The organism is Streptomyces sp. NPDC008086, assembly GCF_042957325.1.
Lineage (GTDB): Bacteria > Actinomycetota > Actinomycetes > Streptomycetales > Streptomycetaceae > Streptomyces.
Window position 1 is genome coordinate 681400 of sequence record NZ_JBIBIA010000005.1, and the last position, 57671, is coordinate 739070.

Annotated in this window: 37 protein-coding genes and 7 pseudogenes (1 of these 44 running past the window's edge); 26 read left to right on the plus strand and 18 right to left on the minus strand. The window is 68.9% G+C overall.

Annotated elements, in window-relative coordinates; genetic code table 11:
- Positions 1–464: 464 nt before the first annotated feature.
- The 12 genes from ACFZBP_RS20855 to ACFZBP_RS20910 all read left to right on the plus strand — a co-directional run bounded on the left by ACFZBP_RS20855 (position 465) and on the right by ACFZBP_RS20910 (position 12145).
- Positions 465–1529 (plus strand): substrate-binding domain-containing protein, encoded by a 1065-nt coding sequence (locus tag ACFZBP_RS20855; protein WP_391414980.1) that lies wholly within the window; start codon positions 465–467, stop codon positions 1527–1529.
- A 47-nt stretch (positions 1530–1576) separates the two neighbouring features.
- Positions 1577–3142 carry an ATP-binding cassette domain-containing protein gene (locus tag ACFZBP_RS20860; RefSeq protein WP_391414982.1) on the plus strand — a complete coding sequence of 522 codons (1566 nt, stop codon included), beginning with the start codon at positions 1577–1579 and terminating at the stop codon, positions 3140–3142.
- Positions 3135–4178 carry an ABC transporter permease gene (locus ACFZBP_RS20865; protein ID WP_383449145.1) on the plus strand — a complete coding sequence of 348 codons (1044 nt, stop codon included), beginning with the start codon at positions 3135–3137 and terminating at the stop codon, positions 4176–4178. The genes ACFZBP_RS20860 and ACFZBP_RS20865 overlap by 8 nt, the downstream gene beginning before the upstream one ends.
- A 95-nt stretch (positions 4179–4273) precedes the next feature.
- Positions 4274–5599 carry an enolase C-terminal domain-like protein gene (locus ACFZBP_RS20870; protein ID WP_391414985.1) on the plus strand — a complete coding sequence of 442 codons (1326 nt, stop codon included), beginning with the start codon at positions 4274–4276 and terminating at the stop codon, positions 5597–5599.
- Positions 5592–6494 (plus strand): amidohydrolase family protein, encoded by a 903-nt coding sequence (locus ACFZBP_RS20875; protein WP_391414987.1) that lies wholly within the window; start codon positions 5592–5594, stop codon positions 6492–6494. The genes ACFZBP_RS20870 and ACFZBP_RS20875 overlap by 8 nt, the downstream gene beginning before the upstream one ends.
- Positions 6485–6922, plus strand: coding sequence for an RbsD/FucU domain-containing protein (locus ACFZBP_RS20880; RefSeq protein ID WP_383449148.1), 438 nt, complete (start codon positions 6485–6487; stop codon positions 6920–6922). Before ACFZBP_RS20875 ends, ACFZBP_RS20880 begins: the two co-directional genes overlap by 10 nt.
- Positions 6919–7962 (plus strand): alcohol dehydrogenase catalytic domain-containing protein, encoded by a 1044-nt coding sequence (locus tag ACFZBP_RS20885; RefSeq protein ID WP_391414990.1) that lies wholly within the window; start codon positions 6919–6921, stop codon positions 7960–7962. The genes ACFZBP_RS20880 and ACFZBP_RS20885 overlap by 4 nt, the downstream gene beginning before the upstream one ends.
- Positions 7959–8720 (plus strand): SDR family oxidoreductase, encoded by a 762-nt coding sequence (locus tag ACFZBP_RS20890; RefSeq protein ID WP_391414992.1) that lies wholly within the window; start codon positions 7959–7961, stop codon positions 8718–8720. Before ACFZBP_RS20885 ends, ACFZBP_RS20890 begins: the two co-directional genes overlap by 4 nt.
- A complete protein-coding gene (locus ACFZBP_RS20895) occupies positions 8717–9349 on the plus strand; it encodes a bifunctional 4-hydroxy-2-oxoglutarate aldolase/2-dehydro-3-deoxy-phosphogluconate aldolase (protein WP_391414994.1) in 633 nt (210 codons plus the stop codon). Before ACFZBP_RS20890 ends, ACFZBP_RS20895 begins: the two co-directional genes overlap by 4 nt.
- Positions 9346–10383 (plus strand): PfkB family carbohydrate kinase, encoded by a 1038-nt coding sequence (locus tag ACFZBP_RS20900; RefSeq protein ID WP_391414996.1) that lies wholly within the window; start codon positions 9346–9348, stop codon positions 10381–10383. Before ACFZBP_RS20895 ends, ACFZBP_RS20900 begins: the two co-directional genes overlap by 4 nt.
- A gap of 35 nt (positions 10384–10418) precedes the next feature.
- Positions 10419–11432 (plus strand): aldo/keto reductase, encoded by a 1014-nt coding sequence (locus ACFZBP_RS20905; protein ID WP_391414998.1) that lies wholly within the window; start codon positions 10419–10421, stop codon positions 11430–11432.
- Positions 11423–12145, plus strand: coding sequence for an FCD domain-containing protein (locus ACFZBP_RS20910; protein ID WP_391415000.1), 723 nt, complete (start codon positions 11423–11425; stop codon positions 12143–12145). The genes ACFZBP_RS20905 and ACFZBP_RS20910 overlap by 10 nt, the downstream gene beginning before the upstream one ends.
- Before the next feature lie 136 nt (positions 12146–12281).
- On the opposite strand, the gene ACFZBP_RS20915 is transcribed toward ACFZBP_RS20910, so the two are convergent.
- On the minus strand, positions 12282–14270 hold the full coding sequence (locus ACFZBP_RS20915) for a TIM-barrel domain-containing protein (protein WP_391415002.1): 1989 nt from the start codon (positions 14268–14270) through the stop codon (positions 12282–12284).
- A 105-nt stretch (positions 14271–14375) separates the two neighbouring features.
- Complete coding sequence (locus ACFZBP_RS20920) at positions 14376–15482, minus strand: ricin-type beta-trefoil lectin domain protein (protein WP_391415005.1); 1107 nt, start codon at positions 15480–15482, stop codon at positions 14376–14378.
- A gap of 640 nt (positions 15483–16122) precedes the next feature.
- Here ACFZBP_RS20920 and ACFZBP_RS20925 point away from each other — a divergent pair.
- Positions 16123–16932 (plus strand): annotated as a pseudogene (locus ACFZBP_RS20925) (glycogen debranching protein); the annotation flags it as partial.
- 74 nt (positions 16933–17006) lie between these two features.
- Positions 17007–18857 (plus strand): RICIN domain-containing protein, encoded by a 1851-nt coding sequence (locus tag ACFZBP_RS20930; protein WP_391415007.1) that lies wholly within the window; start codon positions 17007–17009, stop codon positions 18855–18857.
- A 240-nt stretch (positions 18858–19097) separates the two neighbouring features.
- On the opposite strand, the gene ACFZBP_RS20935 is transcribed toward ACFZBP_RS20930, so the two are convergent.
- Positions 19098–22859 (minus strand): hypothetical protein, encoded by a 3762-nt coding sequence (locus ACFZBP_RS20935; RefSeq protein ID WP_391415009.1) that lies wholly within the window; start codon positions 22857–22859, stop codon positions 19098–19100.
- Positions 22860–23386: 527 nt separating this feature from the next.
- Here ACFZBP_RS20935 and ACFZBP_RS20940 point away from each other — a divergent pair.
- The 3 genes from ACFZBP_RS20940 (at position 23387) to ACFZBP_RS20950 (ending at position 25425) form a co-directional block, all read left to right on the plus strand.
- Entirely contained in the window at positions 23387–24028 is a 642-nt protein-coding gene (locus ACFZBP_RS20940; RefSeq protein WP_383449159.1) for a hypothetical protein, read from the plus strand.
- A 104-nt stretch (positions 24029–24132) separates the two neighbouring features.
- Complete coding sequence (locus ACFZBP_RS20945; protein ID WP_391415011.1) at positions 24133–25002, plus strand: glycine betaine ABC transporter substrate-binding protein; 870 nt, start codon at positions 24133–24135, stop codon at positions 25000–25002.
- Positions 25003–25062: 60 nt separating this feature from the next.
- Positions 25063–25425, plus strand: a complete 363-nt coding sequence (locus ACFZBP_RS20950; RefSeq protein ID WP_383449161.1) for a hypothetical protein — start codon at positions 25063–25065, stop codon at positions 25423–25425.
- A 187-nt stretch (positions 25426–25612) separates the two neighbouring features.
- On the opposite strand, the pseudogene ACFZBP_RS20955 reads toward ACFZBP_RS20950, so the two are convergent.
- From ACFZBP_RS20955 to ACFZBP_RS20965, 3 genes and pseudogenes are all read right to left on the minus strand, one after another.
- Positions 25613–25747: pseudogene (locus ACFZBP_RS20955) on the minus strand (AraC family transcriptional regulator); the annotation flags it as partial.
- 159 nt (positions 25748–25906) lie between these two features.
- Positions 25907–27331, minus strand: coding sequence for a non-reducing end alpha-L-arabinofuranosidase family hydrolase (locus ACFZBP_RS20960; protein WP_391415014.1), 1425 nt, complete (start codon positions 27329–27331; stop codon positions 25907–25909).
- Positions 27332–27498: 167 nt separating this feature from the next.
- Entirely contained in the window at positions 27499–27723 is a 225-nt protein-coding gene (locus tag ACFZBP_RS20965) for a hypothetical protein (RefSeq protein WP_391415016.1), read from the minus strand.
- Positions 27724–28459: 736 nt separating this feature from the next.
- Between ACFZBP_RS20965 and ACFZBP_RS20970 the strand changes: the two genes are divergently transcribed.
- A complete protein-coding gene (locus ACFZBP_RS20970) occupies positions 28460–28651 on the plus strand; it encodes a hypothetical protein (RefSeq protein ID WP_391415018.1) in 192 nt (63 codons plus the stop codon).
- Positions 28652–28800: 149 nt separating this feature from the next.
- Here the strand turns inward: ACFZBP_RS20970 and ACFZBP_RS20975 are convergent, their stop codons facing one another.
- From ACFZBP_RS20975 to ACFZBP_RS20990, 4 genes and pseudogenes are all read right to left on the minus strand, one after another.
- Positions 28801–31068 (minus strand): glycoside hydrolase family 97 catalytic domain-containing protein, encoded by a 2268-nt coding sequence (locus tag ACFZBP_RS20975; RefSeq protein WP_391415020.1) that lies wholly within the window; start codon positions 31066–31068, stop codon positions 28801–28803.
- A 255-nt stretch (positions 31069–31323) separates the two neighbouring features.
- Positions 31324–31452, minus strand: coding sequence for an AbfB domain-containing protein (locus tag ACFZBP_RS20980; RefSeq protein WP_391415129.1), 129 nt, complete (start codon positions 31450–31452; stop codon positions 31324–31326).
- A gap of 88 nt (positions 31453–31540) precedes the next feature.
- Positions 31541–31609 (minus strand): annotated as a pseudogene (locus ACFZBP_RS20985) (hypothetical protein); the annotation flags it as partial.
- 258 nt (positions 31610–31867) lie between these two features.
- Entirely contained in the window at positions 31868–33298 is a 1431-nt protein-coding gene (locus tag ACFZBP_RS20990) for an AbfB domain-containing protein (protein WP_391415022.1), read from the minus strand.
- 1568 nt (positions 33299–34866) lie between these two features.
- On the opposite strand from ACFZBP_RS20990, the gene ACFZBP_RS20995 reads away from it, so the two are divergent.
- Both ACFZBP_RS20995 and ACFZBP_RS21000 read left to right on the plus strand, forming a co-directional pair.
- Positions 34867–36294, plus strand: a complete 1428-nt coding sequence (locus tag ACFZBP_RS20995; protein WP_391415024.1) for an AbfB domain-containing protein — start codon at positions 34867–34869, stop codon at positions 36292–36294.
- Between the two features lie 270 nt (positions 36295–36564).
- Positions 36565–36736, plus strand: a pseudogene (locus ACFZBP_RS21000) (AbfB domain-containing protein); the annotation flags it as partial.
- A 212-nt stretch (positions 36737–36948) separates the two neighbouring features.
- On the opposite strand, the gene ACFZBP_RS21005 reads toward ACFZBP_RS21000, so the two are convergent.
- The 3 genes and pseudogenes from ACFZBP_RS21005 to ACFZBP_RS21015 all read right to left on the minus strand — a co-directional run.
- Complete coding sequence (locus tag ACFZBP_RS21005; RefSeq protein WP_391415026.1) at positions 36949–39006, minus strand: alpha-L-fucosidase; 2058 nt, start codon at positions 39004–39006, stop codon at positions 36949–36951.
- Between the two features lie 696 nt (positions 39007–39702).
- The gene (locus ACFZBP_RS21010; protein WP_391415028.1) at positions 39703–41133 is read right to left on the minus strand and encodes an AbfB domain-containing protein; all 1431 of its coding nucleotides are present in this window, start codon (positions 41131–41133) and stop codon (positions 39703–39705) included.
- Between the two features lie 476 nt (positions 41134–41609).
- Positions 41610–41918: pseudogene (locus tag ACFZBP_RS21015) on the minus strand (fuconate dehydratase); the annotation flags it as partial.
- Positions 41919–42323: 405 nt separating this feature from the next.
- Between ACFZBP_RS21015 and ACFZBP_RS21020 the strand changes: the two are divergent.
- Positions 42324–44276, plus strand: coding sequence for an alpha-L-fucosidase (locus tag ACFZBP_RS21020; protein ID WP_391415030.1), 1953 nt, complete (start codon positions 42324–42326; stop codon positions 44274–44276).
- A gap of 258 nt (positions 44277–44534) precedes the next feature.
- Here ACFZBP_RS21020 and ACFZBP_RS21025 read toward each other — a convergent pair whose 3' ends face one another.
- Both ACFZBP_RS21025 and ACFZBP_RS21030 read right to left on the minus strand, forming a co-directional pair.
- Positions 44535–45251 (minus strand): cellulase B precursor, encoded by a 717-nt coding sequence (locus ACFZBP_RS21025; protein WP_391415032.1) that lies wholly within the window; start codon positions 45249–45251, stop codon positions 44535–44537.
- A gap of 136 nt (positions 45252–45387) precedes the next feature.
- Positions 45388–47739, minus strand: coding sequence for a xyloglucanase (locus ACFZBP_RS21030; RefSeq protein ID WP_391415034.1), 2352 nt, complete (start codon positions 47737–47739; stop codon positions 45388–45390).
- Positions 47740–49965: 2226 nt separating this feature from the next.
- On the opposite strand from ACFZBP_RS21030, the gene ACFZBP_RS21035 reads away from it, so the two are divergent.
- Together ACFZBP_RS21035 and ACFZBP_RS21040 are read left to right on the plus strand one after the other, a co-directional pair.
- Positions 49966–50595 (plus strand): hypothetical protein, encoded by a 630-nt coding sequence (locus ACFZBP_RS21035; protein ID WP_391415036.1) that lies wholly within the window; start codon positions 49966–49968, stop codon positions 50593–50595.
- A gap of 98 nt (positions 50596–50693) precedes the next feature.
- Positions 50694–50915 (plus strand): annotated as a pseudogene (locus ACFZBP_RS21040) (HAD-IA family hydrolase); the annotation flags it as partial.
- A 68-nt stretch (positions 50916–50983) separates the two neighbouring features.
- On the opposite strand, the gene ACFZBP_RS21045 reads toward ACFZBP_RS21040, so the two are convergent.
- Complete coding sequence (locus ACFZBP_RS21045) at positions 50984–51748, minus strand: transposase family protein (protein WP_391415038.1); 765 nt, start codon at positions 51746–51748, stop codon at positions 50984–50986.
- Between the two features lie 136 nt (positions 51749–51884).
- Here ACFZBP_RS21045 and ACFZBP_RS21050 point away from each other — a divergent pair, with 136 nt between their 5' ends.
- The 3 genes and pseudogenes from ACFZBP_RS21050 to ACFZBP_RS21060 form a co-directional block, all read left to right on the plus strand.
- Positions 51885–52373: an HIT family protein gene (locus ACFZBP_RS21050; RefSeq protein ID WP_383449174.1), complete on the plus strand. Its 489-nt coding sequence runs from the start codon at positions 51885–51887 to the stop codon at positions 52371–52373.
- A 455-nt stretch (positions 52374–52828) separates the two neighbouring features.
- Positions 52829–54211, plus strand: coding sequence for a condensation protein (locus tag ACFZBP_RS21055; protein WP_391415040.1), 1383 nt, complete (start codon positions 52829–52831; stop codon positions 54209–54211).
- 237 nt (positions 54212–54448) lie between these two features.
- Positions 54449–54589: pseudogene (locus ACFZBP_RS21060) on the plus strand (sugar ABC transporter permease); the annotation flags it as partial.
- 304 nt (positions 54590–54893) lie between these two features.
- Here the strand turns inward: ACFZBP_RS21060 and ACFZBP_RS21065 are convergent.
- Positions 54894–55661, minus strand: coding sequence for a hypothetical protein (locus ACFZBP_RS21065; RefSeq protein WP_383449176.1), 768 nt, complete (start codon positions 55659–55661; stop codon positions 54894–54896).
- Positions 55662–56935: 1274 nt separating this feature from the next.
- Positions 56936–57671, minus strand: partial view of an MMPL family transporter gene (locus ACFZBP_RS21070; RefSeq protein ID WP_391415042.1) — the end only. It continues 1463 nt past the right edge of the window; only the last 736 of its 2199 coding nucleotides appear in the window; the start codon falls outside the window, past its right edge; the stop codon is at positions 56936–56938.

Consider the following 57671-nt stretch of genomic DNA (forward strand, 5'->3'; position numbering starts at 1 on the left):
GGGACATCCCTTGTGCAGAAGGGGACAGGAGAGCGGGGGAGGACACGAGTCGGCGTGGCTGCTGTGCATGGGGCGCCGCTTGTTACGCATGAAGGTCCGCCATGTCTCCCTGGGATGTCAACCGGCGTGCAGGGATGAAAAGCACCGGGCGGTCAGGCTAGTTGCCCCATTTAGTCCATGTTTGTAGTGGGTTTCGATTGGTCAGACATGGCATGTCTGTCAGGCGCTCATGGCTGATTGCGCCTATCCGACGGCGAGGATTGATGGGATGGATCTCATCTGCAGTGGCATCGCCGCTCTGTCGCTGGGTGCGCGATGAACTGGCATTTTGTTATAAGTCGAGCAGGAGTCTAGACAGCGCATCGGGAGCGGGCCTATAAACATCCCATCTCTGTTGCACGACGATATGCAGATGTCGTCGAGGCGAAACATCTCCCGCTACGGGACCGGCGCGAGGAAGCCCGATGAGACTCAGAACCGCCCTCTGTTCCGCCGTATCCGCCCTGTCCGCACTGGCGCTGCTCAGCGCGTGCGGCAGCGGCTCCGCCACGTCGGCGTCGTCGAGTGGCATGCCCCTGGTCGGCGTCGACTACCCGCGCTCCGACACCGACTTCTGGAACTCGTACATCAAGTACACGCCCCAGTACGCCAAGGAGCTGGGGCTGGACCTGAAGACCACCAACTCGCAGAACGACGTCGCCAAGCTCACCGCCAACGCGCAGACGTTCATCAGTCAGGGCGTCAAGGGTCTGGCGATGGCGCCGCAGGACACCGCCGCCATCGCCCCGACCCTGGCGCAGCTGGAGGCGAAGAAGATCCCGGTCGTCACCGTCGACACCCGCCCTGACACGGGCAAGGTGTTCATGGTCGTGCGCGCCGACAACCGTGCCTACGGCGAAAAGGCCTGCCAGTACCTCGGGACCAAGCTCGGCGGCAAGGGCAAGGTGGTGATGCTGCAGGGCGGCCTGGACTCCATCAACGGCCGTGACCGCACCGAGGCGTTCAACGACTGCATGAAGAAGCACTACCCGGACATCAAGGTGTTCGGCGAGGCCACCAACTGGGACGGCGCCGTCGCGGCCCAGAAGCTGCAGACCGACCTGACCGCCAACCCGGACATCAAGGGCATCTACATGCAGTCCAGCTTCGCCCTGTCCGGAACGCTCCAAGTCCTGAAGCAGAAGGGTCTGTTGGTGGACCCGAAGGACAAGAAGCACGTCTTCGTCGTGTCCAACGACGGCATCCCCGAGGAGCTGAAGTCCATCGCGGAGGGCAAGATCGACGCCACGGTCTCCCAGCCTGCCGACCTCTACGCCAAGTACGCCCTGTACTACCTGAAGGCCGCGATCGACGGGAAGACGTTCAAGCCCGGCAAGACCGACCACGACAGCACGATCATCCAGGTTCGTGACGGCCTGCTCGAGGATCAGCTCTCCGCCCCGCTGGTCACCGCCGACGGCGGCACCTACGGCGGTGTGCCCAGCGTCAAGAGCGACGACACCTCCCTGTGGGGCAACAACCTCGGCTGACCTGCCCTGTCAGGCACCCAACGGCTAACGAACACAAGGCGGTTGTGATGAGCGACGGGGAGCGAGCAGTCACCCCCGTGCCCGCCCCGGCGGACGACGGACGGGCACCTTCGGACCTGCCCGTCGTCGAGGCGGCGGGCATAGTCAAACGATTCGGTCCGACGGTTGCCCTCGATGGCGCCCGGATCACCATCAGGCCCGGTGAGACCCACGCGCTCGTGGGCCGCAACGGAGCGGGCAAGTCGACGCTCGTGTCGGTCCTCACCGGCCTTCAGGCCCCCGACGAGGGAACGGTCACCTTCGGCGGCAGCCCTGCACCACGACTCGCGGACCGCGACGCCTGGCGACAGCGCGTGGCTTGCGTCTACCAGAAGTCGACGATCATTCCCACGCTGACCGTGGCCGAGAACCTCTTCCTGAACCGGCACGACCATGGCCGATCCCGCCTGATCAGCTGGCAGGGGGTGCGCCGACGGGCGCAGGAGTTGCTGTCGACGTGGTCCGTGGACGTCGATCCGCAGACCCCGGCCGGTGATCTGAGCGTGGAGCAGCGGCAGTTCGTGGAGATCGCCCGGGCGCTGTCCTTCGGTGCCCGGTTCATCATCCTCGACGAGCCGACCGCCCAGCTCGACGGGGCGGCCATCAACCGCCTCTTCGACCGGATCCGCGACCTGCAGCGCCAGGGCGTGACCTTCCTGTTCATCAGCCACCATCTGCAGGAGGTCTACGAGATCTGCGACGTGGTGACGGTGTTCCGGGATGCTCGGCACATCGTGACCGCCCCGGTCGCGGAACTGCCCCGCGCCGAGCTGGTTGCGGCGATGGCCGGCGAGGCGGCGATCGACCGGCTGCAGGAGCGGGCGAGTTCCCACGACACCACCGTCACGCCCGCGCTGTCCGTGCGCGCGCTGAACAGTGGCGCCACCTACGGCGATGTCAGCTTCCAGGTGGGCGCCGGGGAGATCGTCGGCCTCGCGGGGGCCGCCGGCAGCGGGCGGACCGAGGTCGCCGAGACCGTCGTGGGGCTGCGGGCGGCAACGGCGGGCGAGGTGGAGATCGCCGGCAGGCGGCCCCGGCCCGGCAGTGTGCCCGCGGCGCTCGCCGCCGGCGCCGGGTTCGTCCCCCAGGACCGGCACCACCAGGGCTTCGTTCCCGACATGTCGATCGCGGACAACGCCACCCTGTCGGTGCCCAAGCGGCTGGGCCAGGGCGGGTTCCTGAGCCGTGGCCGCCGCGACCGGCTTGCCGAGGGCATGATCGAGCGCCTGGCGATCAAGACTCCCGGTCCCGAACTGCCCGTCTCCGCCTTGTCCGGAGGCAACCAGCAGAAGGTCGTCATGGCCCGGGCCCTGGCCGACGACCCCCGGCTGCTGGTCCTGATCAACCCGACCGCGGGCGTGGACGTGCGCTCCAAGGAGTTCCTCCTCGGCAAGGTCGAGGAGACCGCGCAGACCGGCACCGGCGTGCTCATCGCCTCCGACGAACTCGACGACCTGCGCATGTGCGACCGGGTCCTGGTGATGTTCCAGGGCCGTGTGACCTCAGAGATCGCCCGCGGCTGGCACGACCACGACCTCGTGGCCGCGATGGAAGGAGTGGACCTCGATGCCTGAAACCGCCCTCGCGGACACGCCCGCCCTCGAGACGGAAGCGGCCGGCCCCAAGCGGACCGCTCTGCTCGGTGGCCGGATACCCCTGGCCCGCCTACGCGACCTCGCGCTTGTCCCGGCCATCGTGGTCATCGCGATCGTCGGACAGATCGTCAACCCGGTCTTCCTGCAGGCCGACAACCTCATCAACGTCCTGCAGACCATGTCCGAGATGGCCCTGCTGGTCCTCGCCCAGACGATGGTCCTGATCGTCAAGAAGATGGACCTGTCGCTGGAGTCCACCATGGGTCTCGCGCCCGGCGTCGCGGCCTGGCTGGTGGTCCCGGTCGGCGCGGGCCACGGACTCGGACTGCTCTCCGGCGCGTGGGCCATCCCCGTCACCCTCGCCGTGGGCGCGCTCGTCGGCGTGATCAACTCCCTGCTGATCATCCGCTTCGGCCTCAACGGCTTCATCGTCACCCTCGGCATGCTGATCGTGCTGCGCGGTGTCCTCACCGGTATCTCCGGCGGCCAGACCTTCTTCCAGCTGCCCGAGTCGATGCTCTACCTCGGCACCGCGGAGTGGTTCGGGATGCCCGCCTCGATCTGGATCTGCCTGGTGCTGTTCGCCGTCGCGATCGTGGTGCTCGGCTGGACCAGCTTCGGCCGTTCGCTGTACGCCATCGGGGGCAACGTCGACGCCGCGAAGGCGGGCGGCATCCGCACCGACCGGGTGCTGTGGATCGTCATCGTCACCGGCAGCGTGTTCGCCGCCCTCGCCGGACTGATGCTGTCCGGACGCCTGGCCTCGGTGGCCTCGGCCCAGGGCAACGGGTACATCTTCACCGTCTTCGCCGCCGCCGTCATCGGCGGGATCAGCCTCAACGGCGGCAAGGGCACCATGTTCGGCGCCTTCTGCGGCATCCTCCTGCTCTTCATGATCCAGAACGTCCTCACGCTCGGCGGCGTCCCCGCCCAGTGGATCGGCGCCCTCAACGGCCTGATCATCCTGGTCGCCCTCGCCATCTCCCGCATCACCGGCGGCAAGGTCCAGGAGTGACCCGGGCGGCCGTCGCCGGCCGCCCGACCTCCGCCGCGTTCATGTCTCGTCGCAAGGGGACCGATTCTCCCTTGCCCCTCACAGGAGTTGCCGCCATGTCCTCCACCGTGCCCTCATCCGCCCGCATCACCGCTCTGGACGTCCTGGACGTGCGGTTCCCCACCTCCGAACACCTCGACGGCTCGGACGCCATGAACCCCGAACCCGACTACTCCGCCGCGTACGTCGTCCTGCGCACCGACGCCGGCGACGGACTGGAGGGCCACGCTCTCGCCTTCACCACCGGCCGCGGCAACGACGTGCAGGCGGCCGCCATCGCGGCCCTGGCCCCGCACGTGGTCGGCCTGTCCGTCGAGGAGGTCTGCGCCGACCTGGGCGTGTTCTCCCGCTCCCTCGTGCACGATCCCCAACTGCGCTGGCTGGGCCCGGAGAAGGGCGCCATCCACATGGCCACCGGCGCCGTCGTGAACGCCGCCTGGGACCTGGCCGCCAAGCGGGCCGGCAGGCCCGTGTGGCGCTTCCTCGGAGAGATGTCGCCCGAGGACCTTGTCGCGCAGGTGGACTTCCGCTGGCTCAGCGACGCCCTCACTCCCGAGGAGGCCCTTCAGATCCTGCGCCGCGCCGAGGCCGGCCGCGAACAGCGCATCGGCCGCCTGCTCGACCAGGGCTACCCCGCCTACACCACCACCCCCGGCTGGCTCGGCTATTCCGACGAGAAGCTGGCCCGTCTGGCGCGCGAGGCCGTCGCCGACGGCTTCACCCAGATCAAGCTGAAGGTGGGCGCGGACCTGGAGGACGACGTACGGCGCATGCGCACGGCCCGCGAGACCGTCGGCGACTCCATCCGCATCGCGGTGGACGCCAACCAGAGATGGGATGTCCAGCCCGCGATCGACTGGATGAGCGCCCTGGCTCCCTACCGGCCGTACTGGATCGAGGAGCCCACCTCACCCGACGACATCCTCGGCCACGCCGCGGTCCGCAAGGCTGTCAGCCCCATCAAGGTCGCCACCGGCGAGCACATCGCCAACCGGGTCGTCTTCAAGCAGCTCCTCCAGGCCGGCGCGGTCGACATCGTGCAGATCGACTCCGCCCGGGTCGGCGGTGTCAACGAGAACATCGCGATCCTGCTGCTCGCCGCGAAGTTCGGCGTGCCGGTCTGCCCGCACGCCGGCGGGGTCGGCCTGTGCGAGATGGTCCAGCACCTGTCGATGTTCGACTACGTCGCCGTCTCCGGCACGACCGAGGACCGCGTCATCGAGTACGTCGACCACCTGCACGAGCACTTCGTCGACCCGGTGCGCATCGTCGACGGCCACTATCTCCCACCGACGCTGCCGGGACTGAGCGCACAGATGCACCCCGAATCCCTCAAGGAGTACACCTACCCGGACGGCCCTGTCTGGACCGCTCGTGCCTGACGTCCAGGCCCTCGTCGACGCCCACCACCACATATGGGACCTGGACATCCGGCCGCAGCCCTGGCTGGACGAACCGGGCCACGAGCCGATCCGCCGCAACTTCAACTCCCACGCCCTGCGATCGGCCGCGACCCGGCCGATCGCCGGACGGCGACTGACGAGCACGGTGGTCGTCCAGTGCGTCGCGTCCGTGCCCGAGACACGCGATCTCCTCGCCCTGGCCGACAGCGACCCGCTGATCGGCGCCGTCGTCGGCTGGGCGGACCTGACGTCCCCCGCGATCGGCGACGTACTCGACGACCTGCGGGGCGGGCGCGCGGGCCGGTACCTGCGGGCCGTACGACACGTCGTGCAGGGCGAGTCGGAGCCGCACTGGCTCCAACGACCGGACGTCGAGCGAGGGTTGCGAGTGGTCGGGGAGCGCGGGCTCGGATATGACGTGCTGATCCGCAGCCATCAGCTCCCGCAGGCGATCCGCCTCGCGGAACGGCTCCCCGAGCTGCCGCTCGTCCTGGACCATGCCGGCAAGCCGCCCATCGCACGGCGGGAACTGACCGACTGGGCACAGCAGTTGCGGGCACTGGCCCGCTATCCCCAGGTCCGCTGCAAGGTGTCGGGTCTCGTCACAGAGGCCGACCACGAGAAGTGGACGGTCGAGGACGTCCGCCCGGTATGGGACGTCCTGCTCTCCGCCTTCGGTCCCGACCGGCTGATGTTCGGCTCCGACTGGCCGGTCTGCATCCTCGCCGGCGGCTGGAACCGCTGGGCCGCCACCGTCGAGGAACTCCTGGGCGGCTGCTCCGCCACCGAGATCCACGCGGTGCTCGCCGGCACCGCGACCGCCTTCTACCGCCTGACCCCCGCCCCCACGAAGGAGGGGACACCGTGCTCCTGACGGAACTGCTGCACCCCGGCATCCTCGAATCCCTGGCCGGAGCCGGCCACGGCGCCCGTGTGCTGCTCGCCGACGGCCACTACCCCGCGAGCACCGCCACCGGCGAGCGCGCCAGAACCGTCCACCTCAACCTGGCCCCCGGCCTGCTCGACGTCACCACCGTCCTCGACGTCCTGCTGCGCGCCCTGCCCGTCGAGTCGGCCCACGTGATGGTCCCACCCGAGGGCGAACCCGAGCCGCCCGCCATCGCCGAGTACCGCTCGATGCTGGCGCCAGTCCCGGTCGACACGCTCGGCCGCTTCGAGTTCTACGACGCCGCGCGCTCGCCCGACCTGGCCCTCGCCATCGTCACCGCCGACACCCGTACCTACGCCAACCTGCTGCTGACCATCGGCGTCCGCGCGGAAGGGACCCTGACCACACGATGACACTCGCCGTCCGTTACACATGCGCCCGCACCCTGGACACGGCTCCCGCCACGCCCTCCACCCCTGGTCCCGGTGAGGTGGAGCTCGCCCCCGCCTATGTCGGCATCTGCGGCACCGATCTGCACATCTTCCACGGCGACATGGACGCCCGGGTCGCCGCACCCGCCGTCCTGGGACACGAGATGTCCGGCCGGGTCGTCCGCGTCGGCCCCGAGGTGGAGGGCTGGCAGCCCGGGGACGCGGTGACCGTGATGCCGCTGCGCTGGGACGACACCTGCCCGGTCTGCCGCGCGGGCCACCAGCACGTCTGCCAGCACCTGGACTTCATCGGAATCGACTCCCCGGGTGCGATGCAGCAGCGCTGGACCGTGCCCGCCAAGACGCTCGTCCGGCTGCCCGATGGCCTTCCCCTGGACCGGGCCGCGCTCGTCGAGCCGACGGCGGTCGCGGTGCACGACGTGCGCCGGGCCGAGGTCGCCGAGGGGGAGAAGGTGGTCGTGGTCGGCGGCGGCCCGGTCGGCATCCTCATCGCGCTGGTCGCACGAGCCGCGGGCGCCGAGGTCCGGGTGGTGGAGCTGAGCGCCCACCGTCGGCTGCTCGCCGAGGAGTTGGGACTGACGGCGTGGAACCCGGCCGCTGCCGACGTGCCGGCGCTGGTCACGCAATGGACCGGGGACGCGGGCGCGGACGTCGCCTTCGAGGTGTCCGGCGCGGCGGGCGGCGTGAACACGGCGGTCGACGTGCTGGGTGTGCGCGGCCGGCTGTGCCTGGTCGCCATTCACCCGCGGCCCCGCGAGGTGAACCTGCACCGCTTCTTCTGGCGCGAACTCACCCTGGTCGGCGCCCGGTTGTACGACCTTTCCGACTTTGAGAAGGCGGTGGCCCTCGTCGCGGCCGGCACGATCCCGGCCGACCGGCTGATCAGCAAGGTCGTACCTCTCACGCAGGCGCCGGCCGCCTTCGAGGCCCTGGAGGGCGGCGGTGACGTGATGAAGATCCTCGTGGACTGCACCGACGACGCCCAGGGAGCCGCCGTATGAACGCCTTCGACCTCACCGGGAAGCTTGCCGTCGTCACCGGTGCCCGCCGCGGGATCGGCCGGGCCATGGCCCGCGCGCTCGCCGAGGCCGGCGCGGACGTCATCGGAGTGAGCGCCTCGCTGGAGGAGTCCGGCAGCGCGGTGGAGAAGGACGTCCGCGCCGCGGGCCGTACGTTCGAGGCGATCCGCACCGACTTCGCTGACCCCGAGGCCGTACGGGCCCTGGGCGCGAACCTCGCCGGGCGGGAGCGGCCGGTGGACATCCTGGTCAACAACGCGGGCACGATTCGCCGGGCCCCGGCCGCCGAACACACCGAGGCCGATTGGGCATTGGTCCTCCAGGTCAATCTCAACGCACAGTTCGCCCTGTCCCGCGCGGTGGGCGCGTCGATGGTGGCCCGCGGCCGAGGGAAGATCATCTTCACGGCCTCCCTGCTCAGCTTCCAGGGCGGCATCACCGTCCCCGGTTACACCGCCGCCAAGCACGGCATCGCCGGACTGACCAAGGCACTCGCCAACGAATGGGCCCCGCACGGCGTCAACGTCAACGCCATCGCTCCCGGCTACATCGCCACCGACAACACGCAGGCGCTGCAGGACGACCCCGTCCGCAGCAAGGCGATCCTGGACCGCATCCCGGCCGCACGCTGGGGCAGTGCGGACGACCTGGCGGGTGCCACCGTGTTCCTCGCCTCGGACGCCGCCGCCTACGTCCACGGCGTCGTCCTGCCCGTCGACGGCGGATGGCTCGGCCGATGAGTGACAGCGACCCGGCCTCCGTGCTCGACGGCGCCCGCGTCATTCCGGTACTCACGGTGCGGCGCGTCTCGACCGCCGGCCCGCTGGCCGACGCGCTCGCGGCGGGGGGTGCCCGGTGCGCCGAGGTCACCTTCCGCACACGCGACGCCGAGCAGGTGCTCAAGGAGATGGCCGCTCACGGTGGCCTGGCCGTAGGCGTCGGCACAATCCTCACGCCCGAGCAGGCGGAGCGGGCCGTGGCGGCCGGAGCCCGCTTCGTCGTCTCCCCCGGCTTCGGCGAGGAGGTCGTCGCGAAGTGCCGCGAGCTGGGGGTGCCGGTGGTGCCCGGCGTCGCCACCGCGACCGAGTTGATGCGGGCCCTGAAGGCGGGCCTCGACACCGTGAAGCTCTTCCCCGCCGAGCCGCTCGGCGGCCTGCGGACGCTGCGAGCGCTCGCGGCTCCCTTCCCCGGGGTGCGCTTCATACCGACCGGCGGGATCGCCGCCTCCCGCCTGGCCGCCTACCTCGCCCACCCGGCGGTCCTCGCTGTCGGCGGCAGCTGGATGGCCACCACCGACCACCTCGGTCGGGGCGACTACGAGGAGATCCGTCGGCTGACCGCCGACGCGGTGGAGAGGAGCAGGACGTGATCGACGTGGTGGCCCTCGGCGAGGTGATGCTGCGCTTCGACCCGGGCGAGGGACGCATCCGCACCACCCGTACCTTCCAGGTCTGGGAGGGCGGCGGCGAGTACAACGTCGTCCGCGGCCTGCGCCGCTGCTTCGGCCTGCGCACAGCCGTCGTGACCGCCCTCGCCGACAACGCGGTGGGCCGGCTCGTCGAGGACCTGATCCTCCAGGGTGGCGTCGACACGGCACTGATCCGCTGGGTGCCCGACGACGGCATCGGCCGCACTGCCCGCAACGGCCTCAACTTCGTCGAACGCGGCCATGGAATCCGCGGCGCGCTCGGCGTCAGCGACCGCGCCCACACCGCCGTCTCCCAGCTGCGCAAAGGCGACGTCGACTGGGACGCCGTGTTCGCGGCCGGGGTGCGTTGGTTCCACACCGGCGGCATCTTCGCCGGCCTGTCCGACACCACGGTGGACGTCGCCGACGAGGCCATGGCGGCGGCCCGTCGGCACGGGGTCACCGTCTCCTACGACCCCAACTATCGCCCCAGCCTGTGGGCCGGCCGGGGCGGCGCCGACGCCGCCCGCGAGGTGGATCTGCGGCTCGCCCGGCACGCCGACGTCGTGGTGGGTGCCCTCGGCCTGGCCGGGACGTGTCCGGGCGACGTGCGGGTCAGCGCCGACGAGGTGCCCGACGCACTCGCCGGCGTCACCGTCCTCCTGCCTGACGCGAAGGTCCTGGCGACGACCCTGCGCGAGGTCCCGTCGGCCGGCGTCAACGACTGGTCCTCGGCCGCCTGGTCCGCCGACACCGGCTTCGTCACCGGCCCCCGCATGCCCGGTCTGCAGGTGCTGGACCGCATCGGCTCCGGCGACGGATTCGCCGCCGGCCTGATCCACGGTCTGCTCGACGGCGTCGGTCTGGAGCGCGCCCTGGCCTATGGCACCGCCCACGGCGCCCTCACCATGACCACGCCCGGAGACGTCTCCATGGCCTCGCTCGCCGAGGTCGAGGCACTCATCGCGGGCGGCTCGGCCGACGTCAGACGCTGACCGGCCCACCTCACCCGCATCCCCAGGAGCACGACTTGCACCAGCGGAAGATCCAGAACACGTCCGTGTCACTCACTGAACTCGGCTTCGGGGCGTCTGTGATCGGCAACCTCTACCGCGTCACCCCGGTCGACGACGCGACCGCCGCCGTCGACGCAGCGTGGGAGGCCGGCCTACGGTATTTCGACACCGCACCGCACTACGGCCTCGGCCTCTCCGAGCGCCGTCTGGGCGCTGCCCTGCGAGGCCGCCCACGTGACGCGTACGTCATCTCCTCCAAGGTCGGCCGGCTCCTCGTCCCCAACGAACGTCCCCAGGGCGTCGACAGTGAAGGCTTCGTCGTACGGGACGACCTGCGTCGGCAGTGGGACTTCAGCCGCGACGGCGTTCTCCGCTCCATCGAGGACACGCTCGAGCGCACCGGCCTGGACCGCCTCGACATCGTCTACCTGCACGATCCCGACGACCACTGGCGGCAGGCCGCCGAAGAGGCCGTGCCCGCCCTCGCCGAACTGCGCGACCAGGGCGTGATCGGCGCGATCGGCGCCGGCATGAACCAGTCCGCCATGCTCACCCGTTTCCTGCGCGAGACCGCCGCCGACGTGGTCATGCTCGCCGGGCGTTACACACTCCTCGACCAGTCGGCGCTGGACGACGTCCTGCCCGCCGCGCGGGACCTGGGCAAGAGCGTGGTGGCGGTCGGCGTGTTCAACTCGGGGCTGCTCTCCCAAGACCGGCCCGTCGAAGGCATGAAGTACGACTACCAGGACGCCCCGCCGTCCCTGGTGGCCCGTGCCCGGGCGATCGCCGAGGTCTGCGAGGCGCACGGGACCACCCTGCCCGCCGCCGCGATCGCCTTCCCGTGGACGCACCCCAGTATCATCAACATCACCCTCGGCATGCGGACCCCGGAACAGGTCGTACGGAACGTGAAACTCCAAGATCAGCGTGTGCCTGTCGGTCTCTGGCACGATCTCCGCGCTCAGGGGCTGATCAGGTCGGACGTGCTCTCGGGGCACGACGGGGGGAGGGAGGCGCGGTGTCTCTGACGGACAAGGCCATCGAGCAGATCCGTGAGCTGATCCGGACCGGTGCCCTGCCGCCGGGCTCGAGGCTGCCGCCGGAGCCGGACCTGGCGGCCCAGCTGGGACTGTCGCGCAATCTCGCCCGGGAAGCGGTCAAGGCCCTGGCCGTCGCGCGGGTCCTGGAAGTCCGGCGAGGCGACGGCACCTATGTGACCAGCCTCCAGCCGAGCCTGCTGTTGGAGGGGCTCGGCGGCGCGGTGGAGCTGTTGCAGGGCGACTCGGCCGCGCTTCAGGACCTCATGGAGGTGCGGCGGCTCCTGGAGCCGGTCGCCACGGCGCTTGCCGCCACCCGGATCTCCGATGAACAGCTGGCCGAGGTCAAGCGGCACCTGGACGCCATGCGTGAGGCCCGTGACGACGTCGAACGGCTCAACGCCCACGACGCCGCCTTCCACCGGGCCGTCGTCTCGGCCACGGGCAACGAAAGCCTCCTCACGCTCCTCGAAGGGATCTCCGGCCGTACCCTGCGTGCCCGCATCTGGCGTGGTCTGGTCGACGACAAGGCCGCGGGCCGCACCCTCGCCGAGCACGAGGCGATCTTCAACGCCCTGTCCACCCGCGACGCAGGCCTCAGCCAGGCCGCCGCACTGCTGCACGTGAGCAACACCGAGCAGTGGCTGCGGGAACACCTGCGCTCGGGCGAACTCCTTCCCTTCGGGACGACAGCGCGGAAGTGACGGGCGGGCGCGCCGCCCGCGGCGGAAGAAGCCGGCGTCGGCCATCCGACCCGCGCACGGCGAACTCAGATGCCCGGTCACCTGGCCGACGGCCCATGAACCGGTGGTCGCTTTCGGGCTGTTGCTCGCCAGGAGGTCAGCCGAGCAAAGCGGCGACGTAGGCCCCCTGGCGGACGAAGACGGGAACCCGCTCCAGCGGGGCGTCCACCTCGCGTGTCGTACTGCCCTCCAGCACGTGTCCGGTGGCCGGGTCGAACCACTGCGCGCCGACCGGCAGATACACGTGGCGGGTCCGTGCGCCCGCCTCGTACACGGGTGCCACCAGCACGTCGGGGCCGAGCAGGAACTGGTCGTCCACGTCCCATGCCTGTTCGTCCTCGGGGAAGTCGAAGAACAGCGGGCGCATCGGCGGGGCGCCGGTGTGGTGGGCGTCCTCGGACAGCTGTGTCAGGTAGGGGCGCAGTCGCTCGCGGAGCATCAGGTGGTCGCGGAGGATGCCGTACGCCTGCTCGCCGTAGGACCAGACTTCGTTCGGTCCGCCGGTGATGTCCGTGGAGAACGTGGGGTGGTTGGGCTGTCGGTCCCCGTGCAGCCGCATGACGGGGCTGAAGGTGCCGTACTGGAACCACCGGATGAGCAGTTCGCGGTAGGCGGGGTCGTCCGGGTCGCCGCCGTGGAAGCCGCCGATGTCGGTGTTCCACCAGGGGATGCCGCTCATCGCGACGTTGAGGCCGGCCCTGATCTGCCGTGCGAGGGAGTCGAAGGTGGTGGGGATGTCGCCGGACCACAGCAGGGCGCCGTGGTGCTGGCTGCCCGCCCACGCGGAGCGGACCAGGGACAGCGGCCGGTCCTCGCCCGCCGCGCGCAGCCCGTCGGCCACCGCGCGGGTGTGCAGCAGAGGGTAGAGGTTTGCGGCCTCGGCGGCCGGTCCGGCCGCGTAGACGGCGCGGTCGGCGGTTTCCCGGGGCAGATCGGGTTCGCAGGCGTCCAGCCAGAAGCAACTCACACCCAGCGAACGGTAGTTGTCGTTCAGCCGCTGCCAGAGCGCGGTGCGTGCGCCGGGGTGAGTGGCGTCGTAGTACGCCATCGGGAGCGTCAGGGCCTCTCCGGCCTCCCGGGACGGCCACGCAAAGGTGAGCAGACCGCCGTCCGCGTCGCCGACGAGGTGTCCGGAGGTGCGCAGTTCGTCGTAGGTGTCGCTGTCGGGTTCGACGGTCGGCCACACCGAGACGGCGAGCTTCACCCCGAGGTCTGTCAGCTCCTTGACCATGGCGGCGGGGTCGGGCCACTCGCTGTGCTCGAAACGCCAGTCGCCCATCTTCGGCCAGTGGAAGAAGTCACAGACGATGACGGACAGCGGCAGTCCGCGCTCCTTGTACTGCCGTGCCACCGCGAGGAGTTCCTCCTGGGTGCGGTAGCGCAGCTTCGACTGCCAGAAACCGGACGCCCACTCGGGGAGGAGGGGCGGACGTCCGGTGACCAGGGTGTAGGCATCGAGGATCTGCGCCGGGGTGTCGCCGGCGGTGATCCAGTAGTCGACGCGCCCGCCGCCGTCGGCGGTCCACCGGGTGGTGTCGGCGCCGAGTTCGACGCGGCCGGTGGCGGGGTTGTTCCACAGCAGTCCGTAGCCGCGCGAGGAGTGCAGGAAGGGGATGGCGGCCACGGTGTTGCCCTGGACGAGGTCGATCACACACCCTTTCTGGTCCAGGCGCCCGTGCAGATGCTGCCCCAGGCCGTGCAGCCGTTCCCCGTCGTACGCCTCGAAGTGCTGCTCCGTCCGGCCGCCCGCCGTATGGACGCGAGGGCCGGCATGGTGGCTGTAGGGGATCTTGTCGGCGAGCAGTTCACGGCCGGAGACCGCGTGGCAGAACCTCAGCCGTCCGTCGGCCGACGCCTCGACGACGAGACGGCCGTTGACCAGGTGAGCGGACCCGTCGTCCCGTACGGACGATTCGGCGTCGGGGGAGGGGGAGAGGGAGGGGTTCTCCAGAGCTCCGGGAGCGGCGGGATCGACGGCCCCGGCCGAGGACCGGACCCGAACCGCGTGCGGCCCCCAGGGCTCGATGCGGAGGACTTCTTCGGCGGTGTGGCGCTCCAGGCCGCCTGAACGGACGCTGTAGGTCAAGACGCTCCTCTGTTCATCTCAAGGACCGGACGCCTGCATCCGTGCGAGCGTCCTGCCACGGTTGCTCCCGGGGCCTGAGCCGGGCTCGGGCCCCGGGCGTGGGGTTCATCCGGTGGTCAGAGTGGTCCACTTCTGGTTGGAGGCGCCGTTGCAGTCCCACAGCACGAGTTGCGTGCCGTCGGTCGTGGAGGAGCCCGGAACGTCGAGGCAGCGGCCGGAGGCGGGGTTGCGGTAGCCGCCGTTGTAGGGCTGCCAGACCTGGTTGGCGCCGCCGTGGCAGGTCCAGAGCTGCACCTTGGTGCCGTTGGCGGTGTTGCCGCCGGCGGCGTCGAGGCACTTGCCCAGGGAGCGCAGGGTGCCGTCGGTGTAGGCGGACCAGTACTGGTTGGCGCTGTCGCCGCAGCTCCACGTCTGGACGGCGGTCCCGTCGGCGGTGCCGGCGCCGTTGACGTCCAGGCACTTGCCGGCGATGCCGGACTGCACGCGGGAGGGGGCGGGGGCGGGGTTCTGCAGCCACCCGGCGCTGTCCGCGGCCTGGACGCCGCGGCGGAAGGCGTCGGCCATCTTCTGGTAGCCCGAGTCGTTCGGGTGCAGCGTGTCGGCCAGGTCGGCCGTGGTCAGGCCGCTCATGTCCACGAATGCGACGCGCTTGCCCGCGGCCTGTGCCTCGCTCACGATTTGTCGGGTGGCCTGGTTGTACGCGGCACGGTACTGCTCCTCCGAGCCGCTGGTGGACACGACCAGGGAGGCCACGAGGACGGTTGCGTCGGGGACGTCGGCGGTGACCTGGTTGACCAGCGACTTCAGCCGGTCGGCGGCGGTGGAGGGCTGGTAGTTCCCGTTGAGGTCGTTGGTGCCGATGTGCAGCGTCACGACGTTGGGTCGGTAGCGGGTCAGTGAGGCGTCGGCGAGGGCGGCGATCTGGTCGATGCGGTACCCGGAGTGGCCTTCGTTGTCGGGGTCGGACATCGAACCGCCCCGCACCGTGCCGACGAAGTCCAGAGGGTGGCCGTCCGCCGCGAGCTGGTTCCACAGCGGACCCCGGTAGCCGTTGCCCGTGCTGCTGCCCACTCCCCAGGTTATGGAGTCGCCCAACGGCATGACCCGCAAAGGGGTGTTGGGGGCGGCGGAGGCAGAGGTCACACCTGCCGTCGTCGCCCCGAGCGTGGCGGCGACAAGCGTGAACAGGGGTACGATCCAGGACTTTCTCATGCAGGCGTCCTCTTCCACGAGTGATGAGTGATAGCCGAATCAGCGGGGGTGATCGCCGTTTGTGCCTGGAGCTCGGCCGCAGCGCCTTCACTTCGGCGTCGGCGGCCGCCTGACGTACGAACAGAACGGAGTGGGTGGGGGCACGCACCGAGCGGGTCGGCTCGATCCCGTCTCGCAAGCGCATCCGTATAGATACCACGATCACGGCTGGAACATCCCATGAAAGACAGAAATCAGGGATCGCTGGCGCGAGGGTGAGTTCTGCGTTGTTTCGTGTCGAGGTCGCTGATGGGGGACTTGCTAGCCATCCTGGGCATCGCTGATATCAGCGCACGAACATCCTATGTCTGACACTGAAGGTGTTCAGTTCGCCGATCGCGCCCACTCGGGATCGGCAGCTCGTCGTGCGGTGGTTCACCGCATCGCACGGATCGAGCAGGTGGTGCCCGTGGTAGGGCAGGCTCTCCACCGCGAACGTGTTTCAGAAGGTGTGCGCGAGGCATTGACACCCGCACGGTCAGCTCCTAATTTCCTTCACGCGAACCGGTTCGACGCTGACCGGCGTGCCATCTCGCCATCTGTACCTGAACCTGCCCCTTCCTCTCGGGGAGTTGACGAACCGGTTCGATGAAGGAGGCCCGAGGAACTGGACAGCGCACGCCTGCCCTGCACGTCCGCCGAGACCTTCGACGCCGTCGTGGCGAGGGCCGAGCAGGCCTCAGCCGCCTTGGTCGACGCGGTGGCACCCTGGCGCTCGTCCGCCACCCCGGCCGTCGAACTCGCCGCGTATGTCCCGTGGTCGGCGACGGTCCGCCCGGCGGGGCTGGTCACCCGGCCCGCGGTGCTGATGTCCGAGCACTGGGATGGACATGGACTGGAGCTGGGACCACTGCTTCAACGCCCCCGCCCTCGCACCCGGTTGCCCCGAACTGGCCCAGGACCAGTTCCACCTGCCCTTCGACCACCAGGACGAGAGCGGCGCCCTGCCGGACTCGGTCACCCACTCCGAGGTCCTCTACAACTTCGTCAAACCGCCCATCCACGGCTGGACCTTCGGCCACCTGCGCCGAAGACTTCCCGAACCCCTCGGGTGGGCCGAACTCACCGAACTCTACGGCCGGTTGGCGCGGTGGACGGACTTCTGGCTCACGGCCCGCCGCGCACCGGGCGCCGCCCTGCCCCACTACCAGCACGGCAATGACAGCGGCTGGGACAACGCCACCACCTTCGACCCCGAACGCGTGGTCGTCACCGCCGACCTGGCCGCCTTCCTCACCCTCCAGCTCCACGAACTCGCATCAGTGCCCGCTTCCGCGCCCTGTGCGAAACCCGCGGCTTCGCCGAGAACCTCGACGCCCTCACCGGAACCGGCCTGCGCGACCGCGCCTACACCTGGACCGCCGCCTGCCTCCTCCTCGCCGTAGCCCACGTACACCGAGGCAGCCGCTGACGGCCGCCTCCCCTGGACCCCGGGACCGATCGGGCCCCGGTTCTTCCCTCTTCCTCCACTCCAGGAGCCGCAGAATGAAGCCGCTCACCACACCCTCAGGACCCGCACCCCGCACCAGACGCCGAGCAGTCGCGTCCGTGGCCGTCCTCTTCGCCACCCTGGCCGCGACCCTGGTGCCCGTCACCTCGTCACAGGCCGCGGACACCACCGTCTCCGTCGACTTCGGCTCCGTCGGGGGCGCCCCCACCTACCGTGCCTCGGGCACCATCTACGGGATGTCCGAGGACGGTTCGCTGCCGCAGGAGCACTTCTACAAGGACATCAAGTGGAAGTTCATGCGGGCCGGCGGAGCCCAGCTGGACAGCCCTGGCGGCTGGGTCGCCGGCAAGTACGACCGCCGGTGGAACTCCACCCTGGCCCAGTACAAGCGCACCAAGGCGCTGGGCGGCACCTTCGTCATCCTGCCGCACGACCTGTGGGGCGCCGACGGCACCACCAGCCCCACCTTCCCTGGTGACAACGGCAACTGGTCCAGCTTCGACGCCTTCTACGACCGTCTGCTCTCCGACGTGCGCGCGGCCGGCATGACCGACATCCAGTGGGACATCTGGAACGAGCCCGACTGCCCCGGGTTCTGGAACTCCGGCATGCCCCAGTACCTGGAGATGTGGAAGCGCGCCTACCGGAAGATCCGGGCCGCCATCCCCGGCGCCGTCACCGTCGGCGCGAGCACCTGCGGCCACCCCAATGTGGACAACGGCTGGTGGACCACATACCTCGACTACGTGAAGGCGAACAACGTCGAGCCGAACATCTACAGCTGGCACGACCTCCCGGGAGACCCGGTCGCCCACAGCAACTCCCTCAAGTCCCTGCTGGCGGCGCGGTCGATGACGACGAGCCGCCCCTTCCAGGTCAACGAGTACGGCGCCAGCAGCGAGCAGAACCCGGGCCGCGGCGGCTGGTACATCTCCCGTCTGGAGCGCGCCGGAGCGGACGGGCTGCGCGCCAACTGGGCGTGGGGAGCCAACCTGCACGACTTCGAGGCGAACCTGCTCACCAGGACCGGCAGTCAGTATCTGCCACTGGGCGAGTGGTTCCTGTACAGGTACTACGGCTCGCAGACCGGGAACGTCGTGGCGGTCACGCCCGGTACGAACACCGACGGGCTGGCGACCAAGGACAACACCGCGCGCAACGCGAAGATCCTGCTGGGCAGCAACGGCAACACCGGCAACGTCACCGTCAGCCTCAACCGTCTCGACACCACGTCGGTGGTGGAGAACAGCCGAGTCCGCGCGATCGTCCAGCGCATACCGAACAACGGCGGCGGCGCGGTGACGGGGCCGGTGACGGTCTCCGACCAGACGCTGACCGTGAGCGGTAACTCGGCTTCGGTGAGCGTGCCGTGGGCGGATGCCGCCGACGGCTACACGGTCACGCTGCTGCCCCCGTCGAACACGACCGTCTCCACGATCGCGGTGGCCCAGAACAGCGGTCAGTGCCTGGACGACACCAACCTCAGCACGGCCGACGGCACGCAGTACCAGCAGTACCACTGCGAGGGCGGCTACCAGCAGATGCTCGACCTCAAGCCGGTCGCCGGCCGGGCGAACACCTACACCATCGTGAACGAGCACAGCGGCAAGTGCCTGGACGTCTCGGGCGCTTCCACGGCCGACGGCGCCGCCGTCATCCAGTGGACCTGCAGCGGCACCACGAACCAGATGTTCACCCTCAAGCCCGTCACCGCACTCGGCAACAGCAAGGACTACCAGCTGGCCGCCGTGCACAGCGGCAAGTGCGTCGACGTCAGCGGGATCTCGACCGCGGCCGGTGCCAGTATCCACCAGTGGACCTGCGACCCCGCGAGCGCGCTGAACGACAAGAGGAACCAGATCTGGCGCCTCCAGGGCATGAGCTGACCTGCGTCCGAACAGCGGTCGGGGGCGGTCACCCATATCCCGGGTGCCGCCCCCTCCGTCGTTCGGGAGAGCCCGCTCGGACCCCAGCGCGGCCGGACATCGCTCACCCTCGGGGAAACCCCTGGGAAGGCTCGCGGTTAAGGCACCATACCTCCGGTCGTTGCGGCGCCCTCAAGGCGAAGCTGAACCGCAAGTCGGAGGACACCGTCGAGGCCACCGCGCAATAAGCCAGCAGGATCATCACTGGCCGCAAACCTTCTGGTAAGGCATGTCGCCGACGTACGTCTGCCACTGGGCCCGCGTCAGTTCAGCGTGCCCCGCGCGGGCACAGACCTCGGCGACCGCCCGCCCCGGATCGATGACGTAGCGCTGCAGCGGGACATGTACGCCGGCCGCGTACACGGTCGTGCCGTCCGGGCTGAAGGTCAGGGAGGCGACCGCGTCGCCGGGTGTGGTCAACGCCTCGCCGAGAGGCTGCTGGGTCCCCGTGTCCCACAGTTGGAGCGTGCCCGCGGTGCCGCCGACGGCCAGGGTGCGGCCGTCGGGGCTGAACGCCACCGCGCTCACCGATTCCGGGACGGTGCCGAGCGAGGCGGGGAAGACGTTGCGCAGGATGCCGGCGCGCTGTCGCAGCCGCCCGTCCCACAGGGCGACTTTGCCCGTGCCGCCGCCTGCGGCCAGCCGCGCGCCGTCGGCGCTGAAGGCGAGGGCGACGGCCTCGTCGCCGGAAACGAGGTCCCGGTCGGTCACCGGACCCGAGGGCAGGGTGGCCTCGCGGTTGCCCATGAGCAGAAGGCGTTCGCCGGGGCGGAGGGCGAGTGCCAGGCCGGTCGAGTCGGCCGGTCCGGTGACCACCCGGACGCGGCGGGCGCGTGCGGTGTCCCATACCTCGGTGTCCAGGTCGCCGAGGGGCCCGACCCGGCCCGCGTAGACGGTACGGCCGGACGGACCGAGGGCCAAGGTCACCACGGGGCCGGTCGCGGCGGGCGCCAGGTCCAGCTCGGCGCGTGCGCGGCTCTGCCGTACGTCCCAGATGGCCAGACGTTGGGGTGACGCTTGACTGCCCGGGGCCGAGACGCCGTAGGCGAACGTCGTGCCGTCGGCGTCGAACGCCATCAACGGCCGGGTGTCCGCCGGGTCGACCGGTTCATGAGGGGCCCGGGAGACCGGTAGGGACGGCGTCGGCAGAGTGCGCAGGACGTGGCCGTCGCGGGTGGAACGGAGCTGAACGGTGTAACGGGTCCCGGAAAGTCGGGCAGTGGCCAGGGTACGACCGTCCGGGCTCAGCAGGACTTCGTCGAACGGGCGGTCCAGCCAGGCGGAAGTGACCGCCGGGCCCAGGTCGAGGGAGTGGACCGTGCCGCCTTCCAGGTAGCGCAGGACCGGGCGGGAGGGGTCCCAGCCCAGGCCGCCGTACGGCTGCTGGTTGTTCAGGTGGCGCCGGAACACCGGGGCGTCGGGGGCCGACAGCCGCCAGACCCGTACCTCGCTGTCGTCCGCTGTGGCCAGGAAGGCGCCGTCGGCACTCATGGCCGCGTGCCGCACGCCGGAATCAGGCAGCTCGGCCACTTGACGGCCGGTGCGGGTGTCCCATACGCGGACGTCCGCCGATGAAACGGTCAGCAGACGGTCGCCGGACGCGCTCAGGCTCATCGTTGTGTCGGCGTACATCACGCCGGTGGGCTCGTCGGTCCAGTCGCACAGGCCGGAGGTGTCCTCCCAGGCGCCGGGCAGCCTGCGGCGGCTGGTGACGTCCCGGACCTGCGGTGTGCCGTCGGCGGGACAGACCGCGACGAACCGGCCGTCGGCGCTCAGCACAGGTGCCACGCCACCGGGTGACCGGGTCTCGAAGAGGACGCTGCCGTCGCTGACGGAACGCAGTCGCACCCGGTCGTCGTCCGTGTCCCGGACCACCGCGCCACTGTTGCCGATCTCCACCGTCGTCCACGGCGGCATGGGCTTCGAACCCCCCGTCCACCGGCCGGCCTTCGTGTCCCACAGCCGTACACCGCCGCGCTGGGAAACGGCGACGACGCGGCCGTCCGGGGCTGCGGCGATCACGTCGCCCTGCGGCAACCTGCCCGTCCCGGTCTTCGCGTGTGTGGCCACGTCCCAGGTCGCCCAGCGGTCGGAGGAGGTGCTGAGCAGGGTACGGCCGGAGTCGGTGAGGAATCGGCGTGGCACGGTACCGGAGGTCGGGTCGGTGAAGGCGTCCTGTTCGGGCTGGGCGAGCGAGCCCAGCAGGGCGCGGCGCGACTCGGGCAACGCGGAGACACGCCAGGCGGCGACGCCGAGCAGCATCGCGGTGCGCGGGTCGGTGGTGCGCAGACCGTCGGCGACGGAGGCGATGCGGCGAGCGGCGCTGTCCGTGGCCTGCCGCTCGTTGTCACGGTGCTGGCTCCAGGCGGCCAGGCTCACCACCAGCGCGGTGGCCAGGACGGCGGACAGAGCCGTGAGCAGTGCGCGAGACCGGCGAGCGGTGCGGGTGGCGGCCTGCTGTTCCGCTTCGCGGGCGTCGAGCGCCGCGGTGAGGAAGGCCTGCTCCGTCGCGGTCAGCAGGTCGCCGTCCGGGACCAGTTTCTCGGCACGGGTGAGCGCGTTGCCCCGGTAGAGGGCGCCGGGGTCGCGGCCGTGCTCCTGCCAGGCGTGAGCCACCTCGGTCAGCCGACGGTGGAGGCGCAGCCGTTCACGTTCCTCCTCGATCCACTCGGACAACCGTGGCCAGCAGGTGATCAGCGCCTCGTGGGCGAGCTGCACGCCGTCTTCGTCGGTGGTGACCAGGCGGGCGCGGGCGAGCCGGTCCACCACCAGCCGCACATCCGGATTCGGGTAGTCCTGGAGCTCGGTCAGGGTCAGCGGGCGCCGGGTGTCGGGGGTGGTGCCGTGGCCCGGTTCGACCATGCGGAGCAGCAAGTGCCGTGTGGTGCGCGCCTGATCCGCGGTGAGCTGCCCGTACACCTCCTCGGCGGTCGCCGCGATCGCGCCGCGTACCCCGCCGGCCGCCTCGTACGCGGCCAGGGTCAGCAGCCGGCTCCTACGTCGCCGCCACGTCTCCAGCAGGGCGTGCGAGAGCATCGGCAGCCCGCCGGGCCGGCCGTCCACCTCCTCGACGATCCTCGTGGTCAGCTCCCGCTCCACCAGGAGCCCGACTTTCTGCGCCGGTTTCACGACCGCCTCGCGCAGTTCGTCGGCCGTCATCGGACCAAGCAGCAGCCCGGCGTGGCACAGCGCGTCCGCGAGGTCCCGGTGTTCGGCACAGCGGGCGTAGAAGTCCGCTCGTACGGAGATGAGCACCTTCAGCCGGCTGTCCGGGTCGCGGGCGGCCAGCAGCATCTCGATGAAGCGGGCCCGCTCCCCGGTGTCCCGGCACAGCGTGAAGACCTCCTCGAACTGGTCGACCACGACCCAGCTCTCCGGCTCGTCCTCGGCGGGGGCGAGGAGACGGCCGTATGTCTCGGCCGGCCGCGCCCCGGGAGTGAACACCCGCAGTACCGCCGGATGCCCGTGCCCGGCGATCACCTCCCGCAGCCGCGGAATCAGCCCGGCCCGCAGCAGCGAGGACTTGCCGCTGCCGGACGGCCCGAACAGCACGGCGAGCCGCTGGTCGCACACGATCCGCCTCAGGTCCTCGATCATGCGGTCACGGCCGAAGAAGAGGTGCCGGTCCGCAGGTTCGAAGCGGGCGAGACCCAGGTACGGCGGTGCCGCGTCCGCTTCTTCCTCGCGGACCGCGCCCGTGGTCGCCGCCTCGGCTTCCTTCCAGCGTGGCTCCCAGTCCGCGGGGTCGCCCCCGCAGGCCCGGACATACCCCTCGATCACGGCCCAGGACGGCAGCCGCTCGCCGGCGGCCGCCTGGGACAAAGTGGTCGGTGCGAAGCCGGCCTTCTTGCCCATGGCCCGGTACGAGGGACCGCCGACCGCCCGTCGTAGCTCCCGCAGCTCGTGCGCGAGCCGCTCGACAGGACCGGCCTCGGGGTCCACGGGTCTTTCAGGACGGCCCATGGGGTCCACCTCCTACGGAGCGTGACTGGAGCGAACGGCATCGCGGGGTTCCCCCTGCCGTAGCAGCAGATGCGTTCTGCCCCTGGTGGGGTTCCGATGTCCGATGACTTCGACGCAACATTCCGGCAAAGACCGGACGGGCTCCAGGGCCGGCGAACGCCGAGGTAACGCGCGGTTCATGGGCATCGACGCGGAGGTGATCCATTCGTGGCTGGTCAGCCTCCCTTCCCCGGTGGTTGATTTTCGTGATCGAACCGGGGTGCTGATCAACTCCGAGCCGGGCAATGTAGGCCTCGCCAGCCCGGACCTCCGGCGTCGACCACGCCCGGTGGCCCGGTGAGCGGGCACCCAGAGCCCGACGGCGGCACGCTCCCCCCTGTGCCGGCCCGACGGGCGTCCAGAGCCTCCGGCGGCACGCTTCCCCCCTGTGCCGCCGGAGGCCCTCACTCACCGCACGGTTTCCGCCGCCGATTCGTTCGGCGGTTGCTTCCTCCTTTTGCTGATCGTCCCCCCTCAGGGAGTTGTTCATGGAATCCGCACGTCGCAGAATCAAGTCCGTCAAGCGTCTTTCCCGGACGGCCGGGGTCGTCGCAGCTCTCACGGTCGGCGCCTCGTTGCTCGCGGCCCCTCAGGCCTCCGCCGAGGACACCCCCAGCACAAGGCAGCTGCTGGATGCCTGCAGCTGGGCCGACCTCTGCGAGTTCCACCCGCAGAGCTACTCGACGTACACCGGTCCGAGGCACCAGGTCGGAAGCACCGCGTACAACTGCGCGAGCCAGACCAACCCGCACAGGATCGACTGGGCGGACACGACCGGCACCACCAACTCGGTCGGCGTCTCGATCGAGGCGGGCGTCAAGTTCTGGGGTGTCTACGAGGCCTCCGTCGAGGCCACCTACCGGCACGACTGGACCGTGTCGCACACCGACACGGAGAGCGACACGGTCAACGTCCCGCCCGGGTACAAGGGTTGGCTGGAGCGAGGCACCGCCACGCAGACAGCCACGGGCTGGTACGAGATCCACTTCCCGAGCAGGTACTACGGTCACTACATCTGGTACGTCAACGGCTACCAGTCGTCCGGATACACCGGTGACCGCCCCGACCTGAGCTACGTCAACCATAAGGACGCGCCGATGACGGAGGGCGAGCGCGCCGCCCACTGCTGAGCCACCCCGCAGTCCGGTGTGCGGCTCCGTGAGGCCCGCCGTTCTCGCGGAGCCGTATGCCTTGCCCCACTGACGACGGAAGTGGTGTTCCCGTGATACCAGGAATGCGGCCCGCGCTCCGCCGGCTCGCTCTCGCCGCCTGCTCGTTCGTCCTGCTGTCCGGCTGCGCGGGGGCGGGGACGAGCAAGACGAGCGTGAGCGCCGCGGACACGCAGGAGGTGACGGTGATCGGCACCGACTGCTCTGCGGAGAGCAGGGTGGTGGCGGCACTCTACGGCGAACTCCTCACCGCCGCCGGGCAGAAGGTACGGACGGCGCCCACCGCGTACGCATCCGCCGCGGACACCGTCAAGGCGGTGCTGGCGGGCGACATCGGGCTCACGCCCGCCTACGAGACCGCCATGCTGCGTGCGTTGCCCGGAGGGGACAGACTGCCCGGAAACATGGCGGCGACGCTGAGCATGGCGCTGCCGCCGGGGATCGTGGCGTTGAAGCCGGCGGCCGCGGAGCGCGGTGTGGTCCTCGTCGTCACCCGGGCCACCGCCCGGCGCCACGCGCTGCGCAGCCTCACCGACCTCAGCAGAGCCGGCGGTCGCCTTACCCTCGGCGGTCCCGCGTCCGCGGACCCGGACGCCCCGTCGGCCTCGTCGCTGAAGAAGACCTACGGCGTCACGCTCGCTCCCGCCGGTACCTCGCGCACCGCCGATGTCCTGGTGCTGCGTGGCACCGCCCCCTCGATCCGCAAGGACGCCCTGGTCGTACTGACCGACCCCAAGGGCGTCATACCGCCTGAGCACGTCTTCCCTCTGATCGGCGCCCCCAACGCGGACTCGACCGCTCGGAAGGCCCTCGCCGGTGTCAACGCCCGGCTGACCACGGAGCAACTGGCCGTGCTCGTCGCGTCCGTCGAGGCCGGTCGGGCGCCCGGCGAAGTGGCCAGGACCTGGCTGCGTGCCGAGGGTCTGCTGAGCTGAAATCCGGATCCGCTTCCGGTCACCGCCGACCACACCGCACGAGAAAGAGATGGCATCGTCATGCGTACTGTCATGAACAGACTCACCGCGTCCGCTCTCGCCGTGGGCGCCCTGTGCCTCGGCCTGGCGTTCCCCGGAACGGCCAGTGCCGACCAGGTGGACGCCGTGCAGCTCCAGGTCTGCAACAACAACCCCCGGCTGATGACGTTCTTCGTCGTCGGCTTCAACCAGTACCACGAGCAGACCGGTTCACCATTCTGGGAAGTCCCGCCCAACTCCTGCACCACGGCGTGGAACTACTGGTGGCAGTCGAACCGTTCGGTCGAATTCAACTACCAGCGCTCCGACATCGGCTGGCGCAACACGATCGTGTACATCCCTGCCCAGGACGACGGCGCCACCTGGACCTATTCGACCTCATGACGGCGCCTCGCCGTGCCGTTCCCGGTCCCGCCGACCGCATGCCGGTCGGCGGGACCGGCCGGCTTTTGCCACGGCGTCGGATCTCAATCTTCTTGATGTGAGGGGGAGCCGAACGCCGCGGCAGCCCCCATGTCCGGAGAACGGAGCGCATGATCCAAGCAGATGCCACGCCGCCGGCCGATGGGGACCCCGCTTGCCGGGCGATGTCACGCAGGGTCAGCTCGGGGCGGCGCAGCAGCTGCTCGACCCGTTCGCGGCGCGCCCCGTCGACGATCGCCTCGTAGGTGGTGCCGCACTCGGCCAGCCGACGACGCAGCGGCCTGGTGGTGACGTCGAGCAGGTGATCCAGGGTCCATGGCGGAAGAAGCGGGACCGGATCGCGGCGAAGCCGTAGCCCCGAGGACGAACGTGAGAGGCGGAAGCCGCTTGTGACCGTGCTTCACAGGCACGGTCACAAGCGTTCTGGTCGTGTGCCCTCGGGTCAGCGCTGCAGGGTGAGCAGGCCCGGCCGGTACGGCAGCCGGATGTAGGGGGTGCCCGACGGTGTGTCGGGGGACAGGCCCTGGTACAGGAACTGCAGGTTGCAGGGGTCGATGGTCATGGTCTGGTCGGGGTTGTCGCGGACCAGGTCACCGTGGCTGATGTCGTTGGTCCAGGTGGCACCGCTGTTGGCCTTGCCGGCGAAGGGGTTGCTCTCGGTGGCGGCCTGCGGGGTCCACGGGCCGTTCAGGCTGGAGGCCGTGAACGAGCGGAAGAAGCGGTGCTCGGTCGCACCCCGAGCCTCAACGATCATGAGGTACTGGTTCTGGCCCTGGACCTTGTAGACCTGCGGCGCCTCGAACAGGTTCTTCACCGTGTCGCTCATGATCGTCTTGTATGACGAGCCGAAGCTGGCCGGGAAGTTCCCGATCGGCATGGTCGACTGGTAGATCTCGCCGTTGTCACCGGCGAAGAACATGTGGATGTTCTGGCCGTCGGCGATCAGCGTCGGGTCGATCGCACTGCCGTTGGGGACGCTGCCGGTGAACAGCGGCTGCGCCGCGGACCAGCCGTTGGGGTTGGTGGGGTCGCTGGACGTGCGGTAGACGAAGGGCCATTGGGTGCCCCACCCGTTCGAGGCCAGCACCCAGATGTTCTTGGGCGCGAAGTAGAACAGCGTGGGAGCCACCGCGCCCTGGGTCATCTGGGTCTGGCCGGCCGATGCCATGTCCGACCAGTTCGTGAAGGGACTGAACCCCATGGACTTCCACGACGAGCCGTCAGAGGCGGTCGCGTAGACGAGGTGCTTGCCGTTGTACGTCGTGGTGGTGAAGTCCTTCAGCGAGGCCCACCCGTTCGCCGGCTGCGCCAGCGGGCCGGTGGAGGCCCACTTGTATGTCGAGGGAAGGGGGCACGAGTTGGGCGTCCCGGTCAGGCCGGTCCACTTCTGGTTGTTGGCGCCGGTGCAGTTCCACAGTTGCACCGCCGTGCCGTTGGCCGTGGCGCCGCCGCTGACGTCGAGGCACAGCCCGGACTCCACGGCGACGATCGTGCCGTCGGCGTTCACTCGCCACTGCTGGTTGGTGCCGCCGTTACAGGACCAGATCACCGGCCGGGTACCGGCCGTGGTGGCGTGGCCCGGTACATCCAGGCACTTGTTGCCGTACACGGTCAGCTGGTTGTTGTCCGTCAGAGTCCACTGCTGGTTGGTCCCGCCGTGGCAGTCCCAGATCTGCAGGTTCGTGCCGTCGGTCTGGTTGGCGCCCGGCACGTCGAGACACCGGCCGGAGGCAGCGCCGCGCAGGGCGCCGCTGGTGGCCGCCTGGGCCGGGCTGGCGACGAGCGTCGCCGCCAACGCGGCCATGGCCGCAACCGCGGCTGCGAGCACCGTGGACGGGCGTCTGCGGCTGAGAACATGTCTGAGCATGGGGACCTCGTTCCGTGAGTGAGCGGTTCCGGTCGGCCCCGTCAGAGGCGGTCCGGACTGTCGGGGCTTCGCCCACCGACCTTGATGTTCGTCATTCCGAACGATGGTCGAAGCGTCGAGCAGACTGAAGGGTGGGGAGCGGCCAAGGCTTGCTTGCCGGGCGGACCTCAGTTCCTCACGATGCGCCACCGGTTGTCGGCGGTGCCGTTGCCCGACCACTGCGGGGCGCGTCCGCCGTCGGCGTTCCAGTAGACGGTGCAGTTGTGGCCGTGCGCGTCGTGGAACGGGCCCAGGTTGACGGTGGACCGTTGGCGTTGGCGGTGGTGGCCCCGGCGTGCGATTGCCTGGTCGTTGGTGCGTTGGCTCGTATGTCCGGCGGCCGGGTGCGGCACGTCAGGGACAAGTCTGGTGCCGATGGGGTGTCGTACATCCAGCAGGGCGACGACCTCGCAACCGAGGCGTCGGTGGCGGCCACCGTCTGGCCGCCATGCCGGCGAGAAGTGAGGGGCATGCGACTCGTTCGGCAGCCCGGCTGGGCAAGGAGGCCTGGGGCCACAGGAGTCTCGGTCCCATCGATCCTCTCCTCTGATACATGGGATGAATTAACGGATAGAACGTTGCCTCTGTCTAGTCCTGCGACACGAAATACTTGGCTGCCTCCGGATGTGTGTCCGACCGCCCCCTGGCTTTGAGCCAACCATTGGATGTGCCAAGAAGGAGTGTGAGGAGCGCGAGTGCTGGACAAGGTCAGCTCCAAGTGCCTGACGGGGTTCCCGCCACGCCTGCCCGCTCCAGCTGAACGCGCATCAGGAATCATCCGGTGCAGTGCCTGCAGAGGTTGCCGGTGGCTGTGAGGGAGAGCGTCGGTGCCGCCGGCGTGTGGGCGGGGCGAGTGAAGGCCGCTCCGCCGCGGGTCGTGCCCGCGACGGCACTAGGGGGTGTCCAGTCGCGGCTGCGGCGGCGGCCGTGTGGTACGTGGAGCCGACCTTGACGATGAAGGTGTCGATGTAGTTCGGGCCCTGGTCTCGTTCCACCCGCCGCAACTCATCGGCTCGGATCAGGAACCTCACGGGAGCAGCACCGCGGGCGAGCAAGTGGGGGAGCGGAGTGGCGGCGTTCTCCCCTCGCATGAGGCTGTTCACCGAGCGCTCCGCCGAGTACCGCGCCACGGTAGTCCGTGTTCGAGCGGCCGGCCCCTCGGCCGCCATCGGGTGCGCGCCGACTCGCACCGGTGCGCGGTCCGTGGCCGCGCCGCCCGGCCTGCCCGAGAACCTCGTCCCCGACGAGCCCTGGTTCCGGCTGGAAGACTCCCACCGCTGACGGTCGGCGGGCTCGACGGGCGGATGCCATGTCACCGCCGCCGCACCGCCGCCATCACCGGGGCCGTGGCCCTCGACCACGGCCCCGGCCAGGGGCGCGGGGTTCTGACCCAGTGAGGTACTGCTGAATGGCTGTCTCGTTCAGCGGCGTCAGGAGACGGTGAACATCTGGTGGTCGGCGCCGTCGAACGGGCGCTGCTCCAACTGGTCGCCCTCGGCGCCGCCCGCAGTGAGGTACAGACCGCTGTGGCGGTTGAGAAGGCGGATACGGCCGTTGCCCGCGTCTTCCGCCAGCCATTCGTCGTTGGTGTTCGCGTTGGCTTCGTACGTGTACTGGACGGCCTTCGCGCCCGCGTCGCGGGAGGCCCACCGGATGACGATGTCCTTGCCGCTCTCCTGGTTGACGATCCGCGTGTATCCGTCGCCGAGGGGTACGAACGCGAAGCGCTGGTTGGCGCCGCCGGTACTGGTCCAGCGGATGATCGCGGCGTCGTTCGCGAGGCTTCTGCTCTTCACGTCGAGTACGTGGCTGCTGCTGGCGATGGTCACCGTGCGGTTCCCGGTCGGGATGGCCGGGACCTTGGTCAGCTTGACCGCATGGCCGCCGCCCGCGACCGCCGGAACGCTCAGCGTGTCACCGGCCTGGATGACCTTGCTGGTGCGGGTCAGACCGTCGGTGCCGTCGGTGGTGATCTCCGCGTGCCAGGTACCGGAGCCGAGGAACGTGGTCGGGTAGCTGATGGTGGTGGCACCGCCGCGCCTGAGAGCCCCGACGAACCACCGGTCGCCGTCGCGGCGCGCGATGACCACGCCGGTGAGCGGGTCGCCCGAGACGTACTTCGTCTCGTCCCACACGGTCGGCAGCATGCGCAGCCACCGCTGCGCCTCGGGCCGTGCCTGGTAGTCCGAGACGCGGCCGCCGGGCAGCATGATGCCGCTGTCCAGGAGTACGCCGAGGGCGAGTTCGGCGGCGTCGCTGTTCGGGTTGCCCTGCTGGAAGCTCATCGGCGAGTAGTCGGCCGGGCCCAGTGCGGCGCGGGTGAAGGGGAGCGCGGCCACGTGCCCGATGTCCCGGCCGCCGGGGTACTCCTCGCCGCGGACGGCCTCATTGGTCAGCACGTGCGGCCAGGTGCGGTGGACACCGACGGACAGGCGCGAGCCGTGCAGGTCGACCATGAGCTTGTACCGGGCGGTGTCGGCCAGGGTCGCGTCGTACCACTGGTGACGGGCCTGGGCCTCGGAGCCCATGAAGTCCATCTTGACGCCGACGACACCCCACCCGGTGATCTTGGTGAACTGGGCTTCCCGCTCGGCGGCGGTGTCCAGGTCCTGCCAGTGGTACCAGAGCATGATCCGCACACCGCGCTCCCGGGCATAGGCCACGAGCTCGGGAATGATCGCCTGGTTGTCCTTCCACCCGTCGTCCACCAGAAGGTAGGGCCAGCCCTGCGAGGAGGCGTAGTCGGCCCACTGCTTGAGCTTGGTCAGGTCGCGCTGGGTGTTCCACATGCCGTCCAGCCACGGCCACGCGGCGACACCCGGCTTGATCCACGAGGTGTCGGAGATCTTCGACGCGGGCGCGACGTCGTCGACCAGCGTGGACTCCACGACCGTCGCCGTGCTGCCGATGGTGGCGGTGCGCCACGCTGTGGTGAACGCGCCGGACCGCACGATCTGCGCGTCGGCCAGCGCGACGGTGAACCGGCCGGTGCCCTGGGTGTGGGTGAACGAGCCACCCGAATAGCCGCCGTCCACGCCGGATTCGGCGAGCAGCACCCGCGCGCCGTTGGTCTGCTGGGCGAACATGCCCATGTCGTAGGAGCCCGTCGGGACGTCTGCGACCGCAGAGGTCGCATAACCCCGCTCGTGATCGGGACTGAACACCTGCCGGGACAGCTGGGCGTCGGCCGGCAGTTCGAACGACGTCGCCTCTCTCAGCACCGTCGCACCCGACGGCAGTTCGTAGCGCAGCGCCATACCGTCCGCGGACGTGCGCACGTGCACGGTCAGCTGCGCGGAGCCCTTCGCGAACACCAGTCTCGTCTCGGTCGCGGACCGCGTCCGGACCCGGGACTTCCCCGCTTCGACCTCGTAGTTGTACGAGATGGGCGTATCCGTGCGTCTGACGAACTCCAGTCCGGTGGTGAAGTCGGCCTGGCTGGTCACCAGCCCGATCGGGGCGGGTATCAGGGCCTGACGGCAGTTCCAGGTCGCGCCGAGCGAGAGGGCGCCGTTCGCGTCCAGCGCCACGGTGGCACGCACGCCGTCACAGCCGGTCTGTGCGACACCGGGCTGGACCGAGGTCCAGTTCCCCGGCGTGGCGGCGGATGCGGGCACCGCGGTGACCGAGCCTGTGACGGCGAGGACGGCGGCGGCCGTGCCGGCGACTCGAATCCCACTTCGTTGGAGGAGTTTCATGCGGCCTTCCGGGGGGTTGCGGGTGGCCCGCCGCGCATCGCTCGCGCCGGGAGTCGGAGGGGAGATTGCCTTTAACATCCCATCACTGTCAAGGAACTGGCGCATATAGTCCGAAAGTTACCCGGCTGCCGAGCTTATGATCCGCACTTTTATGGGATGTCTGGCCTCGGTTGGATGACTCGACCGGCGTCGCTCGGCCAGGCCAGCGGCCCGCACGGCTATGCGGTGCGGGCCACTTGGCGAGCGCGGGATCGGTCAGGCCCAGGGGCTGACCGCCGTGAAGGAACTGTCGGCGCGGAAGGTGGCATCGTCCTGGTTGCGGTCGATGCGCAGCTCGTAGAAGTAGTGGCGGAGGTAGCGGCCGGGGTAGTTGTACGACTCCAGGCTGACCTAGCCGGTGGTCGTGCCCGGACGCGTCATGGAACGAGTAGCAGCTTCCGTCGGCCGGGCCGGGGACGACGGTGAAGGTGGCGCTCTGCTTGACCGCCGTGGTGCTGGAGGACGTCACCGGGTCGAGGTGGCCGCGGCCGTCCGAGCGCACGACGGCGTAACGGCCGGGGAAGTTGACCGATCGGAGCGAGCGGGTGGTGTTGATCGGGAGGGTGGTGCCGTTGGTGACCGGGTCGATGCTGCTCAGGGTGGGGACGGCCTTCTTGATCAGGCCGTCGGAGGCGAACTCCAGCTGTGGTGCGCAGGTCGCCCTACCGGCTCCGCCGGGCCGACCTGGCCACGGCCAGGCTGGCGTGTGAGCGCAGTCCGCCTGGCCGGAGCCGGTGGGCCCATCCTTGTGGGTGTCGGGTCAGTTCGTCACGCGGAAGGTGGCGTCACCCCGTGCTGTCGCGGAGGTGATGGTGTCGAGGCGGAGCTGGTAGGCGTAGTGGCGGATGTAGCGGTCCGGGTGGTTGTACGACTGGAACGAGGACCAGGTGGAGTCGGCGAGGCCGGCGACCTGGCGGAAGGTGGCGTCCGCGGCGAACTGGGTGGTGCCGTCGTTGCGGACCAGTTGGAAGTCGTTGTTGGCGTGCCGCAGGAAGTAGCCGGGGTAGTTCACCGACTCGAAGGAGACGGTGCCGGAGCCCGCAAGACCGGGCCGCAGTCGGAACTGGGCGTCCAGGTTGGTGATGTTCTGGTCGATGCGCACATCGAAGTTGGCGTGGCGCACGTACCGGTCCTGGAAGTTGTACGACTGGAGCCGCTTGGCCGGGATGTCGCTCCAGCGTGCGAGCACGCGGGAATCCTCGGCGGCCGTGAGGTTCAGGATCGAGCCGTGACGCTTCTTGGTGGCGCCCATGTCGTAGCTTCCCGACGCCGGCATCTGGTAAGTGCCGGAGGCGGAGGGGTTGGTCGTCCTGACCGGCATGTACCCGCGGCCGGAGGAGTACTGGTCGAGGTAGAGCGCCCACTCGTTGCGGTCGCGGAACTTCATCCACATCGGGCCCTCGACCTGGGCACCGGTCAAACCGATGCCGGAGAGGTTGCCGAGGTTGGTCCAGGTCCCGAGGATCGAGTTGCTGCCTTCGAGGGTGATCTGGCCGTCGCCGGAGGCGCGTACGTAGCGGTAGTTGCCGACGCCGGTCGGCATTTCGACGATCTGGGTGTCGATGATCTCCTGGGTGCCGGGGCGCTCGATGTAGGTCTGCGGCGTGGTGGTGGTGCGGAAGTCGCTGGTGCGGGCGTAGTAGATGCGGTGCTTCGTCTTGCCGTCGAGGGGCACGTTGGTCGCCCAGTACAGGACGTAGTCGTTGCTGGCCGGGTCCCAGATCGCTTCCGGAGCCCAGGCGTTGCGTCCGTCAGGGATCGCGCCGGCGACGTTGAGCAGCCACGGCTGCGACCAGTTGATCAGGTCCGTCGACTCCCACACCACGAGGTTGCGGCTGCCGTTGTTGATGGCGTCCGACCACGACTGCCCGCAGCTGATACACAGGTCGGTCGCGATGATCCAGTACTTGCTGCCGTCGGGCGAGCGCACCAGTGCGGGGTCACGCACCCCCTTCGTGCCGACCGTGGAGCGAAGGGCTATTCCACCGCCGTTGAGATCGGTCCACTTCAGGCCGTCCGTGCTGTACGAGAAGTAGATCTGCTGATTGTTCGAGCCTTCCCCGATGAAGTGTGTCATCAGGTAGCCGGGGTCGGCGGCGGCCGCCCGGTCCGGTGTGAGCAAGGCCTGGGATGTGAAGAGCAGGCAGGCGGCGAGCAGTATCGCCGACAGCCGGGCCCGAAGCGCGGACATCTACATCTCCTGTTGTACTGACAGTGCCACCATGGAGCGAAGCGGGGCACATCGGGTTGGCGGGGAACTTCGGTCTCGGTGTGGGAGGGACAGGTCGGCTGGCGGGCGCCGTGGAAGGGACCGACTGGATCCGGGCAGAGGTGTGTCGTCCCTGTGTGTGGTGTGCTTCGCCCTGGGTGGCGGTGGGCCTGGGCATGCGATGCCGGTGCGTTTGTGGTGACGGCTTGTGGGGGTGTCGACGCGGTTGTCGTCCGGGTGGGGCGGTCGTGGTGCGGGGGCCGGCCGGGCGGTTGTCGGTTCGAGTGCGCGTGGGCGCGCTGCGGCGAGACGGTCTGTGGTCTTCTCGGCGTCTGGGAGGCGGTTCTTCGCTTGCGCCGCTTCTCACGTCCTGTCCTCGTACGACCCCCGTTTCTCCCTCGTCCGGCCCCTGAGGGCGTCGAAGTACGGCGAAGTCAGCGGTGGTCGACCGTGACTGCGCCTCCAGGTCCTGACCACTGGCGCGTCGTGCGTGTGGTGCCTCCCAGCGTTCGGCCCGGGGGAAGCCTTCGTAGCAGACTCCCTGTCCGCCGAAGCGAGTTGTCCGATAAATCGAACGGCGTTCGTATAGTCGGGCAGACGTTAAGTGTGGGAAGCGGGAGGCGTCAATACTTCCGGCAGCAGTGGTCCGTTGGACCTGAGGGTCTCGAGCAGACCCCTTGCCGAGCACGAGGCGATCTTCCGGGCACCGTCTGTCCGCACCACTTCCCTCAGTCAGGACGCCGCGCTGCTGCACGCCAGCATCACCGAGCCGTGGCTGAGACCGCCCGCGTTCGGGAGAAGCCCTCCCGTGGGGTCCGCTTGAAGGAAGGCGACGTAGGTGTCACACGGCCGGTCACGCAGAGCCGCGCCCAGGCGCCGCTCGTAGCGCCCGAGGCCGTGGTGGGGTGCGCCCTCAACCGCGTCACCAACCCCCGCGCCAGGGAGTTTCGTCCGCGTCACGGTGGTCGCAGGCATCCGGTGCGGCCTGCCCGGCCTTGCTCCGGCAGCAACGTCATGCGGGGCACATTCGCCGACCGTGACCAGCCTTCGCGGGTCCAACAGAACTACTGCTGCCGGAAGTATTGACGCCTCCTGCTTCCCCTACTTAACTTCTGCCCGACCATACGAACGCTGTTCGATTTCTCGGACAACTTGCTTCGGTGGACAGGGAGTGGGGCACGGAGGCTCCCCGGCTGAGTGCTGAGAGCCGCCTCGCAGACGCCGAAAGAACCGCAGACCGTCTCGCCGCACCGCGCCCACGCGCACTCGAACCGACAACCGCCCGGCCGGCCCCCACACCACGACCGCCCCCCGGACGACCACCGTGCCATCACCCCACAAGCCGTCATCGCAAACGCACGGGCATCGCGTGCCCAGGCCCGCCGCCACCCACGGCGGAGCACACCGCACACGGACGACGCACCTCTGCCCGGATCCGCCCCCTTCCGCTTCGTTCGGTATCCGGCCTGTCCCTCCCACACCGGGACCGAGCTTCCTCCGCCACCCCGCTCTGCCCGACGGTGGCAATTGCACAACGACAGGAGATCCACATGTCCGCGCTTCGCGCCCGACTGTCGGTGATAGTGCTGGCCGTGTGCCTGCTCTTCACAGGCCAGGCCCTGACCACACCCCAGCGGGCGGCCGCCGCCGACCCCGGCTACCTGATGGTGCATTTCACCGGTGACTCCGCGACCGGTCAGATGCTGTACCTCGCGCACAGCACGGACGGCCTGCACTGGAACGACCTCAACGGCGGAGCGCCGGTCCTCAACTCCAAGATCGGCACGAAGGGGGTGCGCGACCCCGCACTGATCCGCTCTCCCGACGGCAGCAAGTACTGGATCGTCGCGACCGACCTGTGCATCCGCTGCGGCTCGACGTACACCAACGGCAGCCCCAACTTCGTGGTGTGGGAGTCGACCGACCTGGTGACCTGGTCGAAGCCGTGGCTGCTCGGCGCCGCCGGACTGATCCCCGGCGGCAAGAACGCGTGGGCGCCGGAGGCGATCTGGAACCCCCAGACCAACGACTACGTCCTGTACTGGGCGACGAACGCCACGGTGAACGGCATCTTCAAGTACCGCATCTACTCCGCCCGCACCAAGGACTTCCGCACCATCACCACCCCGCAGATCTGGATCGACCCGCCCGGCAGCACGCCGGTCGTCGACACCCAGATGACCGAGGTGCCCGCCGGTGCCGGCCCCTACCGGTACCTGCGGGTATCCGGCGACGGCCAGAACAACGTCGAGGGCAGCAACTCGATCTTGGGGACGTGGACCAACCTCGGCAACCTCTCCAGCATCGGCCTCACCGGCAACGTGGTCGAAGGCCCGGTCTGGATGAAGTTCAGGGACCGCAACGAATGGGCCCTCTACATCGACTACAACAACCCGCAAGGCGTACGCGAATACAGGCCGATCCTGACGACCAACCCATTCAGCGTCAGCTCCTACCGGCTTCAGGATGCGGCGAGCTACGACATGGGCGGGACCCCGAAGCGCCACGGCGCGATCACGACTCTCACCGCCGCTGAGGAGAGCCGCGTGCTCGCTCGCTGGCCCAGCACCCCGGCCAAGCGGCTCCAGTCGTACAACTTCCAGGACCGGTACGTGCGCCACGCCAGCATGGACGTGCGCATCGATCCCAACGTCAGCCCCGCCGACGACGCCCAGTTCCGGCCCAGGCCCGGCCTGGCGGGCACCGGCACCGTCTCCTTCGAGTCAGTGAACATGCCCGGCTACTTCCTGCGGCACTCCGGCTTCGACTTCCAGTTGGCCTACAACGACGGCACCGCCCAGTTCGCAGCGGACGCCACCTTCCGGCAGGTCGCCGGCCTCGCCGACTCGAGCTGGTCGTCGTTCCAGTCGTACAACTATCCCGACCGCTACATTCGCCACTACGCCTATCAGTTGCGGCTCGACCCGATCACCACCGCGACGGGGCGCGGCGACGCCACCTTCCGCGTGACGAGCTGACTCGACTTCGACGACATGAAGGCGGGCAGGGGCAGGACACCAGTTGGCTCACTGCCTCTCCCCGGAGCGACAGGGCCTGGGAGGGCGAACGGTCGTTGGCGTCGCGGGCGTTGCACCGCAAGGCGGAACGGTGTTGGGCCAGGCGGCCCCGCAGACGGCCGATCCTGCGAGCCTTGCCGTGCGGCGCCCGCGTCGCTCAGCTGTGCCGCCGTTCGGCGTGGACGCCTGTTCTGCCAGCCGTGAGCGACTCATGACAAATGATGACAGAAGCAGGACGCCACCTTCCACAAGACCGCCGGGCTCGCCGACCCCGTCCTGGTCGTCGTTCCGCTCTCATGACCACCCGGATCGCTACATCCGGCACTACAACCATGTGCTGCGCATCGACCCGATCTCCAGCGCCGTGGGCAGGGCCGACGCCACGTTCTCCGTCTGGTACTGAGGCCACACGCCAACCGCCGGCACCGTGGACGGCGCGGACGTCATCCAGCGACCGTGCAAGCTCGACGCGGCGGACGCCAACGGATGCGGCGGTGCCGTTCAAGCACCGCCGCATCCGATGTGACTGTCCCGCAGGCAACTCAACTGCCGTCGCAGCCGGCTCGTAGGCGCCCGCAGCCGAAGACTTCAGGCATGCCACCGGGGTGGCGCCAGTCAGGCGACCGGGCTGAACGTCCACAGCAGGTTGGTGCTCTGCTGCCACGTCCACTGCTTGGTCACCGACCCTGAGGCGACTCTTCCGCCGCCGTCGAGGACCAGTCCCGTGCTGCGGTTGGCGATCGAGTACTGGCCTTGGCCTCGGTGGGTGATCCGCCACTGTTGCGTGTCACTGCCGTCCCAGGTCTTCTGCCGGGCAGGGTCACCATTGCTGGTGGCGCCCCAGCCGTCGGCGACCATGCCGTTGGCCCGGTTGACGAGCCTGTAGTAGCCGTTTCCGAGTTCGATCGCCTGCCACTGGAGATTGGCGTGGTTCATCGCTTCCCACTGCTTCAGGTTCGAGCCGACGGCGACATTGCCGCCGCTGTCCAGCGCCAGGTGATTCGTGACGTTGGTCAGGCGGAAGTACGTGGCCGGGTTGAACGTCACCTTCAGCGAGGTGATGGCGTCATTGTTGCCGGTCGCCACAAGGTCGGGGGTGTTCGAGGCGAACGTCCAGGCGGTGCCGGTGAAGTTGTCGCCGGAGTAGCCCGTGACCTGGTAGCCGTCGGGTACCAGGATGGAGGAGGCCGTGGCGGGCACCAGGCCGGCGGCGGACAGCTGGGAGGAGGTGTAGCTGCCCAACGGCAGAACGGCGCCGGTGCCTTGGTAGTTGACGTCCTGGAACACCGCCGGTGAGACCCTTATGGGCATGCCCTGGACCTCGACGCACACCACGGAGACATTGGCGTTCGGCGCGGTGGCCGGCACGGTGACGCTGATGGTGCCGCCGCTGACGGTGTACGAGAGCGAGGCCGAAGGGTTGTTCAGCAGGTAGACACGGCGGATCGTGTTGTCGAGCGCCGGGATCCGCAGCTGGCCGTTCGTGGGCCAGGCGAAGACATGGGCGAACAGCTTGTTGTTCTTCTTGGTGACCTTCCCCCACGCCGGCTCGGTTGCGAACGGGCTGCCGCTGGTCCCGTGAATGGCGTCGCTGTACGTCGACATCCACGAGGCCAGGCCGTTCAGGACGGTCTCAGTTCCGGCGGTGACCAAGCCCTCGCCCGTGGGACCGATGTTCAACAGGTAGTTGCCGTCCCGGGAGACCACCGTGACGAGTTCTTGGACGATGTCCTTCAAGGATCGGTAGCGGGTCTCGAAGCTCGCGTTGTAACCCCAGGAGCCGTTCATGGTGGCGCACTTCTCCCACTGCCGGTCCATCGGCTTGGCGGGTACCCCGAACTCCGCGACCGCGTAGTCACCGAGACCGAGGTCCCGCTTGACCCGCTCGTTGACGATGAGGCCGGGCTTACGGGCGATCAGCCAGTTGTAGAGGCCGACGCCGTCCGATTTCAGCCACCAGTCCTCCAGGGTGGGGCTGGAAGGCTCGCCGGACCAGTCGCCGTCGAACCACAGCAGCGCCGGATCGTAGCGGTCGAGCAGTTCCTGCAGTTGCGCCTTCATGTCGGCGATGTAGGTGGTGCGCGCGGCCTGCGAGGACATCGTGGTGAGACCGCCCTCGTGACGCTCCGTCTGTGAAGGATGGTTCCAGTCGAGGATCGAGTAGTACAGGCCGAACCTGATCCCACGGCTTTCGCACTCCGTCTTGAGGTCCCTGAGCAGGTCGGCCTGCATGCCGCTGTAGTCGTGCAGGTTGTACAGCTTGGTGCCGGTCGTGTCGGTGAAGCTCGCCACGTCGGAGTTCCACATCGCGTAGCCCTCGTGGTGCTTGGCGGTGATCACGAGGTACTTCATGCCGGCGTTCTTGGCCAGTTCGGCGATGGCGGCGGCGTTGAACTGGGTCGGATTGAACTTCTGGCTGACCTGGGTCTGGTAGTTCGCCTTGCTCCACCGCTGCTGCGCAAACGCCCACTCGCCCTGGCCGAGCTGCGAGTAGGACCCGAAGTGGATGAACATCCCGAACCGCGCCTGGTACCACCAGTCCATCTTCGAGGGGACGGTGTACGCCGCGGCGGTGGAGGGCCACAAAGCCTGCGGCAGCCCGAAGGCGGCCACTCCCCCGGCCAGGGCTGTGGCCTTCATCAGAGAGCGTCTGCTGAGGGAGGCAGAGGACATGGGGGCTCCATTGGTCAGGGGGAGGATTGGCAGGGCGCTGGGAGCGGAACGCCGGCATGGCGGCCATACTCCGCTCACCTACTGAAGACATCGGATGAATTTATAGGAGAACGGTCTGGCCGCGTCTATAGCTGGGACGAGGTTGGCCCAAAGCTGGAGGGAATTGGTGGCTCCTGGAGGCGCATTGAGTCCGGAAGGTCACCCATTCCCTCGAGTGAAGAGTTATACATCGGATCTCTTGAGGTAGGGCTCTTCCCGATCAGAGCTCAGCGCCGGACAGGATCCACCCCGAGGGCGCTCTACGGGGATGGCCCCGAGCACGGCGCGCATGGTTCTACGCCCAGCGACTCGCCCGCGCCCGCGCCCGCGCAATGCTGTCGGGGGCCGGATGCGATGCCCAGAACGTCAGCAGCGTCGCCCTGCACGTAGGTTCAAAGATGCGTCTCCCTTCTCCCAGGCGTTCGAGTCCCACTTCGGGACCAGCCCCGGCGCCTACCGCAGGGCGGTCGGCAAGGCGCCTTCGCGGAAGCCCTGACCCGAACGCAGCCGTGGCATACGCCCGCAACATCCCGCAGATCGCCGGCGACTCGATACGCGCCCCTGGACGGGACGGAGTGGTTCAGGCCGGAGAGGCCGGCAGGGAAAGGGGATGTCGGCGGCCTCTCCCAGAGGCGTCGGCATCCCGTCGGTGTCGGGTCAGTTCGTCACGCGGAAGGTGGCGTCACCCCGTGCTGTCGCGGTGGTGATGGTGTCGAGGCGGAGCTGGTAGGCGTAGTGGCGGATGTAGCGGTCGGGGTGGTTGTACGACTGGAAGGACGACCAGGTGGAGTCGGCGAGGCCGGCGACCTGGCGGAAGGTGGCGTCCGCGGCGAACTGGGTGGTGCCGTCGTTGCGGACCAGTTGGAAGTCGTTGTTGGCGTGCCGCAGGAAGTAGCCGGGGTAGTTCACCGACTCGAAGGAGACGGTGCCGGTGCCGGCCAGGCCGGTCTGCAGTCGGAACTGGGCGTCCGGGCCGGTGATGTTCTGGTCGATCCGTACGTCGAAGTTGGCGTGGCGCACGTACCGGTCCTGGAAGTTGAACGACTGGAGCCGCTTGGCCGGGGTGCTGGCCCAGCGGGCGAGCACCCGGGTCTCCTCGGCGGCCGTCAGGGGCAGGATCGAACCGTGGCGCTTCTTGTTGACGCCCAGGTTGTAGCTTCCCGACGCCGGGAGCTTGTAGCTGCCGGGGTCGGACGGGTTGGTCGTGGTGACCGGCATGTACCCACCGCGGGACGCGTACTGGTCGAGGTACAGGGTCCACTCGTTGCGGTCGCGGAACTTCATCCACATCGGGCCCTCGACCTGGGCGCCGGTCAGGCCGATGCCGGAGAGGTTGCCGAGGTTCGTCCACGTCCCCAGGATCGAGTTGCTGCCTTCGAGGGTGATCTGGCCGTCGCCGGAGGCCCGTACGTAGCGGTAGTTGCCGACGCCGGCCGGCACCTCGACGATCTGGGTGTCGATGAGTTCCTGGGCGCCGGGGCGGTCGATGTAGATCCGCGGGGTGGTGATGGAGCGGAAGTCCTTGGTGCGGGCATAGAAGATGCGGTGCTTCGTCTTGCCGTCGAGGGGCACGTTCGTCGCCCAGTACAGGACGTAGTCACTGGTCTCGGGGTTCCAGATCGCCTCCGGCGCCCAGGCGTTGCGGCCGTCGGGGATCGCGCCGGCGACGTTGAGCAGCCACGGCTGCGACCAGGTGACCAGGTCCGTCGACTCCCACACCACGATGCTGCGGCTGCCGTTGTTGATGGAGCCGTCCACGGTCGACCCGCAGCCCCAGCACAGGTCGGTCGCGATGATCCAGTACTTGCTGCCGTCGGGGGATCTCACGAGTGCGGGGTCACGCACGCCCTTCGTGCCGAGCGTGGAGCGAAGGATCGGCGCTCCGCCGTTGAGGTCGTTCCAGTGCAGGCCGTCCGTACTGTGCGCGAGGTACATCTGCTGACCGGTCGACCCCTCCCCGGTGAAGTGCAGCATCAGGTAGCCGGGGTCGGCGGCGGCCGCCCGCTGGGGTGTGGTCAGGGCCTGGCCTGTGAAGAGCAGGCAGACGGCGAGCAATACCACCGACAGCCGGGCGCGCAGGGCGTACATGTACATCTCCTGTTGGTCTGCAAGGGCCACCACCGGGCGAAGAGCGCCCGAATCGGGATGGCGGGGGGAGCTCGGACTCGGAGTTGGAGGAACATTCGAGCGTGGGTGGGCGCGGTGCGGCGAGACGGTCTGGTGCTTCTTTCGGCGCCTGTGAGGCGGCTCTTCGCCTGTGCCGCTTCGGCGTCCTGTTCTCGTGCGGCTCCTGTTGCTCTGTTGTCCAGGCCCGACAGCCTGCGGAGTACGTCGCAGTCGGCGGCGGTCGACCGGGTCTCCGTCTCCAGGTCCTGACCGCTGTTGCGCCGTGCGGTGTGCCTCCCAGTGCTCGGCCGGGGAAGCCTCCGTAGCCGACTGGCCGCCCTTCACGCGAGTTGTTCGGTAATTCGAACGCAGTTCGTAGTCTCGGGCAGCAGTTAAATGTGGGAAGCGGAATGCGTCAATACCTCCGGCGGCTGTAGGCCGGTGGGCGGCGCGGAGCTGCGGAAGTCGACCTGGGTGACCAGTTCCTCGGGTGGCATCTCGCCGAGGAAGCGCCCATACGGGCTTGCCGGCCCGCTCGGCGGCGAGCTTCCCAGGCGGCGTTGCCGACGGCGTCGGTGGCCATGTGGAGGGCGTCTTCTCCGGTGCCGGTCAGCGCAGTTGGGCATCGTGCACGAGGGAGCGGGAGAAGGCCCGAGGTCGGCGCGGCCCTCCTCGACGAACAGGCCGACCACGTGCGGGGCGAGGGCCGCGATGGCGGCGGCCTGCATGTCGCTGCCCCGTCCGGTGGTGAAGGCCGGGGCGTGACCCCTGGGGTCCGTGGACCGCAAGGTCTGCCCGCCGGGGTGACCGGGTGCTGCTGTCGGAGCCGGTGGCGCGGGTGACGGCGTCGACGCCACCTGCGCCGCTCCTGAAAACGCTGAGGCGTTTCCGGAGGCTGCCACCAGCTTCCGCGAAACATGGCATGTCTAAGGCGGAACGAACGTGCCCTTAGGGGGATGAAATCGTCGATTTCACGAGCCGTGGAAGCACTTTCATCCTCTTACCTGTTGACACGGGGCAGCTACGTCATCGAACTTCATGCGTAACATCCGGCCCTTTGGAGCCCACAGGGAGGGCCGCGCCCGAGGGCCTGGAGACCGCGCGCCCTCGGGCTGCCGCTCCCAGCCGCCTCGCCCCGACCATCCGAGCCACTCCGAACCGGGAGTACACCCATGTCGTCAGGAAGACTGTCCCGTCGCACGCTGCTGGGTGCCGCGGGCGCCGCTGTGGCCGCGACCGCGCTGCCCGTGGTGCCCGCCCTGTCGCCCTTGCTGGCACGGGCGGCGGCCGCGGATCCCCAGACCAACCTGGAGAACCTGGTGGACATGCGGTTCGGCATGTTCAACCACTTCAGCCTCGGCACGTTCACCAACGAGGAGTGGGCGGCGCCGAACCAGGACCCCGCCAAGTTCGCGCCCCCGACCGTGGACTGTGCCCAGTGGGCGGCCGCCGCCGCGGCGGCGAAGATGAGTTACGGCCTGCTGACGACCAAGCACCATGACGGCTTCGCCCTGTGGCCGAGCGCCTACGGCACCCAGAACGTCGCGAACAGCTCCTACAAGCACGACGTGGTGAAGGCGTACTGCGACGCCTTCCGGGCGCAGGGGCTGAAGGTCGGGTTCTACTACTCGATATGGGACCGCACCTACGGCGTCCAGGCGTGGGAGAGCCGGCACAAGAACGTCGGGCTCGAGCCCACCGATGCCATCCAGCCCAGCGACATGACCTTCATCCTCGGCCAGATCACCGAGCTGCTCACCAACTACGGCACCATCGACATGTTCGTCACCGACGGTTGGGCGTGGCAGATGGGCCAGCAGGCCGTCTCCTACCAGCGGATCCGTGAGCTGGTGAAGTCGCTCCAGCCGAACATCGTCATGATCGACCACGGTGCGCTGTCGCAGCCGTGGCTCGGCGACGCGATCTACTTCGAGGCGCCGATGGGCATCACCGCGCCGGCCGGGAACACCTACGCCGCCACGCAGGGGCAGACGATCAGCAGAGGCTGGTTCTGGCACCCGCACACGCCGATCGAGAACCCGATGAGCAAGGAGACGATCCTGGCCAACCTGGCGGACCTGGAACCGAAGTACACCTCGTTCATCCTCAACTGCCCGCCCAACCGCAACGGCAAGCTGGACACCAACATCGTCAACCGGCTCGCCGAAGTCGGGGCGGCATGGAGCCCCGACACCTCCAGGCCGCCCCTGCCGGCCCAGCTGCCGCGCCCCCAGTACCCCGTGACGCCCGTCAGCGCCTACGCGACCGGATTCCGCGACGGCGAGGGACCGCTCCACGCCATCGAAGGACTCAGCGACAGGGACTACGAATTCTGCTGGTCGACGTGGGGGCTGGCCTCGCCCCTGCCTCACTCGATCACGATCGACCTGGGCGGGGTGTGGAGCAACGTCTCCACCCTGGAGTACCTGCCCAAGCAGTGGGGCCGCAACAACTCCACCGACGGCGACATCACCTCGTACACCATCTCCACCAGCACCGACGGCACGAACTTCACCCAGGTCGCCTCCGGCACCTGGGCCGGCAACCAGACCCTCAAGGTGGCCGAATGGCCCGCCCGGAACGTCGGCTTCGTGCGGCTCCAGGCGAAAGCGGCCACCGGCGGCTACGCCAACGTGAGCGGCATCCAGGTCGGCGGCCGGACGGCCAAGCCGGCCCTGCTGTCCACCACGCTGCCCGGCGACGGCACCGTCTACAGGCTGGTCGCCCGGCACAGCGGCAAGGCCGCCGACGTGCAGAGCGGGGGCACCGCCAACGGCACCAACGTCCTGCAGTGGCCCTGGCTGAACAAGGCGAACCAGAAGTGGACCTTCGCCAAAACCGGCGACGGCTACTACGAGATCAAGGGTGTGGGCAGCGGCAAGCTCCTGGAGGTCACGGGACTCTCCCGAGCCGACGGCGGCAACGTGGCCATCTGGGGGGACGCCAACGCCCCCCAGCAGCACTGGGCCGTCACACCCACCGGCGACGGCCACTACTTCCTCATCAACCGCTTCAGCGGGCTCTGCCTCGCCGTCGACGAGGGCAGCACCGCCGACGGAGCCAACATCGAGCAACAGCCGTACGCGGCACTGACGCGGCAGCAATGGAAGATCATCGCCCTCTGACGATCCGGACGACGGGCGGCGCCTTCGTCAGGCCATCTGACCTGCGCCGCCCGCCCGGCGTAGCCAGCCGGCGACTTGAACAAGCGGGCGGGCCGAGTGTGGTGGCGGGGATGCGGATTCCAGCGGAGACCCGCTCGCTCGACGCGTGTCACTCAAGGGCGTTGGGGCGGGAGAGAAGCCCTTTGTATGGAGGGCCGGGCGGTACTTCCCGGCAGAAGGGCGGCCGGTCACCGGTCCGCCCTTCTGCTTGTGGCGGCGTCAGAAGCCCACGGCGCCCCAGGAGTGGGCGGTGTAGTCGCCCGGCCCGAATTCCCAGCCGGCCATGACGCTGTTGAGGTAGTGGTCGTTGGTGTAGAGGCCCTTGCTCAGGCCGTAGTTGAAGAACGGCGTGAGGCTGCCGGACCACCAGCCGGACCTGCTCCTGTCCAGGAAGCTGAGGGTGTGGTCGCCGTTCGGCCAGTGGTAGTCGTAGATGTCCCAGCTGCGGCCGGCCAGGCTGACGTTGGTCGCGGTCGGGATCGCTTCGCCGTTCGCGTCGTAGCGGTCGGCCAGCGGCCTGGTGTTGTGCCAGTTGAGCCAGATCATCAGCTCGGTCTTGGAGTTGCGGTTGTTCGGCTCGGGGATCGGGTCGATGAAGATGTCGTACGTGGCGTTGTAGCGCGAGCCGGACTTCGGCCACGCCGACTGGCTGAACCACGAGTTGTTGTTAGGGCTGACGGCGCCGATCTTCTTGGGGAGTGTGGTCACCGGGGACGACCAGCCCCAGTCCTTGCCGTTGACCATGGCGACGAAGCCGGTGCCGGCCGAGGCGTTCACGCCCCAGGAGTTGTCGTTGGCGTACCACGTCGAGGCGTTGCCGCCGGTCGAGTAGTGCTTGAACCAGTACGTCTGTGACGCTGCCACTGCCGAGTTCGGCAGGGTGAAGACGAGAGCCATAGCCGCGAGAAGAGCGGCCCAGCCGATACGGATTTTCATCAGCCCTCCGGAATGTGTGCTGAGTGGGGGGATCACACAGGAGAGGAGAAGTCGGTCGTCCTGCCCGAACGGCAGGACTACGTCGGTCTCCCTTTCGGGACCGGGGGTGCGGAGCGCGGTGACTGGGAGTCAGACCTCACTTCGGGTCGCCGTAGATGACTCCGCGTCCGTTGGTCCCGAAGTACACACGGCCGTAGACCCGGGGGTCTCCGGTCATGGTGTTGCCGGTCCAGGCGTACTGGTGGCGGTCGTCGTTGATGCGGGTCCAGGTCCGGCCCGCGTCGTCGGAACGGAAGATGCCACGCACGCCGTGGATCTTGGAGCTGGTGTAGACGGCGGGGTACTTGGCGCCAGGCGCGGCCTTGCCGAATCCGACGACGTCGCCCTCGTCCACGGCCCTGAACCTGGTGAAGGACGTTCCGGAGTCGGTCGACCGCCACAGCCCGTACGGTGTGGGGGTGGTGGGCTTGGTGGTGCCGCCGGCCAGCCAGATGTCGCCCTCGTGGCCCGGTACCGGCTTGCACCGGACGTTCCCCGCGGAGGGCAGACCGGTCGCCGCTGTGGCCTCGAAGCTCTTGCCGCCGTCCGTGCTGAGGTAGAAGACGCCGGCGTCGTAGGCGTAGAACTTCGCCGGGTTCACCCGGTCGGAGCGCACGGGGGCCCCGGCCGGCAGCCCCTTCGACGCCGTCCAGGTCGCTCCGTGGTCGTCGGACCAGCTGACCGGCGCACCGGAGGGGGACCAGACGATCCGTCTGCCGTCGGCGCTGATGGCGACGGCCTGGTCCTCGACGCCGGGCCCGGTGACGCCGGCCGGCTCACTGCGCGACGGCGTCCAGGTGCCGCCGCTGTCGGTGGAGATGGCGAAGTGCTGGGTCCAGCCGCTGGTGGGGTGGCCGACCCGCACGAGGGTGTGGGGCGCCAGCTCGGCGTAGTCCAGGGCCGGGGTGCCGCCGAAGGTCGGGCTGTCGTACATGTTCGGCGCCTTGCGGAAATCCGTGTGCCGGAAGCCGCCGACATCGCCCACGCCGGAGAAGAGGTGCGCCGCGCCCACGGGCGGGCTGATCAGACACATGACAGCGGTTTCCTCGAGCCCCTGGGCCCGCACGGACAGGTGCACCGTGCCGCCGCTGTCCCAGTCGGTCAGGTTGTCCGCGCCGTAGATCGTCGCCCCGGTTCCGTACATGAAGTGGTCGGAGTCGAAGGGGTCGATCTGGACGGACTCCATCATCCAGCCCAGCTTGGGGGTCATCTCGGGCAGCGACGGCGAGGCGTTCCAGGTCAGCCACGGGGCGTCGGAGATGTCGATGTCGTAGCGCAGGGTGCGCTGGGAGTTCTCGTCCAGGTCCCACGCGCGGGTCCAGCTCGCGCCGCCGTCGGTGGAGCGGAAGAGGATGCAGTCGGGCCACCACTTGAGCTGGGTGGACACCATCAGGGTGTCCGGGTTCTGCCGGTCGATGGTCAGACCGCTGTAACCCCACTCGTTGTCGGCACTGGTGGACGGGACCGGGCTGATGCGGGTCCAGGTGTCGGTGGCGGTGTCCAGCTTCCACACGTCGCCCTTGAAGCCTTCGTACGGGCCGGCGGTGTCGCTGGTCGCCAGGTACAGGTAGCCGCCGACACGGTCGAAGACCGCGTGGTGCGGGATGAAGCCGGTGGGCTGCCCGGGGACACGTTCCCAGGTCGCTCCCGCATCGGTGGACCGGTACAGGATGTTGTCCTTGTCGGCCACGGTGACGTAGATGGTCCGGGTGGCCCTGCCCGCTCTGCCGGTGCGCTTGTCGAAGACGACCTGGAGCACGCCCAGGTTGTCGCCGTTGTAGCCGTCGGGGGTGCTGGGGTCGATGACGAAGTTGCCCGCGTTGGGGAAGCTGGTCACCTTCTCGAAGGTCTTGCCGTGGTCGGTGCTGCGCCACAGCCCGTGGCCCCCGCGCACGCCGAGGTAGAGGATCTTGTTGCGGTTGGGGTCGATCACCAGCCGCTCGCCGATGCCCCGGCCGGGCATGTTGCCGCCCAGCCGGAACGGCAGGGGAGTGGTCTTCCACGTGCGGCCGCGGTCGGTCGAGCGCAGGATCGCCGCCGTGGTCGGGTCCCAGTCGGGAAGGGTGTAGGTGCCCGCCGCCAGGTAGACGCGGTCGGGGTCGACCTCGTCGGTGGCGATGCTGATGATGCCGGTGTGTCCCCACTCGTCCCAGCCGATCCAGTCGGTGAGGGGGATCCACCGCTTGGTCGCCGTGTCGAGGCGGTAGGCGCCGCCGATGTCGGTCCGGGCGTACACCAGTCCGCGTTCGCTCTGGTTGAAGACGATGCCGGAGACGAAGCCGCCGCCGACCAACTCCGCGTTGCGGAAGGTGTAGGGCACGCGTCGGACCTTCCCGGCCCCTGGGGTGGACGCGGCGGAGGCGGCGGAGGGGGCCAGCGCAGGGAGTGCGGCCGCGGCCGCGCCGGCGGCCAGCAGACCTCTGCGGGAGAGGTGCGAGGCATGGGTCATGACGGGTCCTTGGCTCTCGGGTGCGGGTCCGTACGGAGCCGGTCGACAAGCAGTGCTCCGGTCGGCTCCGGTGTGGTCGGGGAGGGGGCGGGATGGTGTCAGCCGTGGTGCGGTGCCCCGGCCAAGGCGGGAGTGTCAGCCCGTCCGGGCCGACGGGGCTCGTCCGTGATCCGTCCTGGCCGCGAAATCGCCCCGCGGCCGGACTTTCGCAGGTCGAGCACCTGGTACGCGGGCGGCATCATGGTGCTGGTCCGGGGTGTGATCCGGGCCTGTGGTGCCATTGGGTGGCGCGGGGCGGGGGAGCTGTTCCCAGGAGCCGTGGGGTCGTCTCGACAAGCCGCTGCCGCAGGCCCCGTCCGACGCGTCGAGGGTGCTGTGCCGTACCGGTGGCGCGGCCGGAGTCGGGAGACAGCCGAGGCGGTCGGTGATGTGCCGCATCATGCGTCCCCCGGCCCTTGATCGCGCCGGTGAGTGTGCCCTGAAGAGGCCGCGGAGCGGAGCCGTCAGTGATCTTCCGTCGCCGAAGCCGTCGCCGAAGCCGAAGCCGAAGCCGAAGCCGAAGCCGAAGCCGAAGCCGAAAGCGGAGTCGGTCCGGCCCGGCATGGTGAAGCCCAGGCCGACGGACCGGTACAGCACGTACTGCTCGCCGGTGCCGTCCGTCTGGGCGGCGCCGATGCGTCACCGGACAAGTAGGGCGTGGGGTCGGCCGGGCGGCGGGCGCACCGGCCCACCGGTATGGGCCTGCCTGTTCATCCGGCTCGGGATGGACGCCCGGTCCGGGAGGCCGCCGGAGACGGAGAGTGCGGCCGGGGACGTGGTGGAGATGCTCCCGTTGGCGAGCTGCATCTTGATCGTGGTGCCGAGCGCCTCCATGGCGTGGCAGTACCGGTTGCGAGCGGGCGGGCGGAATGGTTTCCGTAGCGGCGTAACGGATGTGTGGTGACCGCCCTTGCCCGACGTCTTCTTCACCGTGGTCACCGGCTCGGCGTGAAGAGTGGGGCAACCCGGCCGCGTGACCGCCCCGTTGGGGGATCCGACGGACGCTAAGTCCGGCCTCCCGACCGTGCCGGGCGCGGAGGCGGGCAGCGCGGCGGCCAGACCTTTCCCGCTGTTGGCGCCGCCCTTGCCTGCACCGGAGGCGCTGCCAGCGCAGGGGGCCGGCAGCGATGAGGGAGAGGCGGCGCCCGCTACGCCGACGGCTGTTCGCGGGACGGCTCGGCGGTTCATCGGCTCACTCCTTCGTGGATACCCCGACGGTGCTCATGTCGTTTGTGGAGGCCGGTCGTTTGTGTGGATCCGGCCGGCGGGCGGGCCGACGCCGCATCGTCCATGGCCTGGTGTCGGAAGGACGGGAAACTCATGTCGATGCGCTTCGACGTTCCGGCGACACTAAGGCCGTGTTTCCAAGCGCGACAATGGGCCGTCCAGGTCACTTTCCGGTAACAGGCGTGGTCGAGAGTGACGGTGTGCTCCACCCGGCATATGTCTTTGCCCCAGGTGATCTGCCTGTCAGGGTGCACTGTCGGAGAGGTGCACCAACGCCGGAGAAACGACCCCCGACGGCTGCGTTTACCTGTGATTGACACACGGCTCAGCGCCATGCCATCGTCGAAGCGCTTCGACTGCACCGTCGACCGTGCGATCCAGGAAACCCGTATACGCCCGGGCCCGCAGCCGCCCTCGTCTCCCGGCTGACGCTCGACCAGCGCGTCGAGTTGCTCCACCAGCACTCAGTAGGTGTTTTTGAACATCCCGTTCATGATCAGTGGAAGCGTCATCTACTACAGTGGTGCCTGGGCCGTGGACTGGTGCTGACGTGGAGTAACACCAGGGAGCGGTCTGAGATGGCACGCCTACACATCATCCGGCCGCGGCGTGCCAAGGCGTTGCGGTTCGAGGTGGGCCAGCCGCGCGGTGTTCGCCAAGGTCGTCCGCCACCCTGGTACGCAGCCCAACAACTTCATGGCCCGTGCCCTGCGCGAGGGCCGGTAGTGACGCGCGGCGGCAGTAAGTGCTATTCCACTCGGGGCACTTGATGGTCATGCAGTCCTTCGAGCGCGTAAGATCGCCCTCCTACCAGGCAGTTGGAGGTGGGTAGGCGCGGTGGGCCACGAAGACAGAAGGACACGCTTACGGCTTGTTCGACGGCCCCGCACGCACCACCCCAAACGCATCCGGGAACGAGAGCGAGCGCCGGGGCCTGTCCTGCCGCCTGCCCCTCCGGACGTGTGGAGACGCATTAAGGCTGTCGACTGGATCAAGTGGGCCACGGTTGCTGCGACCCTCGTCGCTGGCTTCGGGCTCATTGCGACTGCGATCTCCACTTACTACGGGGCCTTGGTCGCAAAGCTTCAGCTTGAGCAATCAAGACAGGATAGCGAGAAGGAGGTGGCGGATCAGGCGTCGCGCTTTGCATTCTGGAAAGAAGGCGACGGTGTTGTTATGGCGAATCGCTCTCTCTATCCCGCAGATGTGATCCGTGTGTTTGCGTCCAATATGTGGACTGATTCAAATGGCAACCTAGCGCACACCTACATGGACCTCTTCACGGGTACCATCCCGCCATGCACGAGCATGACGTTCAAGCCGTCAGGGGTCCGTTGGAATGAAGGGAAGCGTCTGCCTGCAACGAGTTCATTCTTCCCCGAAGTGCTTGTCATCGACGATCATTTAGGGGTTACCTGGGCAGTTTCCGAATTCAACCTTCTTAAGCTTGACGGTAACGACCAGGAATTCCCGAGAGGGTTCCCTGGAAACCGCGATGATATGAATCCATTTGATTGGCTGGATAAGCATCTCGATGAGACCGTGACGCTTGAGCCAGTGGAGAAAGACGGGCTTACGAACTGCGGCTAGAGGGCGTCTGAAAAGCCGGTCAGTGGGCAAGTCACCTGGTAGCGGGGCAGAGGCGCACTTTCGGGGGCTGGGGTGTGCGGGCTGCGTACTCGGCCATCGTGACGACCGCGAAACGGGCCGACTTCGACATCATCCATGAGAAGCGCCAGATCAGGCAGTTCATGGACTTCGTCATTGTTCGCGAGGACTACGAAATTGCCAAGCCGCACCCGGAACCGTACCTGGCCGGGCTGAAACACTTCGGCGCTGCCAGGGAAGAGACCCTGGTCGTGGAGGATTCGGCCAGAGGACTGGCCTCGGCTGTGGCGGCCCGTATCGACTGCGCCGTTGTTCACAACGAGTTCACGAAGGACAACGATTTTTCCCAGGCAAGGAGCCTTTGCCAACCTCAGTTTGAGCAGGTCAGGTGGAGGGCGAGGACGGCTTGGACGTGGCTGGTGATTCGTGTGGTGCTGCAGCGGAGTTTCCGCAGCAGGCGCCAGGTCTTCAAGGTCGCCATGGCCTGTTCGCCGAGGGCGCGGATGCGGGCCTGCGCGGTGTTGACCGCGCGTTGACCTGCCGAGAGCCGGTCCCAGCGGCCGCGGAAGGGCATCCGCACGGTGCCGCCCGCGCCCTGGTAGCCCTTGTCTGCCCAGCAGGCCAGGCCCTCCCTGCTGAGGGCGTCGATGATGCCGTGGGTTCGGGCGGCCTTGATGTCGTGCACGGCGCCGGGCAGGGCGGGTGAGGCCCACAGCAACTTCCCGTGTGGATCGGCTATGACCTGCACGTTCATGCCGTTCTTCTTGTGTTTGCCGGAGTAGAAGGGCCGGTCGGCGGCGATCCGGTCGATCGGCAGCAGTGTCCCGTCCAGGATTACAAACGCCTTGGCCGAGGCGGCTGTCACCGCCGTGGCCAGGTCGGCCGCCCGCGCCGCGAGCAGACCGACGGCTTCCGCGATGTACCGGTACACCGTGCTCACGCCCACCTTGAACCCAGCCGCGAGCTGCGCGTAGGTGTGCCCCAGACGTAGGTGCGCCAGAACCAGCAGCGCTTGGCGGCCTGCGGACAGCCGGCGCCACCTGGTCCCGCAGGCCACCCGATGCGCGGCCAACCGGTCGGTCAAGAACTGCAGGTGCCTGGTGGACAGGTCGAGGGCAGACGGGTAGACAAGCACATGAAGCTCTTGGCGGCACGGGTGGTCTTGGTCGTGAACCCGTCTACCAGGAGCTTCATCGCGTGCGCAGGCCAACCGGCTGCTTCGACAACCAAGTTGGCCGTCGACATCGTCGCTGCGGGCTAGGCTGGTGCGCGTGGATGTGACGGGGTGTCTTGGGTGTGACCTGCTGACCGGGCGCCGGGAGTTGCCCGGAGGCATCCTGCATGAGACCGCTGCTTGGGTGGTGAACCACGTCGTCGGTCCGATGAATCTCGGCACCTTGATCGTCGGTCCGCGGGAGCACGTCGTGGCCATTGCGGAGCTCGACGACACGGCAGCGGCGGAACTCGGCCCCTTGCTGCGCGATACCGCCCGTGTTGTGGAGACGTTGTGCCAGCCCGAGCAGACCTACGTCTGTATGTGGTCGCACGGCCGCGACGCACGCAAGCACCTGCACATCGCCGTCCAGCCGGTGACCGCTGAGGTGCGGGCCCGCTACGGCGGGCTGCGCTCCGAGCAGCTTCAGGCCCGGATGCTGGCTGACGGTTACGAGCCGGACATCACGGAGGTCGAGCAGTTCTGCGAGCGGGCTCGTGAGCTGTTCCGGTCGATCACCGACAGCAGCGCCGAACACAGCAGCTGATCACCGCGCGGCCTCAACGTGAGGTTGGCAAAGGCTCAAGCTACCGGATCGACCGGCACCGACGGCCGGTACGACTGGCGCACGGTCAGCGCGCCGAGGGCGACGGACGTGACCGGGGTACACGATCTGCATCTCGTACTGCGGGGCAGTGTCCACCTGACCGCCATCGCGGGCGAGGTGCGACAGGCTCCCCGTGGGACGCGGTCACGAAGCGGTCCGACGCCGCGTTCCCCATCTTCGGAGCGTTGACGCGTGTGGTCCGCGCGGATCTATCCTTTGCCTGAGCATGGGGCGACCGCGCCCCGGCCGCGTCGTGGTACCGCTGGACGGCGTGGCGGGTCGAGGGGTTGCCGTCGTCCGGTCGGTGAACTCTGCCACGCGCGGTTCGCGAGACATGGCGCGTGGCCGACGTACCGGAGGAGGGCCGGGGCTACCGGAGGAGGGCCGGGGCGAGTATGCGACAGATCGCACGCCATGACGTCGTCTTCGTCGCCGGCACCGCCGGAGAGCACGAACTGACCTGGTCGCAGAAGGCTCATGAACGCGAAGGATGCCAACCCCATCTTCCCGGGCCCCGCAACAGGAACCAGCGGATGGCGCGGGTACTCGACGGCACCCCCGACATGGCCGCGGTGCTTCGCGCCTTCTCGGCGGTCATGGCCCACTTCGAGGCGCTGCGCACGCTGTATCCAGGAAGCGCGGACGGGCGGCCGCGCGCAGTCGTCGTGGCTTCCGGCGTGCTCCAGGTCGACGAGTACGCCTCCGAGGTCCCCCCGGCGAACGACGAGTTGAGCGCCCTCACCCTCCGACTGGCCGTGCCCGGATTTGCCCCGGACGACCTGCCGTTGCGGGCCGCTGTCGTCACCGTGGACGGCAGGCCCACCCACATCGCGCTGTCGGTGCACCACTTCTCGGCGGACACTACGGCCGCCCGGATCCTGGCCGAACGCCTGGCCCGACTGGCCGCCGATCCGGGGGCCGACCTCGGTGCGGGGTGGCAGCCGCGGCAGATCGCGAGCTTCGAAGCCAGCCCCTCGGGGCTGCGGCACGCCCATCGTGTCGACATCCACGACCGGGCCATGCTCCGTCAGTCCGCCATGCCCGAACTCCAGATGCCCGCGAGCCATGGGGACGCCGCCTACAACTTCGTATGCCTCGACTCGACGGCGGTCGCGCTCGCGGCAGCCGGTCTGGCGAAGCAGTACCGGACATCGGTGGCTGCCGTCCTGCAAGCCGCGTACGCGAGCGCGCTCGCCGAGCACCTCGGCATCGTGACGTGTGTGTTCAACACCGTGATGGCCAACCGGCAGACCACCTCCGCCCGCGCGGCGGTTGCCCACATCGCCGGCAGGGTCCTGGTGCCGGTCGACACGTCCCTGGGCGGCGACCGGTTCCCGGCACTGAGCCGGGCCGTCGACGCGACACTCGTCAAGTCCTCCTCCGTCAGCCTGAGAGAGCCCGACCGCTACGCCAGAGCCCTGGACGAGGCCTCCGCCGAACTGGGCCGCTCCGCAGACAATCCGTACGTGGTCAACATCCGTCCCATAGAACCCCGCACCCTGATCCGGGCTCGCGCGGAGGGGGCACGGCAGGACCTCGAGCGAGCCATGGCATCCAGCCGTTACGGACGATTCCCGAAAACCGTCGACGCGTACTCCGGCAAGCTCTGCTTCGTCGTGTGGGACATGACCGAGACGGCCGGAATCAGCCTCGGGACGGATGCGACGTCGTTCGACGCGACGGATCTCGAACGGATACTGCGGTCCTTCGAGAGTCGGCTGGTCGGAGCCGCGATCCGCGGTCACGCCGCACGGAGCGGCTCCTTCGCCGGCCCGTAGAGACGTGGCGCGGTGCGGATGGCCGACGTGGAGATCCGGCGGTCGGCCCGGTGGAACGGGTCGGATCGAGGCCGGTGCTCAGGGCTGTCGCGCAGGTCGGCCTGGGCGGTGAGTGTACGACTGGGTAGTACGCGCGGTGCTGGTCGAGCGCCGCAGGCCGGGCGTGTTCGTCGATGACGGGGCCGTGGCCCGGCACCACGTGCCCGGTTGCGAAGAGGCGACCAGCCCAGGGAGAGGATCGGCGACCCGGACCTCAACCTGTGGGCGATCCTGGTCGCCGCGTCCTGGCGCCACACTGGCTACATGATGATCCTTCACCTGGCCGGCCTGAAGGGTGTCGAGCCCTCGCTGCGGGAGGCGTCCGCGCTCGATGGGGCCCTGTTCTGAGCGCCCGCCTCGGGCGCATCGATGAACCACCCCGGATACGCCGCTCGTTCGACGTCGATGAGGCCGGCGGCGACGATGCGACGGAGGTTCGCGGGTGGTGGGGGAGCGGTGGTTCAGGAGGCCATGTGCGCCACTTCCTCGTGTGCGGTGGGGACGGTTACGGGTTCGCGCAAGCACACCTTGCCGCCGGGAACTTGTCGTTCGAGGCCCGACGGCGAGGTGTGCGTTGGGGAATCGCTCCGGCGTTCGTCTCCATGCGCGGACGGAGTGCACCGTCGTGTCGCGCGTATTGCGGCTAGATGCTTGATCCGCCGCCGGAGGTGTTGTTCCACCAGGCGCTGTAGGCGTTCAGCGAGTACCGCTTCTGCACACCACTGGTCGAGGTGATCTCGAGGCCGAACTGCATCGTGTCGAAGGTGGTGTTGCGCAGGAGGTTCTGCGACGCGGCCCATCGCCAGACCGCCGCGGCGTCGATGGTGCCGGTGTTGCTCTGCTGGGCGGGTATGAGCTGCAGGACGTTCCAGCCGGGGTCGGCCTGCCAGACCGATGCGTACCGGACGCCGCCGATGGTCACGTTGGACGCGATCTGCCTCCCCCAGCCGCCTGCCGTCCCCCCGGCCCAGCTGGTGAAGACCATGATCTCGTCCTGGTTGCCGGTCGACCAGAGGTCGCTCGTCCAGTTCCAGTGGTCACTGCCGGCGACGGGAGCCGACGACGTGTTGTACCAGAAGCCCGCCGAGTTCAACTGCGACAGCGGCGTCTGGGGCCGGACCGACGTGTTCGGGTAGGTCTTGATCCCGCCGCCGGAGTGGTTGGCGTCGACGTACCAGGACTTGATGCTGTTGACGGTCAGGCACTGCGGGCCGTGGTTGTCGCCCCAGATGTTGTTGTAGATCGTCCAGGTGCCCTGGGTGTACTGACCCCATCGGTCGCAGGTGGAGTACACCTGGGCCTGCGCCGGAGAGGCGAAGCTCAGGAACCCGGCGATCACGGCGACGATCAGGGCCAGCCGACCGAACCCGGCCGACTTGCTGCTGATGGATTTACGGGCGTGCCATCTCATGTGTCCCTCCAAGGACGGCGATAGGTTGTCCGGCCCCCCGGTCTGGTAGCGGACTCCGGCGCGGCGAGGTGTCGCTCGCCGACGAGTCCGGGCTCGGGACGGCGCGACTCAGCACCGTCCGACGTACTTGCGCGGTCGGCCGACTGATCGGCTTGCGGCCGGCCTGGGCGAAGTGGTTCCTTCCACTGCTCGCAGTGGGAGTCCCCACCGAAAGCGATGCGGCCGAGACGGTCGATCAGCTGGCGTGTTGGCGCCTTCGCTCCGTTCGCATGCGGTGCTGCTCGCGATCGCGGGTGGCTCGTGTCGTCGAGGTGGCGCGCTCAGGAACTGCATGAACGGTGCTTGGTCCCCATTCCTTTCAAGCGCCGGGCCTGTCAGACGTAGTGGCGAAGTGTCGAAGCGCTTGCGTCTGCGTGGGACAGTAATGATGGGATGTCTGAACAGCAATGCTCTGCGCAGGAAAACACACTTCTTTCACCTGCGGAACGCCATTGTCGAAGCGCGTCGAATAGCGTCGATCGCGCCCGCCGCCTGGCCGTTAGACACCGCTAGTGGGCCTGGTGGATGTGGTGGAGGGTGCCGCTCCCTAGCGTGGCGCCGATGGAGGCGTCCGCCGACGCCGACTTCCGTGCCTCGTACGACGTTCTCGTGCGGCCCGCCGGTGCACGGACCGGGCGCGAGGAGTCCGTCGGGCAAGTACGGCCCAGTTCTCTGTCCGGGCAGTTCGGTGGGATAACTCCCGGTCAATGGCGGGAGATCGTCGGCCTACGAGGAGCGGAGGTCGCTGCTCCCGTGGCGATGCTCGGTTATGTGCAGGCCGGGACGCACGCCCAGGTCGATGTGGCCGGGCACCTCGACCTCGCAACCGGCTTGTAACTGCTGCGGCTGCGCAACACGTGGACCACGGGATCGTTCGCTGAGCAAGGCCCGGTACCCGGGGTGCGCCGTCGCTGATCTCGATCGGCCCCAGGATGCGTGACAGCTGTGCCTGCACCTGCGCCCCCTTGTGACACGTGGCCGACTTGGGCGTACACCGCATGATCGAAGCACTTCGAAAGTAACCCTGTTGAACATCCAGTGGTTTGAAGGCGCTTTACTCGATGCTGAGTTGAAGAGACGTCTGATCGTCGAGGCGTTTGCTCGCTTGACTTGTCCCCAAGGGACTCGGCGAAGTTCCCTCCGGATGCAGGACGAGGCCCTGGCCCGGAGGTGGGCATCCCCTCCGGGCCAGGGCCCCTGCGCGCGGCGGCGGATCCGCCGGGTGCGCGGCCTGTTCAGGAGACCGGCTCGGGCTCCTTGTGCTCTGCCTCCGGGGCCTGCTGGAGGCGCGTGCCCTCGACGTCGAGGTCGGGCAGGGCGCGGTCGAGCCAGGCGGGGAGCCACCAGGCGTGTCGTCCGGCGAGGGCGAGGACGGCTGGGACGAGGGTCAGGCGGACGGCGAAGGCGTCGACGGCGACGCCGACGGCGAGCGCGAAGGCGATGGGTTTGATCAGGGCGTCGTCGAGCGGGAAGAACCCGGCGAAGACGGTGAACATGATCAGGGCGGCCGCGGTGACGACGCGGACGCTGTGCCGCGCGCCGTCGGTCACCGAGCGGCGGGCCACGCCGGTGTGGACCCACTCCTCGCGCATCCCGGAGACGAGGAACACCTCGTAGTCCATGGCGAGTCCGAAGAGCACGCCGATCAGGATGATCGGCAGGAAGCTGACGACGGGACCGGTGTGGGCAAGGCCGAGGGTTTCCGCCAGCCAGCCCCACTGGAACAGGGCGACGACCACGCCGAGCGAGGCCGCCACCGAGAGCAGGAATCCGACGGCGGCCTTCAGGGGGACGACCAGCGAGCGGAACACCATGGTCAGAAGGATCAGACTGAGTCCGATGACGATCGCGACGAACGGCAGCAGGGAGTCGCTGAGGCGGTTGGAGACATCGATGTTGACGGCGGTGGTGCCGGTGACGGAGACCCTCGCTCCGGTGGTTTCGCGCAGTTCCGGGGCCACGGCACGGATG

Excerpts from the sequence above, each read along its gene's own strand:
- ACFZBP_RS20950 (WP_383449161.1), top strand. The coding sequence starts at position 25,063 with ATGCGTACTGTCATGAACAGACTCACCGCGTCCGCTCTCGCCGTGGGC.
- ACFZBP_RS20990 (WP_391415022.1), bottom strand. The coding sequence starts at position 33,298 with ATGTCCGCGCTTCGGGCCCGGCTGTCGGCGATACTGCTCGCCGCCTGC.
- ACFZBP_RS20860 (WP_391414982.1), top strand. The coding sequence starts at position 1,577 with ATGAGCGACGGGGAGCGAGCAGTCACCCCCGTGCCCGCCCCGGCGGAC.
- ACFZBP_RS21065 (WP_383449176.1), bottom strand. The coding sequence starts at position 55,661 with ATGAGATGGCACGCCCGTAAATCCATCAGCAGCAAGTCGGCCGGGTTC.
- ACFZBP_RS21030 (WP_391415034.1), bottom strand. The coding sequence starts at position 47,739 with ATGACCCATGCCTCGCACCTCTCCCGCAGAGGTCTGCTGGCCGCCGGC.
- ACFZBP_RS20870 (WP_391414985.1), top strand. The coding sequence starts at position 4,274 with ATGTCCTCCACCGTGCCCTCATCCGCCCGCATCACCGCTCTGGACGTC.
- ACFZBP_RS20865 (WP_383449145.1), top strand. The coding sequence starts at position 3,135 with ATGCCTGAAACCGCCCTCGCGGACACGCCCGCCCTCGAGACGGAAGCG.
- ACFZBP_RS21025 (WP_391415032.1), bottom strand. The coding sequence starts at position 45,251 with ATGAAAATCCGTATCGGCTGGGCCGCTCTTCTCGCGGCTATGGCTCTC.
- ACFZBP_RS21020 (WP_391415030.1), top strand. The coding sequence starts at position 42,324 with ATGTCGTCAGGAAGACTGTCCCGTCGCACGCTGCTGGGTGCCGCGGGC.
- ACFZBP_RS20930 (WP_391415007.1), top strand. The coding sequence starts at position 17,007 with ATGAAGCCGCTCACCACACCCTCAGGACCCGCACCCCGCACCAGACGC.
- ACFZBP_RS20945 (WP_391415011.1), top strand. The coding sequence starts at position 24,133 with ATGCGGCCCGCGCTCCGCCGGCTCGCTCTCGCCGCCTGCTCGTTCGTC.
- ACFZBP_RS20975 (WP_391415020.1), bottom strand. The coding sequence starts at position 31,068 with ATGAAACTCCTCCAACGAAGTGGGATTCGAGTCGCCGGCACGGCCGCC.
- ACFZBP_RS20920 (WP_391415005.1), bottom strand. The coding sequence starts at position 15,482 with ATGAGAAAGTCCTGGATCGTACCCCTGTTCACGCTTGTCGCCGCCACG.
- ACFZBP_RS20890 (WP_391414992.1), top strand. The coding sequence starts at position 7,959 with ATGAACGCCTTCGACCTCACCGGGAAGCTTGCCGTCGTCACCGGTGCC.
- ACFZBP_RS21055 (WP_391415040.1), top strand. The coding sequence starts at position 52,829 with ATGCGACAGATCGCACGCCATGACGTCGTCTTCGTCGCCGGCACCGCC.
- ACFZBP_RS21010 (WP_391415028.1), bottom strand. The coding sequence starts at position 41,133 with ATGTACGCCCTGCGCGCCCGGCTGTCGGTGGTATTGCTCGCCGTCTGC.
- ACFZBP_RS20855 (WP_391414980.1), top strand. The coding sequence starts at position 465 with ATGAGACTCAGAACCGCCCTCTGTTCCGCCGTATCCGCCCTGTCCGCA.
- ACFZBP_RS20885 (WP_391414990.1), top strand. The coding sequence starts at position 6,919 with ATGACACTCGCCGTCCGTTACACATGCGCCCGCACCCTGGACACGGCT.
- ACFZBP_RS20940 (WP_383449159.1), top strand. The coding sequence starts at position 23,387 with ATGGAATCCGCACGTCGCAGAATCAAGTCCGTCAAGCGTCTTTCCCGG.
- ACFZBP_RS20895 (WP_391414994.1), top strand. The coding sequence starts at position 8,717 with ATGAGTGACAGCGACCCGGCCTCCGTGCTCGACGGCGCCCGCGTCATT.
- ACFZBP_RS20970 (WP_391415018.1), top strand. The coding sequence starts at position 28,460 with ATGAGGCTGTTCACCGAGCGCTCCGCCGAGTACCGCGCCACGGTAGTC.
- ACFZBP_RS20935 (WP_391415009.1), bottom strand. The coding sequence starts at position 22,859 with ATGGGCCGTCCTGAAAGACCCGTGGACCCCGAGGCCGGTCCTGTCGAG.
- ACFZBP_RS21005 (WP_391415026.1), bottom strand. The coding sequence starts at position 39,006 with ATGTCCTCTGCCTCCCTCAGCAGACGCTCTCTGATGAAGGCCACAGCC.
- ACFZBP_RS20995 (WP_391415024.1), top strand. The coding sequence starts at position 34,867 with ATGTCCGCGCTTCGCGCCCGACTGTCGGTGATAGTGCTGGCCGTGTGC.
- ACFZBP_RS20960 (WP_391415014.1), bottom strand. The coding sequence starts at position 27,331 with ATGCTCAGACATGTTCTCAGCCGCAGACGCCCGTCCACGGTGCTCGCA.